Here is a 57,671-nt window from a genome sequence, read left to right as displayed (position 1 = left end):
ATGTATTAGGGATAGCACAAACGGGAAGTGGTAAAACTGCAGCCTTTTCTTTGCCATTATTACAAAATCTAGATGTATCACTTAAAGCACCACAAATTTTAGTCCTTGCTCCAACACGTGAGCTTGCCATTCAAGTGGCAGAGGCATGTGAAACATTTACTAAATACATGAAAAATGTAAACGTGTTAGCGCTTTATGGTGGTCAACGTTACGAAGGCCAATTAAAATCCTTAAAACAAGGACCTCAAATTGTTGTGGGTACGCCAGGACGCCTACTGGATCATCTTGAACGTGGTACATTAAAATTAAATTCAATCAAAGGTTTAGTGCTGGATGAAGCAGATGAAATGCTAAGAATGGGATTTATTGATGATGTTGAAACCATCATGAGTAAAATCCCAAGCGAACATCAAACTGCTCTATTCTCTGCAACTATGCCTGATGCAATTCGCCGTATTACTCGCAGATTTATGAATAATCCTGAAGAAGTGAGTATTAAGGCAAGTAATAGTACACGCCCTGATATCAGCCAAAGCTTTTGGCGTGTAACTGGCGTAAGAAAAAATGATGCATTAATTCGCTTTTTAGAAGTGGAAGAATTTGATGCAGCAATTATTTTCGTCAGAACAAAATCAGCGACTCTAGAAGTAACAGAAGCACTTGAAAAAGGTGGTTACAATGCAGCTGCGCTAAACGGTGACATGAATCAATCTTTAAGAGAGCAAACACTAGATAGATTAAAAGATGGTCGTCTTGATATTTTAGTTGCTACGGACGTTGCAGCGCGTGGATTAGATGTTGAGCGTATTAGCTTAGTTGTAAACTATGACATTACACAAGATGCTGAATCTTATGTTCATAGAATAGGCCGTACAGGACGTGCTGGTCGTACAGGTCGTGCATTATTATTTGTGGATAACCGTGAATACCGTTTACTCAAAAATATTGAAAGAACTATGCGTATTGTTATTCCAGAAGTGCAATTACCTACTGCTGAAGTGTTAGCTCAACATAGAATTACATCATTTGCTGAAAAAGTTAAGAAAGAACTTGAGAGTCATGATTTGACAAAATACCAAGCTTTAATTAGCAAAATTCAGCCTGAAGGTGTAGACATTGAAAGTTTAGCCGCTGCATTGCTTAAAATGTCTCAAGTTTCAAGACCATTAATCATTAAACCAGATCCTGTCACGCGTTCTAAACCTTCAAGAGAGTTTGATAAACGCTCTGAAGGTCGTTTTGAGGGTAGAGGTAGGGACAGAGATGGTCAATCTCGCCAATTCGAAGGTGATAAGCCACGTAAAGAACGTCGCCAAGTTGGTGAAATGGATCTCTATCGTATTGAAATAGGCCGAGATGATGGTGTCGAAGTGAGACATATTGTAGGTGCAATTGCAAATGAGGGTGATATCAGTAGCCGTTATATCGGTAATATCAAGTTGTTTGCATCTCATTCTACTATTGAATTACCTAGAGGTATGCCGGGTGACCTATTAGGTCATTTTACTAAAACTAGGATTTTAAATAAGCCGCTTAATATGCAATTTGTTGGTGCAGCTGAACCTGAAAGAGCTGGTGGTCGAGGTGGACGTCCAGGTGGTGATGATAGACGTAGCTTTAACAAACCATCAGGTCATTCTGATAGGCGTGGTTCAGATAGAGGTGCATCTTCACGATCAAATCGGGGAGAAAAATCTTCTTTCACGCGTAAGCAATTTAGCTCGTAAGATGGAAGGTATGATGGTGACTTGATATTTTGCTGTTAAAATTGATAATCACTACCTAGGAAAGGCGCTGTGATCCATTGGATTGCAGCGCTTTTTGCTTTAAAATAATAGCTATTCGTACTTAGCAAGTTTATACGCACAATTGTCCCTTGAACCAATAAATGGAAAATGGCTAATGAAATTCTTATATTTGAAGCAGGCAATTAAAGCTAAAGGATATACTCTACAAAAAGTTGCTAGTGCATGTGGGATCAGTAAAGGGTATTTAAGCCAGCTTATTAATGGAAAGGTTGAAGAGCCAAGTGCTCAAAAACTTCAAAACTTGCATAAGTTTTTAAAAATAGATTTTCCAAAACATAAACAAAATGAAGGTGTTATATTTGGTAAATTTTACCCATTGCATACAGGCCACGTGTATTTAATTCAACGAGCGGCAAGTCAGGTAGATAAATTACATATTATTTTATGTCATGATGAACCAAGAGATAAGAAATTATTTGATGAAAGTAAAATGTCAAAACAACCAACAGTCAGTGATAGGCTCAGATGGTTATTACAAACATTCAAATACCAACAAAATATCAAAATACATTTATTCAATGAGATAGGTATTGAACCTTATCCTAATGGTTGGCAAGGTTGGAGTGAAAAGGTCAAGGAATTTTTAAATGAACAGGCCATTATTCCTGATTTTATCTACTCTAGTGAACGAGGAGATGCCCAAAAGTATAAAGAACTATTTAATGCACAAACCCATCTTATCGATCCTGATAGACAATTTATGCCGATTAGCGGTGAGCGTATCAGATTGAACCCTTTTAAATATTGGGAATATATTCCAACTGAAGTAAAACCTTTTTTTGTTCGTACAGTTGCTGTTATTGGTGCAGAGCAGACAGGAAAATCAACCCTAGTCAATAAGCTTGCTAATACCTTTAATACAACAAGTGCTTGGCAATATTATAAGGAATACTTATTTTCAAATCTAGGCAACGATGAAAAAGCACTTCAACATTCAGATTATGATAAGATAGCCTTAGGTCATGCTCAATATATTGATTTTGCGGTTAAATATGCAAATCGAGTCGCTTTTATTGATACGGATTTTGTTACCCTACAAGCTCAATGCAAAAAGCACATTGGTAAAGAACATAGTTTTATACAGGCGATGCTGGAAAAATACCGATTCGATCTGGTTTTATTGATAGGAAATGAGCAAACTAAAGAGAAAGATAAAAAACAGCCTGTAAGAACCGATACGCAAAAGATGATTACGGACATATTAAATCGAAATGGAATTGAATTTGTGAATGTTGGACTTTATGATCACGATCATCGTTATCTAACATGCGTCGAGCATATTAATAAATTACTCGACTTGGACAGTTAGTAAGCCTTGTAGGGTAAATATAAGTTCTAATGCCTATGAGGTACTCAAGGATATAGTAATAGTCTGGAGCCCAGCCTTCTAATCTGATTTACTGCCACCCAGACATTTTGGAGAGACCAGGGATTTATCATCTAATTTATCCCACTCCTCTGGCGTAAAAGTATGCAAGGCAAGCGCATGAATTGGGTTTTGCATAAGATCAGCTAAAAGAGCATAAATTTTCCTATGGCGGCCAATCAACATGGTATTTTTAAACTCATTTGAAACAACGACAACCTTAAAATGTGTCTCTGAATTTTTAGGGACACTATGATTATGGCTTTCATTCGTGACTTCAAATAATAAGGGACTTAACGCAGTAAGTTTAGATTCGATAATTGATTGAATATCCATAATAGTCCTTAACATAGTCTATGTAAATGTACAAATAGGTTAATGGTTAGCTTGTGTAAGCAATAAATTGTTTTAATGATAGCTTCTAGCTTAATCACTTCGTTTGGGATTAGCAACTTATTAACGATAATCAGAATTGATCATGGTAAATTAACGTGATGCTCGACTTTTTAAGAATCTTATTCTTTTATTATTAAACAATTGACATTTTAATTGTTTCTGTTTTGGACATTAATTTTGATCTATTTTATCGTGATTAAATGCTTTCTTGTTTTTGCTGTATAAAAATGGACTAAATTGTAAAAGTCGAGAATTCCAGTTAATCATGTAAAATATAAAATGATGGAAATAGAATTGATTATTTATTAAAAAATGTTAAAGTATGTTAATGTGTAAGGCTATTTAATTGTAATGTGCTGAGATAAATAATCTGGCATTATCCTTTTTTTTCATTGACTTAGTGGAGATTTAAATGTTAAAATCAAACACCGCAACACCGCAACTAAGCCCAATTATTACCTACTAATTAGTGCTTTAGCACTGATATCTATTTTATTGTCATTTTCGCTCACAGCATCCCCTAAAACCTACGGCTATTCATTGACTATGCCAAATGAATTTTGGCCTGATACCCCAGCACCACCTTATTTGTCAGGTGGGATAGGAAATGAGATACAACAAAAAACTGCAGCAAATAATCCAGATATATTCTGTAAAACTCAAGGTAGCAGTTATAGGTTACCATCTATAGGGGAATTTCACGCTGGTGCAAAGAATGTTTTTCCAGGTGGTGATTTTGAGCGTCAAAGCCCCGCCCATTGGTCACAATTCATAGATAATGACATAACCAAAAATATGCTCCCTGTTAATTCAAATAGAACTGTTAACGGCTCTTTGTACAATGAATGGGGAGATGTCACTAAATATGTAAATGGATGGGAAAGCGGTAACTACTGGTCTACTGAGCAAAGTGTTGCTCAAGATAGAGCTTATGGAGGAAGAAATAGGGTAGGTGGTTATGGACGTCCAGTTTTTATATCTACAGGAACTACTTCTTACCCCCCTGTTGAAACAAATGGTTTCGAATATAGGGTATTTACAAATGTAACATCACTTTTTAATGTTGCCTGCGTAAGAGATCTAGTTCCAACGCCATCAACACCATCACCCAGTAAAAGTTGAACTATTTCTTCAGCAAAACGTCTTTATATCCTCGCTCAATTGGGCGTGGATATAAGGGCGTAAACTTTATTCGCCGATCTGTTTTGATTGTTAACAGCTGAGTGGTACAATGTAGGCAGATAAGTCAGATTGATAACTGGCTAATTTAACACTGCTGAATCCATATTTATTGTGGGTTTTAAGAATAATTTTAAAATATTGAAAATAAAATGGAATTACCCTATGGCTAAAAAAAACTCTTTTCAGCAACTACAAAAAAAGTTATTAATCAGCATGGCATTATTCAGTGCATTTGGTATAACAGGATGTATTGCCCCACCAAGTAACACACTTGTTCTCGCACCAGAAATTGTTGTACCAAATCAAGATTTATCTGTCAGTGCTGTATCGATTAATATTGTTAGCTATGATAAGCGTGATAACCCAGTATTAGCAACGATAGAACGTAATGGCCAGTTAGAAAATCTGATGCCTAATCGTGATGTCCGATTCTTATTACAAGAAATTCTAGAAAAACAAATGATTGCAAGAGGCTATGCGGTTGGCGGGAACGCACCAATTAATGTACAGATAATTTTGAATAAATTAAATGCAGATGTAAAAGAAGGTAATTTTAGGCATCTGATTAACGCTTCTGCTGAAATCACTATTGTTGCAGGATCAGTTAGTGGAATGCAACAAAGTAAAACATATCGTTCAAGTTATAATGTTGAAGGACCGTTAACAGCATCAAATGCAAAAATTGAAGAAGTTTTGAATACCGTTTTGACGAATATTGTTGCAGAAATGTCTCAAGATACAAGTGTTTCTAACTTTATTAGGGCAAGATAATTGCTTTTTGAAAAAGTTGAGAGTTGTTTTAGCATAGTATTAACATTCTATGAAAAAAGTAATTTAATATTTAGCCAAGCGCCTAAGTTTTTTTGACATAAATCAACCTGGAGGTGCTTAAAACTCTAAATGTTAAATTTAAGTTAATTTATTGTATCTTTTTTGTATTTATGTTGATCCTATTTTATTAAATATACAACAGATATCACAACATTTCTTTCCACAGATTTACTTTACGGATTGTAATAGAATAGAATGTGCAGTGCTTTGAAAACTCCATTAATCTAATTATGTCAGAGGTTCTTCAATGAATTTATTAAACCGTTATAAAACCTGTTTCAAAATGATAGGTTTTTTCACGTTAATCGCATCATTGTTTGCTTTAACAGGCTGTGAAGATGCTGCGCTTATAAACTCGAAAGGGAATATAGGTGTACAACAACGTGATTTGATCTATACAGCAGTAGGCTTAATGCTGATTGTTGTTATTCCAGCTATTTTTCTATCGGTCTTTTTTGCTTGGAAATACCGGGCTTCAAATACGAAAAATGAGTATAAACCTGATTGGGAACACTCAAATAAAATTGAATTTGTAGTTTGGATGATTCCTTTAATTATTATTGTCATTTTAGGAACTATAACTTGGAAAACAGCTCATAGCTTACATCCTTATAAACCAATTGAGCATGAAAAAACACCTTTAATTGTTGAGGTCGTTTCTTTAGATTGGAAATGGTTATTTATTTATCCAGAGCAGGGCGTTGCATCAATAAATGAACTTGCTATTCCTGTTGATAGACCAGTTGAATTTAGATTAACCTCTGAAACGGTCATGAACTCTTTCTTTGTTCCTCAGTTAGGTGGACAAATATATGTTATGGCAGGTATGCAGACGAAATTAAATTTAATTGCAGACGAACCTGGTATATTTAAAGGTATTTCTGCAAGCTATAGTGGACATGGATTCTCTGGCATGAAATTTAATACAATTGCTAAACCTGAAAATGAATTTAATGCTTGGGTTGAAACAGTTCGTGCTACAGGTAAACCTTTAGACACAATGGAAGCTTATGACGAAATCGCCAAAGTAAAAGATAATAGTCCGGTTTTATATTTTAATAATGTTAAAACTGATTTATTCAGGGCAATTGTAACGCGCATCTCAGGTGATATGTTTGGTGGTGCTCATGGTGCACATGGTGCAAATGCTTCTTCACACGAGTCTCATTTAACTGATGAGCATAATACACATGTTGCAGATGAAAGTAATACATCGCATACAACTGCTCACTGATCAGGTTTAGAGGAACTATATATGTTTGGAAAATTATCCCTTAGTGATATCCCATTACATGAGCCTATTATTATCGTAACGCTGCTTGCAGTTGGTGTTTTAGGTGCGATTGTGGTGGGATTATTAACCTACTTCAAATTATGGGGTTGGTTATGGCGTGATTGGTTTACATCTGTTGACCATAAACGTCTTGGTATCATGTATATTATTGTTGCTTTTATTATGCTATTTAGAGGTTTTGCCGATGCCTTATTAATGCGTGGACAACAAGTACTTTCATCGGCAGGTGAAGCAGGTTATCTCAATGCCCACCATTATGATCAAATATTCACCGCTCATGGTGTAATTATGATCTTTTTTATGGCTATGCCATTTATTGTTGGCTTGATGAATATCATTGTGCCATTACAAATAGGTGCGCGTGACGTGGCTTTTCCATTCCTAAATAACTTAAGTTTCTGGTTGTTTGTGGTTGGTGTGATTTTGATAAATATCTCATTAGGGGTTGGCGAATTTGCACAAACTGGATGGTTAGCATATCCTCCATTGTCATTAAAAGATTACAGTCCAGGTACTGGGGTAGATTATTGGATATGGAGTTTACAAATTTCAGGTCTAGGAACCCTTCTAACTGGTGTTAACTTCTTTGCTACAATTATTAAAATGCGTGCACCTGGCATTACGCTGATGAAGATGCCTGTATTTACATGGACATCACTTTGTGCAAATATTTTAATTATCATATCTTTCCCTGTTTTAACTGCAACTATTGCATTATTAACACTTGATCGTTATTTAAATACCCATTTCTTCACAAATGATATGGGTGGTAATATGATGATGTATGTGAACTTAATTTGGATTTGGGGACACCCTGAAGTTTACATTTTAGTGTTACCTGTATTTGGTATATTCTCAGAAGTAACAGCTACTTTCTCACGTAAGCGTTTATTTGGCTATACTTCTCTAGTTTGGGCAACGGTTGCTATCACAATATTATCATTTATCGTTTGGCTACATCACTTCTTCACAATGGGAAGTACTGCTAATGTAAACGCTTTCTTTGGTGTTGCAACAATGATTATCTCTATACCTACAGGTGTTAAGATATTCAATTGGTTATTTACCATGTACAAAGGTCGTGTTGAAATGCAAGTCCCAATGTTATGGACAATTGGTTTTCTTGTAACCTTTACATTAGGTGGAATGACAGGGGTACTTCTTTCAGTATCCGCAGCAAACCCAGTGCTTCATAATAGTTTATTCTTAATCGCTCATTTCCATAATACGATTATAGGTGCAGTTGTGTTTGGTTGTATTGCTGGCTTTACATATTGGTTCCCTAAAGCAATGGGCTTTAAACTCGAACCATTTTGGGGCAAAGCAGCATTCTGGTGTTGGTTTATTGGTTTCTATGTAGCCTTTATGCCTTTGTATATTTTAGGATTCAAAGGAATGACTCGTCGTTTGAGTCAAGGTATAGATCCTGAGTATCATAATCTATTAGTTGTTGCTGCGATTGGGGCAATTATTATTGCATGTGGTATAGCAAGCCAAGTTATTCAAATCTTAGTCAGTATTAAAAATAGAGACAAACTAAGAGATGTTACTGGTGACCCATGGGATGGCCGTACACTTGAGTGGGCAACTTCATCTCCACCTCCATTTTATAACTTTGCGACTGTCCCTGTCGTATCAGATAGAGACGCTGTATATGAGATGAAGCAAAAAGGCACTTTATATAAGAAACCAAAATCATATTCACCTATTCATATGCCTAAAAATACCGCTGCTGGTATTTGGATAAGTCTGATGCTATTGTTTATGGGCTTTGCATTGATTTGGGAAATTTGGTGGCTAGCTTTATTTGGCTTTGTTGGTTCTATCTTAGTTTGGATTATTAAAAGTTTTGATGAAGATATTGATTATTATGTCCAAGTCGATGAAATCGAAAAAATTGAAAATGCACACTATGCAGAGCTAGATAAAGCAGGAGTGAAATATGACAAGTAGCGCAATAAACTTAAATAATAGTGACGTACATAGTCATGACGAACATCATCATGATACCCAAGGAACAAAAGTACTAGGGTTTTGGATTTACTTGATGAGCGATTGCTTGATTTTTGCTTCTTTATTTGCAACTTATGCTGTATTGATGGTTGGTACAGCAGGCGGTCCTGGCCCTAAAGATATTTTTGATTTAAACTTAGTTTTGGCTGAAACAGGGCTTTTACTACTTAGTAGTATTACCTTTGGTTTTGCTATGCTTGCAATGAAAGTCGGAAATAGTAACGGAATCAAGTTTTGGTTAGTTGTTACATTTTTATTAGGTGCAGGATTCCTCGCAATTGAGTTATATGAATTTAATCATCTAATTCATAATGGGTGGGGGCCAGATCGCAGTGCTTTCTTATCGGCTTTTTTTGCTTTAGTTGGCACGCATGGTATTCACGTTACTGCTGGGCTCATTTGGATCATCATCATGCTGATTCAAATTTCAAGACGCGGCGTAACAGAAACAAACTCAACTAGATTGATGTGCTTAAGCTTATTTTGGCATTTCCTTGATGTTATCTGGATTGGTGTTTTTACATTTGTTTATTTGATGGGGGTGATATAATGAGTGGACACGAATCTCATGCAGCGCATTACCATGGAACCATGAAATCCTATGTGATAGGATTCGTATTAGCTGTTATACTGACTGCAATACCTTTTTATGTTGTAATGAATATGCCAAATATGGTTTCATCAACTAAGATTACTATTGTAGCAGTGTGTGCGGCGATACAAATGGTTGTCCATATCATGTATTTCTTACATATTAATACATCAAAAGAACAACGCTGGAATTTTATATCAATGATTTATACAATTATTGTTATAGGAATTATAGTTGTTGGGTCAATTTGGGTATTATTTGGCCAGCATGAAAATATGATGTTGAGCTAAAACTTAACTTTAATCTAACTTACTTCTAGTTTGCTGTAATAAAACTATTATGTTTGACTAGATTAATCTAATAATAGGCTGCAATAATATTGCAGCCTATTATTTTAAATAAGCGTAAAAATAGGGATGTGCACGCTATAGTTTTAGTCCATCTAACATCGCGATTTTGGGAAAAAGCAATTAAATAATGTTAAAAGCATACATACAACTCACTAAGCCTGGCATAATTTTTGGAAACTTAATTGCCGTTACAGGTGGTTATTTACTGGCAACTAGGGGGGCGTTTGATATTGTGTCATTCATAATCACTAATCTTGGCGTCGCATTAATTATAGCTGGTGGGTGTGTTGCTAATAACCTAATCGATAGAGATATTGATGCTTTAATGCAGCGAACTAAAAATAGGGCAAGCGTAACAGGTGAAGTGAGCTTTCAAAATGGATTAATTTATAGCTTACTTCTCTCTTTAGCAGGGCTTTTTTTGTTATTCTTTTATATAAATCCACTAAGTAGTGTATTGGGTTTATCCGGCTTGATTATCTATGTTGGATTGTATAGTCTTTATTTTAAAAGACATTCAATACATGGTACATTCGTTGGTAGCTTCTCTGGTGCTATCCCTCCTATGATCGGTTATGTTGCTGTCATCAATCGTTTAGATATCAGTGCTTTGTTAATTTTGCTGATGTTCAGCATTTGGCAAATGCCACACGCATTTGCTATAGCACTCAATCGCTATTCAGACTATGCCAATGCTAATATACCAGTTCTGCCCCATGTAAAGGGCGTTAAGCGTGCAAAGCGTGATTCACTTATTTATTGCATTCTTTTTTTGATTTTAAGCGTAGCATTGGGCCTTGTTGAACCTAAAAGAGTTATATTTACGGCTTCTTCGCTAGTTTTAGGTATATATTGGTGTTATCTTGCTTACAAATTATTAAAATCTAAAGGCGTGACAAGTCAAGAAACGAGTGATGAGGTAGTAGGACAGGGTGTAGTTCTGTCTCAAGATGAACAGCAGGCAGCAAAAAAAATGTTCATTTTTTCAATTGTGCTCATTTCCTTATTAAGCGGGGCAATGGCTATTCCTTTTTAGTATCATTATTCTATGTCCCATTCTAACTTTATTAGGCTGAAGTTGATACTTTAATTTACATTAAGGTCTAAAAATGAATGTGTTATATACATTTAATCGTAAAATATACTAACAGTGGTACTTCATACGAGGTTAGAATACCACTGCCCGTTAGTTTAATCGCCTAGTAATACTGATTCTAGCGCAATTTCAATCATTTCATTAAATGTAGTCTGGCGTTCTTCTGGTGTAGTTTGCTCGTTGGTCCTAATATGATCAGATACAGTTAATATCGTCATCGCTTTTGCTCCAAATTCCGCTGCTACACCATAGATCCCTGCTGCCTCCATTTCGACACCTAGAATCCCATATTTTTCCATAACATCAAACATACTAACGTCTGGATTGTAAAATAAATCAGCTGAAAAGATATTTCCTACATGGACAGGAATATTTCTTGCTTTAGCAGCATCTACAGCATTTTTAACTAGTTCAAAATCGGCTATCGCCGCAAAATCATGTTGATTGAACCTAGTTCTATTTACCTTCGAATCTGTAGACGCGCCTAATCCAATAATGACATCTCTTACTTTTATTTTTGTGCTAACCGCGCCGCAAGATCCTACTCTGATAATTTTTTGAACACCATATTCAGTAATTAATTCTTTCGCATAGATAGAGCATGAAGGAATTCCCATCCCATGACCCATGGCAGAAATTCTTCTTCCTTTATAAAAACCTGTAAAGCCAAGCATGCCACGAATATTAGTAACTTCTTTCACATCGGTAAAATAGGTTTCTGCAATATACTTTGCCCGAAGTGGATCGCCTGGCATGAGGACTATATCTGCGAAATCACCTGGCTGTGCATTTATATGAGCGGTAGTCATATTAGTTCTCCTTTAGAATGAAATAAATAGAGTAATTATAGCATATCTAGAGAGCTAGAGAACATAGTAGAGTGGTTTGGGTAATATATAACTTTTAGGACTTTAAATAATTAATGAAGGGGGGCGTTATGGTGGCCCCAGCAGGACTTGAACCTGCGACCTGCCGATTATGAGTCGGACGCTCTAACCAACTGAGCTATGGGGCCTTAATAATAGTGTAACCTTAAAACGCGGCAGATTATAAACGTAATCTTACTTAAAATCTAGAGATCAAGTGTTCATCTGCCGTATTTTTAGGCATTTTAATGCATTATTCGTCTAGGAAGCTTCTTAGTACATCAGAACGACTAGGATGACGTAATTTTCTAAGAGCTTTAGCTTCAATTTGGCGAATACGTTCACGTGTTACATCAAATTGTTTCCCAACTTCCTCAAGGGTATGATCGGTATTCATATCAATACCAAAACGCATGCGTAAAACTTTAGCCTCGCGGCCAGTCAAGCCAGCAAGAATCTCTTGCGTTGCATTTTTAAGGCTTTCCATAGTTGCTGATTCGATTGGTAATTCGAGTGTTGTATCCTCGATAAAATCACCTAAATGCGAATCATCGTCATCACCAACAGGTGTTTCTATAGAAATTGGTTCTTTAGCAATTTTTAATACTTTTCGAATTTTATCTTCAGGCATTCCCATGCGTTCAGATAGTTCTTCAGGCGTGGCCTCGCGTCCCATCTCTTGTAGCATCTGACGTGAAATTCGATTAAGCTTATTGATTGTTTCTATCATATGAACAGGGATGCGTATCGTTCTTGCTTGATCTGCAATTGATCTTGTAATTGCTTGTCTTATCCACCAAGTTGCGTAGGTTGAGAATTTATAACCCCGTCTATATTCAAACTTATCAACAGCTTTCATTAGCCCAATATTACCTTCTTGTATCAAGTCTAAAAATTGAAGGCCACGATTTGTATATTTTTTAGCAATTGAGATTACAAGCCTTAAGTTAGCTTCGATCATTTCTTTTTTTGCTAGACGCGCTTTAGCTTCACCAAGAGACATACGTTTATTAATATCTTTGGCTTGCTCAATGGTAAGTCCAGTATCAATTTCAATTTGAGCTAAACTTTTAACTGCATTTTCAACTTCATTTCTTACTTCAGGGAGTTTTTCAGCATAAGGCTTTTTCAATCCGCATGCTTTGTCAAACCAACTCATTGTGGTTTCTTTTCCAACAAAATAAGCCATAAAGTTTTTCTTTGGCATTTTACAATATTCAACACAAAGCTTAGCAATTAGGCGCTCTTGTTCTCTAATAGCATCCATTAAACCACGCATGCTTGCAACTAAATAATCAAATTGTTTAGGAACTAGTCTAAATTGCTTGAAAATTTCTGACAAGTTATTGATTTCAGCAACTGACTTAGCATGAGAACGCCCATGTTTTTTGATCATCGCTAGTGTGATTTCATATTGTTTTCTAAGAGACTGGAATTTTTCTCTAGCAACTTCTGGGTCAATTGAATTATCGGTATCAGCTGACTCAGTCTCAGCTTCATCGTCTTCTGGTTCTTCAATTTCAGGGACATTCACTGACTCGTTATCATCATCATCGAGAGCGAGGGCTTCTTCAGCAAGTTCATCTTCAGCAGCATTAGGATCAATGAAAGCAACAATTAGATCTGAAAGGCGAACTTCGTCAGCTTCAACGAGTTCATATTGTTCAAGTAGATAAGAAATTGCTTCTGGATACTCAGAAACTGCGGATTGTACTTCGTTTATCCCATCTTCAATTCGTTTTGCAATGGCAATTTCGCCTTCACGCGTTAATAGATCAACTGTACCCATTTCACGCATATACATTCTAACAGGATCAGTTGTTCTACCAATTTCAGATTCAACACTTGAAAGTACTTGTGTCGCCGCTTCAACCGCATCTTCATCTGTTTCTAAAGGTGGAGCTGTTAGGAGGAGGTCATCAGCATCGGGAGCACTTTCAAGTACTTGAATCCCCATGTCATTAATCATTTGGATGATATCTTCGATTTGATCTGAATCAACAATATCTTCAGGTAAATGATCGTTGACCTCAGCATAAGTAAGAAAACCTTGCTCTTTTCCTTTTGTAACAAGAATTTTGAGCTGTGACTGTGGTGTGTTTTCCATAAATTATCTACTTCCAAATTGAGGGTTATTTTGATAAAGCTTATTCAATAATGCTTTTAATTTTAATCGTTAATACTTAATTCCGAACATGTTTATACAAACTATATTCTCATGCTAAGAGTCAAATTACGTTGGTAAAATAGGTAATATCATTATATCATATTTTCAGACGATCTGCTTTTTATTCTATTCATAACTATTTATGTAATGACTTATATATGCTACTTTTTGGTATTGAATTATATTTACAATCCACATTAAGTTCATTTTATATAAGAGCGAATCAACTGACCTGGTTAATATGTGGTCGATTTTATATAAATCAAGCTAATTACTTGTCTTTTTTGAGTGCTAACATTAAGGCTATAAATTCTTGTCTCTCTTCTATTGTTAATTTACCTTCAACTCTTTCTTTTGCAATTAAAGTTTCTAATCTATGATTAAGCATGGAATCATAAAGGCTGCTAAGTGAGTCAAGAAAGGTTTGTTCAATAAGCGAATCATCTATTTCATGTTCCCATGCTGCATAATTTTTTATCGTAATAAGAGTTTGTGGATATTTTTCTATAAATTCACTATCACTTGCTAGCATAATTAATTGGCCCGTTGTTAAATCAGGGTGTGCGTGGCAAAGAGAGATTAATAATTTAAATAGCAAAAGATCTGGAAAAACGCTTTCTTCTAATCCTTCCGTGCTAGGTACATGCTTTGCTAGCCAAGGGTTTTGAATTAGTGTGCCAAATAATATTTTAATGAAATGATTATGTAATTTAGTCGGATTGGCTATCTGGGCAGCATTATTTTTTAGAGTTCCTGTTTGTGTTAATTGAGTTCGAGCACTGCCTGTGTTCAAAGGGGAAGCTTGCTTTGACGTATTTTTTATATCAACTGCTGCATAAGCATTAAACAGTTGGTCTAGTTGTCTTGCATCAAGCATGCCAATACGCGTGCCGAATGCATTTTTGAGTAATAATTTATGTGCTGCGCCAGGTACACTTTTAATTAATGGAATGGCGAGTGCGCTTAATTTAGTTTTTCCTTGCTGATTGGATAAATCGATATCTTTGCTAAGTGATTCAAATAAAAAATGGTCATATCCCATAGATTTAAGAAGAAGTTCTTCAAATGCTTCTTTACCAATCTTACGAATTAGGGAATCTGGATCTTCCCCATCGGGTAAAAATGAAAATTGAATTTGTTTACCATCATCTAGTAAGGGCAGAGCAGCATTCAAAGCACGCCACGCCGCGTCTTTTCCAGCTCTGTCACCGTCATAACAACATATAATCGTATCAACTGATCGGAATAGCATTTGGATATGTTCAGTTGACGTAGCTGTACCAAGGGTTGCAACAGCGTAGTTTACACCAAACTGAGCTAAGGCCACCACATCCATATATCCCTCAACTACAACAATATATTTTGGATCTGGATGATATTGAAAGACTTCATAAAGACCATATAGATGACGACTTTTTTGAAATAAGACTGTTTCTGGTGAATTTAAATATTTAGGGGTACCACTATCAATAATTCTGCCACCAAAACCGATTACCCTACCGCGTTTATCTCTAATAGGGAACATAATTCGATCACGAAAACGTTCGTAAGTGCGTTTATCATCATTTTCACCAAGCATGCCCATTTCTAGAAGGCGTTTTTTATCATCAGCTGTTTTACCAAATTGATTCATCAGTGCATGTTTAGGGGCATATCCAATACCAAAAGCCTCTACAACTGATTTGCTAAGACCTCTACTTTTTAGATAACTGACTGCTGGTTTAGCGATATTTTGAAGGAGCATTGATTGATAAAAGAGTGCAATTTCTGACATCGCACCATGTAGATTAACGCGTTTATCTCTTTCAAATCTGTGGTTTCCTGTGCTGTTTTCATAAGGCACATCAAGACCTTGTGAAGCAGCTAATTCCTCGATAGTTTCGACGAATTCCAATCTATCGTGTTTCATCAAAAAATCTATTGCATTACCGCTTTCCCCACAGCCAAAGCAATGGAAGAATTGTTTTGATTGATTGACATTAAATGAAGGAGATTTTTCTTGGTGAAAAGGACAACAAGCGACATGATTTTTCCCACGTTTTTTTAATTTAACGCGTGTATCAATTACATCAACAATATCTACTCTCGCAAGTAAATCATTGATGAAGTCGCGTGGTATTCTGCCACCCATAATTTCCCCTTATAAATAACAAAACCGCAGTGTAACCACTGCGGTTTAGATGTATTAATTGTTCAGTTAAGTTTTAACAGAGCGAGTGGTTAACTAAATAACCTAAAATGCTTTGATAAAAGATATACAGGAATTAATATAGACGTGTTCTGCGAGCATTTTCACGTGCTAGTTTTTTAGCATGGCGTTTTGCAGCTGATGCTTTAGCACGTTTACGGATAGTAGTTGGTTTTTCGTAGAATTCACGAGCACGAACTTCTGCTAAGATACCTGCTTTTTCACATGCACGTTTAAAACGACGTAATGCAACGTCAAATGACTCATTTTCACGAACTTTAATTACTGGCATATGCCTTTCACCTCGAGTTTAAATAATTATGCCCTATTTGGGCTGTTGAAAATTCTATATGACAAATATTTTTCGCGCTCTTCAAATATCATATGCGCTACTTAAAAAAGGTGCACAATTCTACTTCTAAATTAGGTTGTTGTAAAGCGGTAAAATTAGTTTGATAGCGCAATAAAATAAATGCAATAGCACTAAGTGAACATAACTCAGTAAAGCACAATGTCAGCTCAGGCCTCCATATCACACTATCTCATAGTAAGGACAGCCAAATGAGTAAATTTACCCTAGAATTCAAAGTAACAATTACAATCCTTCAAATAAGTAGAAAAAATTGGCAAGCGATGTTAAAAAAAGGCTGATAACATAGCCAAGGTAATCAACCCTTACATTAGAAGAATCATCAATTATTATTACGATAAATTCTATCAATCTGAACTAGATGAGAAATTGTCACAGCTCTGTGAGAGGGTATGGGTGAAATCCCCTGTGCTCTACTCGATAAAGGGCATCTCGTTGTTAATCAAGTTGGTGATATGAGAGATAAACTTCCCAAAAAAATTAGGGATTCTTGGAATGATAAACGAAGAGTCATTGAAAGCACGATTTGTCAACTTGCTTAAAAGTTAAATATTGAAAGGGCGCTTGCAAGAACAATGCTGAACATGACTAATAGGCTCAGCAGGAAAATATTATCACACAAGCTTATCACCCTATTCAATAAAGAACAAGGTATGCCTATTTTAGGTATCGCAGATCTCGTATTTTAAAAGTCGAGCATCGCGTTACTTATGTATTATATAGTTTTATTGCTAATTTTGCAGCGCAAAGCGGTAAATCTGGTTTTGGGAAATCAATTTCGCAGCCTGGATGATTTTTTTTCATATTGGTGTTGATACTTTCTTTAATCAGAGGGTGTAATGATAATACTCCTCCGATAAAGGCAATCGGATGAAGTTCAGTGCGTTGAATTAAGCACGTTGCAAGCCTGCACAGTTCCTCTGCAGCTTTTTCTAAAATTTCGATGGCCAAATTATCATTGCTATTTGCCGCCTCTGCGACAGCGGTAGCTAAAATTCCGATTTGCCCCCTATCTTGTCCGTATACAAATCGGCTTACGCCATCCCAATCAGTAGTGCCAATTTTATCTAAAATACATTTACTTAATATGGAGTGACTTAGAAAGTCAGGATCAGTATCCATCAGTCTGCATACTTGCTTTAATGCAGATAAGGCAATCCAAGTTCCAGCACCTGCATCGTCAATCAGCATTCCTCTGCCACCTACTCGGATCACTTCATTTTGACTTCTTAAGTGTAAGCCAATTGAACCTGTCCCAGCTGAAACTAAATGACCTTCTCCAAAACCAAATAAAGATAGGTAAGCAACATACATATCATTATTTATTGAGACTAAACTGGTATTTAGATTAAACAGTGAACTCACTATATTATTGGCTTTGACAGATACAGGTGGGGTGATACCTGTACTTCCAATACATACAGATGCTATCGGTAAGTTAAGCTTGGCTTGAATTTGCTTTAAAGGTGCTAAAAATGCCTCATCATTGCCTGAGGCTAGCATAACACCACTTGTGCCTGCAGCCTGGCCTCTTTCTAAAATTATGCCTTCTTCATTAAGTAGTACCCATCTTGAGGCTGTTCCGCCTATGTCTACTCCTAAAAATCCTTTATTGCTCACTTAACTTACCTTTTAATTAATTTGTAAATTGGATTGTTCATTGTATCAAGGATAAAATGAACAATCCAATAAGTCTATGTCAAACTAAATTGAAACAACACATCACATCAACTCAAATATTATTCTTCTTCGATGGCAGCTCTTATAAATCCATTATGCTTGGCTAATAGTGAACGCGCTATATTTGCGTCTTGGTTAGTAAGCACCATAACAATAGCGGTTTTGCAATGGCCATCAGCTTCATTAAGTGCTTTTTCAGCTACTTCATATGAGCATTCAGTTGCATCCATTACGATTTTTTTCTGTCTGGCAACCAATTTTTCGTTAGTCGATTCAACATCGACCATCAAGTTGCCATATACTTTCCCAGATTTAATCATTGAACCTGTAGTTAGCATATTTAAAACGAGTTTTTGAGCAGTGCCCGCTTTCATTCGTGATGAACCTGTAATGACTTCTGGACCTACCACCGGTACTAAATTTATTTTTGCAATTGTAGCTAGTTCACCTTTTGGATTACATCCAAGATAAGCTGTTGTAGCGCCAAGCTCATTTGCATATTCTAAGGCACCTTTAACGTAAGGGGTTCTGCCACTTGCTGCAATTCCGATAAGGACATCATTTTTATTAAAGTCGATACTTTTTAAATCTTGCACTCCTAACTCTGGTTTATCTTCGGCATTTTCTACAGCATGCAATATTGCTTTTTCACCACCTGCGATGAATGCAATTACTTGGCCAGGGGAGGTTCCATAAGTGGGTGGACACTCACTGGCATCTAAAATCCCTAATCTGCCTGAAGTTCCTGCTCCAATATAAACTAATCGACCACCGTGTTTGAAACGATCGACAATAATATCGACTACAGTGGTAATTTCAGGAAGAATTTTTTCAACAGCAATTGGGACTTTCTTATCCTCAGCATTAATGATTTTCAGCATTTCAACTGTAGATACGGTATCAATATCTGAACTGGAAGGGTTTCTGCTCTCAGTTATCATTGACTGTAAATCGATTTTTGGTGCCACAACCATTTCTAACTCCTATTTAAATCAGTAGAGTGTTAATTAAGAATAATACTTCATTAGTATAATTACATTATAGAATAAATTATTCATATGTGAATTGAGAAATACCATTTTTTTGAAAAAATGTGACTTAACATGCGAATTAATTGATTTATTTATATATGTAGAATGAAAATCAATCATAATCGTTAATTTATATTATTTTTTGTCAAAATTATGTCTCATGTCTCATTTGGAATAATTGATTCTGTTTACACTATTTAAAAACAAAATTACGACATTAACGATTTAGTTGTGTTATTATTGTATACCTAATATCTATAATTATCTAGTTTTTGTCAAAAATTAAATTAATGTGTCATTTAAAATTGATCCTGTAATAAATTCTCTTAATATAAGCTTGACTGACAATAGAGGAAGAGATATGTCAATCCTAACTAAAATTAGCCTTAATCAATCATCATTTTCACCAAATGAAAAAAAAATAGCCGAGTTTATTTTGGCAAATTCTGAAGTGATTAGTTCCTGCTCTTCTCAACATTTAGCGGAACAAGCACAAGTAAGTCAATCTAGTATTGTTAAATTTGTTCAAAAAATTGGATTTAAAGGATTTGTAGCTTTTCGGTTAGCACTTAGCCAAGAGTTAGGTAGAAAAAAAGCGATTACAAATAGTTTTGAAGCAAATAATCAACAGAGTAATAGGTTACATAACACGATTACAAAAGATGATGGGTTACCTAATATCATAAAAAAATTACTACAAGAAAAAAATAATGCGGTAATCGAAACTTCTAATGCACTTGAAATTATGGATTTAGAAAATGTGGTTAATATATTAAATGAAGCAAGAAATATTCAAATCGTTGGGATTGGAGGGTCAGGATTAGTCGCTAAAGACTTTGCCAGTAAATTATTGAAAATTGGATGTACCGCGATTTGTGAGATAGATCCGCATACTCAGCTCACTATTGCTCAGACGTTATCATATGAAGATGTTCAAATTGTTATCTCGTATTCAGGGCAGCGAAATGAGATTAAAACAGCTGCAAGCTTAGCGAAAAAAAGAGGAGCAAAAGTCATCGGTATTACTTCATTACATCAGAGTCCTTTAAGGTCAATTACTGACTATAATCTCACCACGATTGCAGAAGAGGAGGAGTGGCGAAGTTCTTCTATTTCTTCTAGAACGGCTCAGCACACAGTTACAGATCTTTTATTTATGGCTTTATTGCAGAAAAAAGAGGATATAGGTAAGCGGCTTATAGAGGATGCGCATAAAGTTATTTTATCTTTATAAAAACAAATTCAATTGGCAAAAAATCCTCTAGTTTAACCATATTGTAGTCATGTAAACTAGAGGAAACTATAACTAATTAAATCGTTAAATAATTAATTCGCCATGATTAATTATTTAAGTGAACTTCGTTAACAAGTTTTTCTCCGGCAGAGAAGGCTTTGACATTTCCAAGAGTTGTATTTGCGATAGAATCGAGTGCCTCTCTTGCTAAAAAACCTTGGTGCGAGGTAATTAACACATTTGGAAAGGTCATGAGTCTTGCTAACTTATCATCTTGAAGGGGTTGATCTGAAAGATCATGAAAAAATACACCTTCCTCTAATTCATAAACATCTAATCCTACCCCACCAACTTGACCTATTTTTAGCGAATCGATTAAGTCTTGAGAGTTGATTAATCCACCTCGGCTTGTGTTGATAATCACTACACCTTTTTTAGTTTGTTTCAAAGTGTCTTGATTGATGATATGTTTTGTTAAGTCAGATAATGGTAAGTGCAGGGATATAATATCTGATTTAGAAAGTAGTGTTTCAAGACTAACATAATCAAATCCAACTTCTTTTGCTACCTGTGGATTTTCAAATGGATCATATGCTAATACATTGCAGCCAAATCCTTTTGCAATTTTGATCGTAGCTTGTCCAATTTTACCAGCACCAATTGCACCATATGTCTTACCGTGCAGTGTAAATCCTTCTAATCCGTCAAGGGAGAAGTTTTGGTCTCTTACTCGATTATAGGCTCTGTGTACTTTACGAATAAGGGTTAATAATAATGCAAAATTATGTTCTGCAACTGCTTCTGGAGAATAAGCAGGTACTCTGGCAACTTTGATATTGTGTTTATTTGCCGCTTCAAGATCAATTCCATTATAACCAGCTGCTCTAAGTGCGATTAAGCCTATTCCAAATTCCTCTAATTTAGCCATCACAGTTTCGTTAACTTGGCAATTTACAAATGGACAAACCACATCATAATAATGCGCTAACTCAACTGATTTGTCATGTAAACGCTCTTCAAAATATTCTATTGTAAAACCGAATTGTTTATTAGCCAATTCAAGTGCTCTTTTGTCATAGGCTTTTGCGTCAAAAACGGCAATTTTCATAGGAGATCCTTATCTGTGAGAGTTAAACGTACAATTAGATTATATTCATACTATCGACAATTATCTTAAAAATTCAATCTCATTTAACCTATTTTAGGGTAATTTTGCTAAATTTACATTTATAATTTAGATAAAGTAGTTAGGTACTTCAAATCATAATTCCATTAAAAAAGCGCTGTTTTAGCAGCGCTTTTTGTAGTGAAAAAAGTACTAATTCGAACGAATTATTCAGTTGGTGTTTGCGTCGCTTCTGGAGCAGGGTTAACTGATAACAATTCTACTTCAAATACTAATGTTGAATTTGCAGGTATAGTTGCCATGCCTTGATCACCATAGCCTAACTCAGGTGGGATGACTAATTTGATTTTTCCGCCAGGTTTGATTTTTTGTAAGCCTTCTGTCCAGCCTGGAATGACTTGATCTAAACGGAAAGTTGCAGGCTCATTTCTAGAATAAGAACTATCAAATTCCGTACCATCAATTAACATACCACGGTAATGAACGCTCACAGTATCTGTTGCGGTTGGTGCAGTTCCTTCACCTTCTGATTCAATCAAATACAGTAGACCAGTGTCAGACTTGACTACATTGCTTTCAGCTGCAAATGTGTCACGGTAAGCGGTGCCTTTTTCAATTGTTTCTTGAGCTTCTTTAGCTGCTTTTTCGGTTGCTTTTTGTTGTAATTCAGTGCTGAATTCAGCCAATAATTTATTCGCGTCTTCTTCAGTCATCTTGCTCTTACCATCTAAAGCATCTTGTAAACCTTTAACAAGATCTTCTTTTTTGATATCTGTTCCAAAATCTTGTTGTTGTTTCAATGTGCTATCTACGTAAGCAGCTAAAGAAGCGCCCATAGCATAGCCCACATCTTTAAGATCTAATTTAGATGCAGCGTCTTCTCCTTCTGCAAACACAGAAGATGATACAAACGCAACTGTCAAGCTAGCTGCGATAAAACTTTTTTTGAATATTGACTTCATTTTGTACTCCTAAAGGTGAAATTGCATAACTAACGTATTATTAAAATTAAGCACAGATAATCTATCTCATCAAGATACTTATTGCACTAGATTACACTTTTTTTTGCAAATTATCATCTAAAATTATTGTTAGCGAAAAAATAATGAATTTAAATGTAAAATATAGTTATTAAATGTTGCCAAAGTATTGCATATAATCATTCTATGATTTTGTGATTTATTCCAGTGATTGAATAAGGTTCTATAGTGAAATAGCTAATTGTTTTATAGACTGAATTTGTATTTATATTTCGTAATCAAAGCATTCTCTTGCAGATCTAACCTTTCCTATTAATTCTACAGCTTCCTGATGAATCGGTGCAACTTGATATGCGTCTAACGCAGATTTATCTGTGAACACGGTATCAAGTAGCACATCCATTGTAGCTTCTAGTCCATCTTTAGCTGTGATGACTTCAAATTTTTCAATGCCTGGTAGTGATTTACAAGCAAGTAGAGCAGCTTTAACACGCTCAATATTTGTATTTTTATCAAAACCATCAGCAAACTCATGTAAACGGAATAGAACGATATGTCTGATCATGTATTTCTCCTAATGTATCGTTTATTGGCCCAATACTGACTGAATATTGGGACATCTCAATTAAGCTATTAATGTGACTTAAATAGATAGAAAATTGATTTATGTAGTGTATTGAATTTAAAAAGCAACGTAGAAATTTAAAGAGCTTAGCATTTTATTAGGTACGGCTATCACTTGCCTGTTTGAGTAAATTTCTACTTTCGGTTAAGAACTTTGTTGCATCATCAGCAAACCAATCTGCTACTTTGTTAAATTGCTCTATAAAATGATGTTTGTCTTTATTTTTTATGATCTCAATAGCATCACCATATACTTGATAAAATTGCTCAATAGTACGAAGATTTTCTTCTGAAGATAGAATAATATCTGCATAAAGCTCTGGATCTTGTGCAAATAGACGCCCTACCATAATAAGCTCTAAACGATAAATAGGGGAAGATAAATTAAGTAGTGCCCCAAGATCTGCCTCTTGTTTAGAAAGATTTAATCCATATGCAAATGTTGTAAAATGCCTTAACGCTTGGATTAATTGCATACATTGGTCATGTTTTTTTGCGTCAGTTTGGACAATATGTGCTCCCCAAATTTTAAATTGTTCAATGAGCCACTCATAATGTTCGCTTTGTCTACCATCACTATAAGCTATCACCTGTTTAGCTAAGCTCATTACATCTGGACCAAACATTGGATGGAGACCTATAACAGGTCCATGGTGTTTAGCTAGCATTGCCTCTAACGGTTTTTGCTTGATTGATGTGAAATCGGCTAAAATACAATCGTCCGCTAAATTGGGTAATTTTTCTATGACTGATTGAGTTTGGCTAATAGGGACTGAAATAATCACTAAACTTGCTTTGGTTAATTGGGCAAGTTTATCTTGATTATCCCAGTCTTTTGATCCAAATGGACAAACACGGTAACCTGAAAGTTCAAATAATCGGCAGAATAATTGGCCCATTTGCCCATTACCGCCTATTATCACAATATCCCTTAGCTCAGTATTTAGTTGTTTAAAACCTTTCTCGTTTTCACTCGTATATGACTCACGCATTACGCGCCTTAAAATATCTTCTATTAAGTCAGGAGAAACGCCCATTTTATTCGCTTCAGATCTTCGCGCATGTAACATTGATTTTTCACGATTCGGATCGTAAATCGGTAAACCATACTTACTTTTTACTTCACCTACTTGCTCAACTAGCTGTAATCTTTTGTGCAATAAAGTAAGGAGAGATTGATCTATCGCATCAATACTATCACGTAATTCATTTAATTCTTTAGCCATGACTTCATGATTTCCTTTAATATGCAATTGCTAAGTGGGCCATTTAAATTAATCGATTGTTAGTTAAACTTAGTGATGTTCTGTTTTACAAAGAACATCACTGATATGATGAGATTATAAGGGACTACGCTTATGACATCAATGAATGAAATGAAATATCTAGCGGTTAAATTCTAGACTTTAAGATAGGAGTAAGCTGTTTATGTAAGTCAACTAACAATGATTCAGTAGTATCCCAAGCGATACAGGAATCGGTGACTGATACCCCATATTTCATTTCAGATTTTGGTAGTTCAGAAGACTGATTACCTTCACATAAGTGACTTTCCAGCATAATACCCGTAATTGAACGGTTTCCTGCTTTAATTTGTTCAGCTACTGATCTTGCAACAACTGGTTGTTGTTTATAGTCTTTATTTGAATTGCCATGACTGCAATCAACCATTAAAGATGGAATAACCTTGGCTTTTTCGAGTTGTTTCTCACACTCTAGTATGTCTGTAGCACTATAATTTGGACATTTTCCACCACGCAAAATAATATGACCATCTGGATTACCTTGGGTTTTAAGCAAAGCGACTTGGCCTTGTTGATTAATCCCTACAAAACTATGTGGCATTGAAGCTGAACTCAATGCATTTATTGCTGTACCAAGGTTACCATCCGTACCATTTTTAAAACCAACTGCCATAGATAAACCTGATGCCATCTCTCTATGAGTTTGAGATTCAGTTGTTCTAGCACCAATCGCAGACCAGCTGAATAGGTCTCCTAAGTATTGTGGTGAGTTTGGATCTAATGCTTCAGTAGCGAGTGGTAAACCTATTTCTGTTAAGTCTAATAATAATTTTCGGGCTGTACGTAACCCTGTTTCTATATCAAATGAACCATCCATATGTGGGTCATTTATTAGACCTTTCCAGCCGACTGTTGTCCTTGGTTTTTCAAAGTAAACTCGCATCACAATATAGAGTTGATCTGATACTTTGTCAGATAATGCTTTTAATTTATGTGCATACTCTAAAGCAGCATCAACATCATGTATGGAGCATGGACCACATACAACAAGTAATCGGTGATCTTTTTTATGAATAATATTTGAGATAGTAAGGCGTGATGTTGAAATAAATTCTTGTCCCAGCTGACTAAGAGGGAGTTCTGCTTTTAACTGTGCTGGTGTCATTAATATTTGTTCATCACTGATATTAACATTGTTTAATTTATCTTTCTGTAAGTTCATGTTTACACCTTAGCCTGAATTTTTAAAATAAGAGAAATATTTAGAATAGTCTAGTTCAATGTGCTAAATAGCTATAATTAAGCTTATTAGCTTGATAATCATATTAACTGAATTAATTTTGGTGTAAAGATAAATTACTTAATCTATATTGATGTCTATGTTTATTTAATGAATCATCTATATTTTAATCTTTTAGTAATTTTTTATTTACACTTTCATGTTTTTTGTTTATTTAAGGTTACAAAGTGGTTGGCTGTTGTAGGCGCATAGATCTAGCAAAGTATTATCATGGATTGTGAATTAAATTGAGTTTTTTTGTTACAGCGCAATTTTTATCGGATTGTTATGAAAACCAAGAGCGATCTGTTCAAGATAATTCGTTATAATGCTTGTTATGTGTGCGTTTAAGTTAAGTGATTTAGAAATTATTAATGTGAAGGAAGTGCGAAATAGATTTGTTGTGGTAATATGCATCTGGTAATCACTGTGTTCGTGAATTATTAAAAATAAGTGCAAACCGATAAGTTAACATAAACCACTTGATTTAATATTTAAGTCCTATTTTAAGGCGTTGTTAGAACTTATTATTCAAGGTCTAACTGCAAGATTTAATTGTTAAATGTGATAATTTTAAGCAAGATAGTTATGCAATCGTATGCTCTTAAAATAATATGTTGTTCATTTATACGAGTTCGTTAATATATATAGACATTCAAATTAGGAATCTGTTATGAAAATAGTTAAAGACGTTGTTGTATCGCTTGCTTATATCATGAAAAACCAAGATGGTGTGATTTTAGATGAAGCAACAATAGATAACCCACTAGATTATCTGCATGGTCATTTTAATCTTGTTGATGGGCTTGAAAATGAGTTAGAAGGGCATGTAGTAGGTGATAAACTTGAAGTAACAGTTACCCCTGAAAATGGCTATGGTGAGTATGATGATGATTTAGTTCAACGTGTTCCTGCCGAAGTTTTTGGTGATACTGAAGAATTAGAAGTGGGCATGCGCTTTTTAGCAGATACCGACCAAGGTCAAATCCCAGTTGAAATTACAGCGATAGAAGATGGATTTGTTGTTGTTGATGCAAATCATACACTAGCTGGGCAAACCATGCATTTTTCTGTTGAGGTCTTAGCGATTAGAGAAGCTTTACCTGAAGAACTTTCACATGGGCATGCTCATGGTGCACATGGCCACCACCACGATTAAGGCAATTGTTCAATTTAATTGAGTCTGTACAGTTTAAGGCTTACCGTTAAAAGTAAGCTTATTTTTTTAATTAATATATAAGGAAGGAACTATGATGCGTAAACCACTCGTTATGGGAAACTGGAAATTAAATGGTGATACTAAAATGGTCGCTGAGTTAATTGCAGGATTAAAAAATGAATTAGCCTCTGTCAACGGATGCCAAGTGGCAATTGCGCCACCTAATATGTATCTTTCGCAGGCAAGTGATCAGATCAAAGGCTCTCTTATTGAATTAGGTGCCCAAAATAGTGATGTCAACGTAAGTGGTGCTTTTACCGGCGAAACATCACCTTTGATGCTAAAGGATGTTGGTGTAAAATATGTAATTTTAGGCCATAGTGAGCGTAGAACTTATCATGCTGAAACAGATGAACTTATTGCAAAAAAATTTGCTGCAGTAAAAGAAAATGGTTTGACTCCTGTTCTTTGTATTGGTGAAACAGAAGCTGAGAATGAAGCAGGCCAAACAGAAGCTGTTTGTGCAAAGCAATTAGATGCTGTACTTAAAACATTAGGTGCAGCTGCATTTAACCAAGCGGTGATTGCTTATGAACCAGTTTGGGCGATTGGTACAGGAAAATCAGCAACACCTGCACAAGCACAGGCTGTGCATAAATTCATTCGTGATCATATTGCAAAGCAAGACGCAAATGTTGCTAAACAAGTGATTATTCAATATGGCGGATCTGTTAATGCAGCAAATGCAGCAGAATTATTTACACAGCCAGATATTGATGGTGCTCTTGTTGGTGGTGCATCACTTAAAGCCGATGCCTTTGCTGTTATTGTTAAAGCTGCCGAAGCCGCTAAAAAAGCCTAGTTCAATTTTTTTGATTAGGTTTGAGTAAAATATATTATTTGGCATTACTCAGTATGAGGTTCTAATATAACTCTAAGAGAGTGCTATTTAATAGATAAAGGTGCGAATCTTATTGAATAATGTTAAACTTTATCGATAATGTTCGCATTATCTATCACTTGGTGCTTAATTTCCAAGTGATACAAATAGATTAAACGCCCAGTCTTTAAAAGACAGCTTAACTCGTGTTAGAACATTAGAGCAGATCGACAATATAAGTACGAATTGTTTTGTTAAATTAATCAATGTCGTTACATTTAAATTAATTGTTGATAACATTAAGGTTGGTACGAGCATGTTTTTATCATGTCAGTTATGGTAGCCATCAAGTATCTTCCAAAGTGCACTCTGACCTATACTTAACTTAGATGCCAGTGAAAATAAAAATAGACGAGAAAATTTATGTTGCAATCGTTTTTTGAACAACTTCCCACTTTTTTTAAAAACCATTCTATACTATCTATTGCATGGGTAGGGTTACTAATTACAATAATTGTTCTGACATTCCAGTCTTTCTTTTCTAAAGTAAAAGACATCACTCGAACCCAAGCAATACAAGCATTAAATCAAGATGATGCTATCGTCGTTGATTTGCGTGCAAATAATGATTTTAGAACAGGCCACATTGCAAATTCCATAAACCTACTACCTGCTGAAATCAAAAAAGGTAGTATTGGTAAATTAGATAAACATAGAGAGAAATTAGTAATTTTAGTGTGTGCTACAGGTATGACTGCTAGGGCAAGCGCAAATGAACTTATCAAACAGCATGGGTTTTCGCGTGTAGCAACCTTAAAAGAAGGGTTAGCTGGTTGGAATGGTGAAAATTTACCTCTAGTAAAAGGGAAATAAGTTAGTCCAGAATAAGATAACTTATTTTGTAGTCAAAAATTAACGACAAGGCAGAAAATTAATAAGATTTTTTGCCCTATAAACTTTGAATATCATTCATATAAGGATTTATTATGTCAGAACAACAAGCTCCGCAAATGACTTTCCAAACACAACGCATTTACACAAAAGATATCTCTTTTGAAGCACCTAAATCTCCTTATATTTTCCAAAAAGACTGGAAGCCAGAGTTAAAGCTTGATTTAGATACAAGTTCAAATAAATTAAGTGATAATGTATATGAAGTGACGTTGCGTGTTACAGTGACTGCTAATATTGAGGAAGAAGTGGCTTTTTTATGTGAAGTACAACAGGCGGGTATTTTTGTTATTGATGGATTAGAAGGCAATCAACTTGCTCATTGTATTGGTGCATATTGCCCAAATATACTTTATCCTTTTGCACGTGAGTGTGTTTTAAGTTTAGCAACCCGAGGTACCTTCCCACAAATTAATTTAGCGCCCGTTAATTTTGATCAGTTATTTATGAATTATTTGCAGCAACAGGCCGCAAATAACCAATCTGCGAATGATGCAGAACCTTTGGACGCTTAATTATGCAAACGCCTTCATCTATTGCGGTATTGGGAGCAGGGTCTTATGGCACTGCGCTTGCTATTAGCTTGGCTAGAAACGGTCATAAAGTCTGTTTATGGGGGCACAATCCTGAGCATATGGCTAAGTTGCTAGCTGCACGGGAAAATCAATTGTTTTTACCTGGTATCATTTTCCCACCATTATTAGCGATTTCTGATAATCTTCAAAAAACAGTTTCAAGCTTTCAAGATTTGCTAGTTGTCGTGCCTAGTCATGTTTTTGGGGATGTATTAAAGCAGATTAAGCCGTATTTAAGTCATGAATCTCGATTAGCTTGGGCGACAAAAGGTCTTGAAGTTGAAACTGGACGATTACTTCAAGATGTAGCAAGAGATATTTTAGGCCCTGATATTCCTTTAGCTGTAATATCTGGCCCAACCTTTGCTAAAGAATTAGCAGCAGGATTACCAACAGCGATTAGTATTGCTGCAACCGATGACACTTTTGCTGATGATTTGCAAACCATTTTGCATCACGAGCAACGATTCCGGGCTTATCTTAATAATGATATGATAGGGGTGCAGTTAGGGGGAGCCGTAAAAAATGTTATAGCAATTGGTGCAGGTATCTCTGATGGTATGGGGTTTGGTGCCAATGCTAGAACGGCACTTATTACTCGAGGTATCGCTGAAATATCAAGGTTGGGTGTATCAATGGGCGCAGATCCTTTTACGTTCATGGGAATGGCTGGGTTAGGAGATTTAGTATTAACTTGTACAGATAATCAATCTCGAAATCGCCGATTTGGATTATTATTGGGCCAAGGTGCAACGAAAGATGAAGCATTAGAAGAAATCGGGCAAGTTGTTGAAGGATTTAGAAATACACAAGAAGTGCACGAACTTGCTAAGAGACACAATGTCTCCATGCCAATTGTCGAGCAGATGTACGCGATTTTATATCAAGGGAAATCAGCAAAAGAAGCATCACTTTCATTGCTTGGTAGAGATAGGCGTGAAGAGAATAGGCTAGGAGACTGAGGGGAGCGATAAGCACCCTAAAAATACGTTATGCTGATGAATTTGATTTTATAAATGAACTCAAAATGGCTAAATAACTTTAGGATACTTTGGTAAACTATGTCATTACATGATATTAATACGGTCTGGCAGCATATTCAGCTAGAAGCGAAATCTTTAGTAGAAGATGAACCGGTATTAGCAAGTTTTTATCACTCAACGCTACTTAGGCATAAAACATTTTCAAGCGCATTAAGTTATATATTAGCTGAAAAATTAGCTAATACCACTATGCCTGCAGTCACATTAAGGGATATCATTTCTGAGGCATTCCAGGCCGAACCGACAATGGTTTCACAAGCAGCAAGGGATATTATAGCAGTCATCAGCCGTGATCCTGCAGTTAAACACTACTCTACACCTCTTTTATACTTGAAAGGTTTTCATGCGTTACAAGCATACCGTATTGGGCATTGGTTATGGCAAAATCAGAGGCAAGCACTGGCAATTTTTTTACAGAATGAGGTTTCTGTTAAATTAGGCGTTGATATCCATCCAGCTGCTAAAATTGGTTGTGGTATTTTACTTGATCATGCGACTGGCATTGTGGTTGGCGAAACGGCGATTATTGAAAATGACGTTTCAATTTTACAAAATGTCACATTAGGAGGGACAGGTAAAGAATGCGGTGATCGTCATCCTAAAATACGAGAAGGAGTGATGATAGGTGCTGGCGCCAAAATACTTGGCAACATAGAGATAGGGAAGGGAGCTAAAATAGGCGCAGGATCAGTTGTTTTGCAAGCCGTTAAAGCCCATACTTCTGTTGCGGGAGTGCCTGCTCGAGTGGTTGGTAAGCCAAATAGTGCAAAGCCTTCTTTAGAAATGAATCAAGAGTTTACTCAACAGATAGATGAAGATGAGTATAATGCTTATGTCGCAACTTTTCTTGGAACTGGTATTTAGCGTACAGCACCTTGATAATCAAGTTGTCTCCACGCCTCATAAACTACAACCGAAACTGCATTAGAGAGATTCATACTTCTACTGCTTGCACTCATCGGGATTTTAATTTTGTCATTTGATGATAATTCATTCAAAATTGACATGGGAATTCCTCTAGTCTCAGGTCCGAATAATAAATAATCGCCGGCTTTATAGGAAACTGAACTATGAGCTCCTGAACCTTTAGTGGTGAGAGCATATAACTTAGGACCAGTATGATTTTCAATTTTTTGAGTGATCATTTTGGTTAGTAATTGATCGCACAAAGATTCATCTAAAATAGAATGTTCTTCAAATTGTGATTGAGTAATGAATTTCTGAGCAAGAAGAAAGTTTGCATAGCTTTGGTGTCGTTTAACATCGACAAATTCATGGTAATCCAGTCCTGCACGTCTTAGGCGCTTGTCATCCCAAGGAAAACCAAGTGGTTCTATGAGGTGAAGATTAAAGCCAGTATTTGCGCATAATCTTATAATATTCCCAGTGTTAGGGGGGATTTCAGGTTGGTATAGAACAATATTTAGCATAAGAATGAGTGATGTAATATCCAAAAGGGGTGTGGAAATTATTAGTAATTATCTAGTGTTCGAATGAAAATGCTCATAACTCCATTTTATCCATATATTATGGATAAAATGGAGGGCAGTACGAACTTGAGACTCGAGATTAGAACATTGATTCAATCATTGCTTCAAGTTTGCCTTGGTCAACTGCAAATTTTCTAATACCATCAGTGAGTTTTTCAACAGCCATCGGATCTGAATTGTGATCCCAATAAAATTGAGCTTCAGTTAGTTTAGCGGGTTTAGCTTTAACTGTACCTTTGAAATCGAGTTTACGCTCCAAAGTACCAGTCGATTCAGCTAATTCTTTTAATAAGTTAGGTGATATTGTCAGACGGTCACAACCAGCTAACGCTAGAATTTCTCCGATATTACGGAAGCTTGCGCCCATGACAACTGTTGAATAGCCATGTTCTTTGTAGTAGTTGTAAATTTCAGTTACAGAAATAACACCCGGATCTTCATGGGCTTGATATTCAACGCCTGGATTATTAGCTTTGTACCAATCTAAAATTCTGCCAACAAACGGAGAAATTAAATAAACGCCTGCTTCAGCACAAGCGCGTGCTTGTGCAAATGAGAATAACAAAGTGAGATTGCAATTGATGCCCTTTTGTTCAAGTACTTCGGCAGCACGAATCCCTTGCCATGTCGATGCAAGTTTAATGAGGATTCTATCATTACTGATTCCGGCATCGTTATATAATTTAATGAGTTTTTCAGCTTTGGCAATGCTGGCATCTGTATCGTAAGAAAGTCTTGCGTCAACTTCAGTGGAAATTCTTCCTGGGATTAATTTTAAGATTTCAAGTCCAATATTCACCGCAAGTTTATCACCAGCATCAATGATTTGTTGAGCTTTCTCATTGCTTTGGGATTTGGCGTATGCAATTGCATCTTTTATCAAAGGGGCATACTCTGGTATTTGTGCCGCATTTAAAATTAAAGATGGGTTGGTTGTTGCATCTTCTGGTGTATATAACTTCATTGCTGCTATGTCACCAGTATCGGCAACAACTGTCGTAAACTGGCGTAATTGAGATAATTTATCAGACATGGTAACCCCTTAGTAGTGGAAAAAGAAAAACACATTTAGGTGATTTTACCACTGATAAGCGTAAAGCTCTAGCGAGAATTGCTGTATATCATACGCAAATAAGATGTTTATTTTAATTATGCAGCTAATTGCTAGAGTTAAGGTTTGGTGAAAAGTTTTACGCTGGTGCCAGATTTTTTTAGACTAGAGGTAATTTGGTGTAAAGTGATAAGAGTCTTTACTGAATGTCTATGAATCTGATATAAAAAACTCGCCGAGAGGCGAGTCTAGAATTTATAGAAACATTAAAGTTTAGCCTATTAAAGCTCAGTAACTGGCTCATATTTAAGCGATGAAACAAGACCTTCAGAATCAAACGTGACAATTAACTTTTCTTGCCTAAGCGCTTCTCTAGATGGTTGTTGCCTAAAGATATAAATCCAACGGCTTTTATCAAAAACATCAGTTGTGATAGGTGAGCCAAGTAAATATAGTACCTGTTCTTGAGTCATTCCCTCAGTAACACTTTTAGCTGCACCCTCAGCAAGATAATTACCCTGGTTTAGGTCGGGCTTATATAGTATTTGATTACAGCCTGATAACAATGACATCGCAATCACAATTAAACTGATACGAAAAATAAATTTATTACGCATTTAAGGGATCCTTTCAAACTGTCGAAGAAAATTTCTCTCATTATAAACTAAAATCACGTAGAGATATACAATTCCACAGATATTTTAAAATGTCAAATTTTACATATATTTATAATAAATGGTGTTAGTATGTTAGGTAGTAGTTTGCTTATACAAGCCGTTAGCAATTCTTTTAATTAAAGACTATAAAGCTATCATTTCAAAGTAATATATTGCTATGTATGAATAGATATAGATTTGTGTATATAGCTTATTGTTTTTATGTTTATGAAATTAAATGATAATTTATAAAAGTAGAAATAATGTTAATTAATATATGTTAAGTTAGAAAGTTAGTGTTAAAATAAGAGGCAGTCTTGAAGCTTTATTTCATTTTGTTAACACAAATTTCATTAGAGGTGATTATTTATGACAAACCGATCTCCCCATGTCATCCAAAAATTTTCGAATAATCGCTCTTCAATTCATTGTCAAAATTGTAGCATTAGTCAGTTATGCCTGCCTTTCACTTTATCTAATATTGAATTGGAACAACTTGATAAAATTATTGAACGCAAAAAACCTATCCAGAAAGGACAAACGCTATTTAATGCAGGTGAAACGTTAAACTCACTTTTTGCAATAAGAGCCGGCACAATGAAAACATACACGATTACTGAAAATGGTGAAGAACAAATTACAGGTTTTCATCTGCCTGGCGATTTAGTTGGCTTTGACGCTATCGTGTCAAAAGAGCACCCAAGTTTCGCCCAAGCATTAGAAACCTCAATGGTATGTGAAATCCCTTATGATGTATTGGATGAATTGTCTGGTAAAATGCCAAAACTCCGCCAACAAATCATGCGCTTAATGAGCTGTGAAATTAAAAGTGATCAGGATGTTTTGTTGCTATTGTCTCAGAAAAATGCAGAGCAGCGCCTAGCTGCATTTATTTTAAATTTATCTAAGCGCTTTTCAGATAGAGGCTTATCATCAAAAGAGTTCCGTCTAAGTATGACACGGGGAGAAATTGCAAACTACCTTGGATTGACTGTCGAAACGGTTAGTCGATTATTTGGCAGATTACAAACTAATGAATTATTATTAGTGAAGGGCAAATTTATTGAAATAATAGATCAACCCGCGCTAGAAGCTTTGGCTAACTAAATTAAGTTTATCCATCTACTTATACATGGTTATGTAAGCAAAGCATCCTATCATCAATCAACGATAGGATGCTTTGGTTTAATAAAAACCAAATTTTTATTAAACCCCATGAATTATCAAAACCCTAAATATTTTAGATCCCCGCTTTGACATCTTACCCACCGTTAAGGACAAGGTTTCACAGTACACCGGATAATATTTATACTCATTTGAAGGCTTAAATCAAGGAATTGAAATGAATTGATTGAGGCATAAGTGAAATTCTGTATAATTATCTTCATATATGATTCTCTTTAATGACTTATTGCAAAGGCTTTAAGTATATGACGTTAAATCTTTAGATCATAACTGAAATAGATATTTTAAGAGGACAAATGGGCAATTATGCTCACTTTACTTTAATAGGCTATGTATGAAAACAATTACTATTACAGATTTGATTAAGTATAAAAACGAACAGAAAAAATTTGCAACCTTAACTGCTTATGATGCGAGTTTTGCTAAACTATTTGTAGATGCTGGTATTGAAGTATTACTGGTTGGGGATTCATTAGGCATGACATTACAAGGATTAAGCTCCACGTTACCTGTCAAAATTGACGATATTGCCTATCATACCCGCTGCGTTAAAATGGGGGCGCCTAACTGTTTCTTATTATCTGATATGCCTTTTATGAGTTATGCGACACCTATTGATGCGTATCAAAATGCGGCTAAGTTAATGCAAGCAGGTGCAAATATGGTCAAGCTTGAAGGGGGGAGTTGGTTAACTGAAACCGTTCAGGGGTTAACGCAACGTTCTGTTCCTGTTTGTGCTCATCTAGGGTTAACGCCACAATCAGTAAATGTGCTAGGAGGATATAAAGTTCAAGGCAGAGAAGATGCGGTTGCAAAGCAACTATTATCTGATGCGATTGAACTTCAAAATGCTGGAGCTCAACTGCTAGTTTTAGAGTGCGTACCTACTGACTTGGCTAAACAGATTACTAACCATGTCGCTATTCCTGTCATAGGAATAGGTGCAGGACCTCATACAGATGGACAAATTTTAGTCATGCATGATGCACTTGGTATTACAGCTGGTAAAGTTCCTAAATTTGCGAAAAATTTCTTAGCCCAAACAGGGGATATTCGCACTGCGATTAAAACTTATATTGAAGAAGTTGAAAATCAAACTTACCCTGCTGTAGAACACTCATTTAATTAAAGGTAATGGAATAACAATGAAAATTGTAGAGCTTATCCCTATAGCAAGAGACTTGATAAACCAAGCTAAAATAGCTGGTAAGTCTATAGCACTAGTCCCTACAATGGGTAATTTGCATGCTGGTCATTTAGCTCTGATTACATTAGCAAAGCAGCATGCTGATTTTGTGGTGGTGTCAATATTTGTTAATCCTTTGCAGTTTAATAATCCTGATGATTTTGCAAATTATCCAAGAACTGTGCAAATGGATTGTGAAACAATCGCTAAAGTAGGTGGGGTTGATCTGATATTTGCACCCTCTGAGTCCCATATGTACCCATATGAGGAATTAGAAGAGCAGACTTTTATTGAAGTGCCAGGATTATCAGATATGCTAGAAGGTGCAAATCGTCCTGGTCATTTTAGAGGTGTTACGACAGTAGTTGGTAAATTATTTAATATTATCAATCCAGATTATGCGTGTTTTGGTGAAAAAGATTTTCAGCAGTTAGCTATCATAAAAAAAATGGTGAGAGATCTGTCGTTTAATGTGAATATATTAAGTTTACCGACTATCCGGGCAGAAGATGGCTTAGCCTTAAGTTCACGTAATGGGTTATTAACTGACTTAGAGCGAGAAACAGCGCCCAAATTAGCAGAGGTAATGAATCAAATCTCGAGTAACATGAAAGAAGGTGAGCTATATATCCCCACGCTGTTAAGTACAGCACAATTTGCTTTAGAACAGCATGGATTTATCCCAGATGAGCTTTTTATTTGTGATGCAGACACCTTAGGAGAATTAACTATAACAAGTACACATGCAGTGATATTAATGGCTGCGACTTTAGGTAGGGCACGACTAATCGATAATATGATTGTAGAATTACCAGTAAGATAGCTAGTCGCTTACGATTTGCATATCAAATGATAAGATAATGTTTTCGATTTTTTAAACAATTAAGTTAAAATAGTGACTCTTTTTTAAATTTAATAAATTATGTAGAGGTTTTTATGATTCGCACCGTTTTACAAGGAAAGTTACATCGCGTTCGAGTGACACAGGCTGATTTGCATTATGAAGGTTCTTGCGCGATTGATCTCGATTTTATGGATGCAGCGGGTATTTTAGAGTACGAAGCAATTGATATTTATAATGTCGATAATGGGCAACGATTTTCGACTTATGCTATAGCGGCCGAAAGAGGCTCAAAAATTATTTCTGTTAATGGTGCAGCAGCTAGATTAGTAGAAGAAGGGCACCGGTTAATTATTTGCTCGTATGTGCAAATGAGTGATGCAGAGGCAAGAGTACATAAACCTAAAGTCGGCTATTTTGATGATAATAATGTCTTAAGAAGAACAGCTAAAGCAATACCTGTTCAAGTTTCATAACAGGACATAAACTTTTATATTCAAAGGGCTTACATATTAAATGAGATTGGTTCGGCACTCATATTAAGCGTGATAGATCATTAGGTATAATCAAAGCTTTGTGCATTTTAGATGTAAGTCACTTAAATTTTAGGTGCCTAATTGTTCGTAACAAGTAGTCTGACGATTAGGGTATAGAAAAGATATTGATACATTATGTCCTTACTGGAAACTCCCAATTATATGAAATTTATTATACTTCTAGTGGTTTTGTTATTGATATATTTAGAGTTTTCACTTTTTGTTATCATTGCCAATCAAATTGGTGTGTTAATGACCATTATTCTTGGATTTCTATCAACAATCATTGGAATTTCATTAGTAAAAAAGCAAGGCTTGCAACATATGTTGTTTTTACAAATGAAGCAAGTACCACAAAATGATGCTTTATTTGGTTTGATAAAGGGATTTACGTTATTAGTTGCCGGTTTTATGTTGCTTATACCCGGTTTTATTACCGATGCTATCGGACTACTTCTGCTCATTCCGATTGTTCAGAGACTTGTTTACCGATTTTATGCGAGAAAAATTAAAGTGAATCCAGTCTATCATCGATATGCAGATGAAAATACGTTTGAAGGTGAATATACTCGTCATCCAGAACCAGAACAAACTAAATTAGATAATAACCCCCCTACCCAGTAATGATTCAACTCGACAAGCTAAGAGTTTATATTTATGTAATTGAAGGTGCGCAGTAGGAACCCCCTTGCTTTAGCGAGGACGGTGTCAATGTTATAGTGTGTGTTTCTATGTGCATGCTTTTGGTTTCAGATAATATTGAGTGAAGTCAAGCCGGTAGAAATATGGACTTTTTGGGTAATTGCTTAAATTTACCCATGCGTAAATATGCAATTGTCATAACGTTGTTGTATTTCTATATCCCTTGGTTGTTCTTTTTACTTGCTGCAGTGGCCCATTAATCGCTTCTACATAAGCGTTGCTACTGTTATCAAGTAATCCCCTTACAATCCCATCAAAATACTTTCTAAGGGTAAGCACTTGCTCTTCAAGCGGTTCTAATTTAATTCGTCTTTTTCAGTTAATTTATACTTTTAATTGCGTGCGTTAGGGCTAAGCTCACCTTTTTTAATCTGCTCTAAGGCTTTTGGGACTAATGTCACACTGTGAAACGCGTCAAGACTGATTTGTGTATTTGGAATGGATTGATTGTCATCTGCAAAAATAAGCTGAGCTCAAATAGCTACAAGTATGCACAGGTCTTATCTGTAATTCATTGATTATATAAATTATTTTAATATTTTTATAAGTTTCTGGGGCTTTTGCTTTGTGAGCATGGTATTCAATCTTTCTATGCGCTTCTTTATCTGAAATATCCAGTAGTTTCGCTACTTGAAGCATAATCAGCATTTGAGCTAAAAAGAGCGTAACTGATTCAAGCACGTGGGAGAATCTCGAATTGTTTGATACTAGACGGTATTAAGTCCTTAGGTTGTTTTACTCATGCATGCGGCAAGCTTCATTATGTGGTCAAAATTAAAGGGAGACATAATATTGAAGCCTAAAAAGCAATCGAAATGATAGACCAACTTTTTAAAATATAAAATAATTTACCGAATCGACCTTTGCAAAAAGATATGAAACATGACAAAGAGGCGCACGACCTAATTTTAAAAAGTTCAAATCATACCTAAATGATAAAGCGTTTAATGAGGAGGCTTATTGAACGCTTTATCAAGACAATTAAATACATCTTCAATCAGTGGCTATATTAAATCGGTAACACTGATAATAGGGATTGGCAAATTGGTAATAATCTAGTTGAAAGAGATATTAGCATAGTTGCGCTAAGACATAAAAGTTGAATGTCTTCTGGCTCAGTTATGGACATCCACGCAAGCGTTTTAATTATCAGTTTTGTGTAAACTTACAGGATAAATCAAGCATCTCCTTAGGTATGTTTTCATGATGTATTTAGAGAGTCACTCTAGTATGAGACAGGATGCAGATAACACTGACTTGATGTCGTTTAATTTTGTAAAACAGTCGTACAACACACTAGTCGAAACGGCATTTACATAAACTTAACGTACTTTTGATTGTTTTAAGCGCTAAGAGAAGCTTTAAGCTTGAATTTGAGTAATATTAAAAGTAAAATTGTTGTTTTTAATAAAACATATAAACATTAAATAACATTCTGAAATTCAATTTAAATTTTACGCATTATTTAACAATACCAAGGAAACAAAATGAAACTTTCTTTATTGGCTATTTTAGTCAAAGGCGAACTCGTGCCTAATGATTTAATAAATAAACCAACTAACCCCATCACGACACATCTGACAAAATCCCTAGGCTCTGCTTTAATTGGATTGAGTTTTTTAACCATTCCAAATGCTTTTGCAGTGACGGCTGAGGAGTGCTTAATTACTACGAACTGTCAAGTAGTCACTGATACAGCTGGCTTAAATAGTGTGTTAAATAGTACAACCAGTCAAGTAACACGTATTGTCTTTGCTAATGACATTAAGTTAACTAGTGACGTCATTGTAAAAATGGTTGAATCAAATAGGAAAAATATCGTAATTGATGGTAATGGCTTTAGCTTGAATGTAGGTTTGTATGATTTTAATTTTAATACAGCTACACCAGCGGATTGGGATAATAATAAAGGACTATTTACCTTTGAGAATTTTAATCTATTACAATCATCGGTCGCGTCTGATGAAGCCGTTGTTAGAGTGAATAAAAATACAGCTATCGATATCCAATTTGATAAAATAAATAAATTTAGCGATAGCATGTACGCAGTAATGGGTGTTTTAGGTGATTCAAGTCAAGGGAATCAAAAAGCGGAAGTTATTTTTGGTGACATCAAAGAGATGGATAAATTTACCTATCGTACAGGACATCAAATTGTTCAGGGTGGCCCCCTTCGTTTTAAAGGTAAGTTTGATATTTTTACAGATGGTTCGCCTGGGACTTATAATACTATTTTTTGGTCGAATGTGATCAATGAATATAATCTAATGACTTTTGAAAGCACTGCGGACTTATCTGCCAAAGTAACCATTTTTACCCTCGGGGCAGCTAACAATAATAACGCCTATAAATACGTTATGCATGATGGTGCGAAATTTAAATTACATACCTCAACTAATACATTTGGTAATTCGAATAATGGTTTAGTATTGGGGTCATACAATAAAGATACGGGATTTAGTCAAGGCGTATTACTGGATCTAGCTAATTATAATGAAGGTGCGCTTAACGGGGATAGCATCAGTAACCTTGGAGGTGATAATACTGGTGGTATAGGTAATGGAGCTAAAACCAATGGTGATGTTATATTTAATATTGGAACAGGTTCTAAACTGGCTTATACAGGCACAAATAGTGCTGGAATCAAAACAGTTAAAAACTCTAATGTAAAAGGTGATGTATACATCCGAAGTGACGCAGCATTGAATGCAACCAATGCAAATGGAATTGTTACGACCATGAATGGCAGTGGTAATTTAGTTCTGTTGAATGATAAGAATGGATCTATAAATGCCCAAAATGGAATTTTATTCTCAACTACAAGTGGTACAGGCTCTTACGAGATTACTAATAAAGGAACGATTAATAGTAGTATTAATGGAATTAGCTTGACTGCAGATACCGATAATGCAACCAATTTAATTTTAGATTTAACCGACAGTGATATTAATGCTAATGCTGGGACTGGTATTGTAGTATCTGGAAATTTAAACGCAGAAATATCAGGTGGGAATATTAATTTAGATGAGCAGGGTTCTACAGGTATATCTATCCTTAATAAAGGCGTAACTGAGATAACTAATCTACTTTTGAATTTAAATAATAGTGTAGGTAGCGGTATTACATCAAACAACCAAGGTAGCATTTCCATCACCGATAGTATGATTAATGCAAGAAATCAATCTACAGGATTAAGTAACCTAGCTAACCTTAATTTAAAAAATTTAGTGATAAATGCCACTGAAAAAGCTAATGGACTATTAGCGTCTGCTGGAAATTTTGCTACCTGGACTATTGATAATCTCGCTTTGAATGTAGCAGATGAAGCAAACGGAATTATTTTAAATGGTGGATGGGATTTTAACAAAGTTATAGCAGTCAATATGGATGAGAATGCTACAGGTTTTGGTTTGAAATTCCAAGATGGAGAGGGCTCATCTGTTTTAACTCTTAATGAAAATTATCAGTTCAACGGGATAGGTAAAAATGCACTTTTAATCAGTGGTACGACTGCAAAGAAGGTTAATCAAATAAGTGATTTGGAAGGTAATATTCGCATTGAAAACCAAGGCGATACGGAGTTTAATTTAAGTTCATCTCTAGTGGGTAATATTACAGGAACGAGAGGCAATACAATATTGAACTTTGGGGAAAAAACTCAATTTAACGGAGCTATCTCTCTAAACCAAGGGGAAAATGTTTTTAATATAGATGCAGGTTCCCAAACAACCGGTAGTTATATCGGAAGTGAAGGCATTGATGTGCTTAATATCCAAGATAATGCTACAAGTGACTTAATTTTTGACTTGGGTAATGGTGATAATATCGTTAATTTGTTCGGTTCGGCAAAAGCGATTAATGCGATTAAATCAGGTTCTGGTAATGATATTTTTAATTTAACTGGGTTGACATCTAGCAATTCTGTTGGACAGTTACTTGGTGGGTCTGGGAATAACATCCTTAATTTATCAATGTATGCTGGTATAAGCGGGGAGTCTTTTAATTTAGGGTTAGCAAATAAATGGGAAGGGTTTAAAACCGCTAATATCATTAACTCACACCTTATATTAAATGATTTACATGCTGCAACTGATACAATTTTCAATCTTGACAATTCGTACTTAACAATTGCAAATCAAGATATAACCTCTCAAGAATTAAAAAATACAATTGGAGGTTCTGGCAATGTCAATATTAAAGGTAAAATTAATATAGTTAGTAGCAATGAGAATTTTACAGGTGATTGGGGAATCTCACAGTCAGGTGAAGCAACTACTTCCTTGGTTAATGCATTTGGATCCGGTTCTATCCTAAATAATGGGCGGTTATCTCTATTAGGTTTAAACACATTTGATAACTCCCTATCAGGTAATGGAACACTCGCAATATATGATGCTACTTCTTTTAATTTTGCACAAGCTAGTGCCAACCAATTTGCAGGTAAAGTTGAATTAAATAGAAGTACGATTACATTAGATGATAATAATGCTATGGCATTAAAAAACGCTGAACTTAGTTTGCATAAAGACGCTGTGGCAAATATTAATAAAAATACTACTATAGGTGATCTTAGCTTAGCAGGGGGGAGTCTTAATTTCAAATTAAATGGGCCTACTGACTCTGCATTATTAACTGTTAATCATCTTGATATAGATAGTTTAAACAATTCTACTTTAGATGTGGCTGGGTTGATCAATTTAGTACCTCCTGCCGATTATGCTGATGGGACTTCGACTAATTTTCTAGATAGTGACAGCACTGTATCAGGTAACGCAATTCAATTGATTAGTGCACAATCTGTTTCTAATGGGGACAAACAATTAAAATTAGCCATTAATGGTGATGACCAGCTAAACGGAATTCAAATAAATGATGTCAATGATGGATTTGGTAATTTAGTTGATACCATTTATGACTACGCTGCTGTTAGTTCTAATAATGGTTCTAAAGGTGCAGGTATTTATGTGGATGTTATGCTTAAAGAATTGATATCTAAAGCTAATATAGTTTTTAATAATCAAAATAGCATCAGTAATAGCATTGATACCCTCATATCTGGAATAGGTGGAATTGAAATTCAAGCAAAAGATGGCCAATCTATTACTATCACAAATGAAAACAATAAGTATGAAGGTAAAACGGTTGTTACTCAAGGTACTCTGAATATAGGTGCTGATAATGCATTAGGTAATACAAGTGAATTATCGATTGCTGATAATGCAACTGTTGATATGTTAAATGCAACATTATCACTTTTAAATCTGACTGGAACGGGCCACTTTAATATTAATAACGGTAGCTTAACTCTAAATGAAGGTAACTTTACTGGTTCCTTAACGAGTAGTAATAATGGCAGTCTGATAATCAGTGATGGACATGTAATCTTAGCTGGTGATAATCAATTTAAAGGTAAAACAACCGTAAATAGTGATAGCAGACTTCAAATTGGTAATGGAAATTCCATGTCTAGTTATGTTGGCAATATACTTAATAACGGCATGGTTATTTTCAACAGCAACTTAGATACAATTTATCAAGCGAATATTACAGGGGAAGGTTCATTAACAAAAGATTCAGATGGTTCTCTATTTATAACAAATAATCAAAGTTATACTGGTGACACAATAATCAATTCAGGTTCAATTACTTTATCTGAAAATGGTAGTCTGGCGTCTAATGTAATTAATAATGGACAACTTGAATTTGCAAAAGATACTGATTATGAATTTAATCAAATTATTTCTGGAACAGGAAATGTGTTGTTGAGCTCAGATGTAACGACGATATTCAACGGTAATAATACTTATAGTGGTGGCACAGAAGTAAGCGAAGGTAAATTGGTCTTGACATCATCAACTGGTGCAGGAACAGGATCAATTCTAGTTAACGGTGCTTTGTCTCTTGATTTTGATTCTAAGGAGCTAGGCAACATACTTAGCGGTGACGGTACTGTTCATATCAATGGAAAAGATATCTCTTTGTCAGAATATAATGAATTTAGTGGAATATTCGATGTCAATTCAGATGCATCTTTAAACCTTAATACTACATTTGGTAATGCAAATTATCATGTACAAGGTACACTCAATTTTACCGCTGATAATGATATTAGCTTATCAAATTCTTTTGCAGGTACTGGTCTTATTAATATTGATTCGAATAATCATCAGTTAAGCTTTAGCAATGAGCAAAATGCTGAAAAATTCAAGGGTACTTTATCATTAATCAATACAGCATTTGATTTAGATGAATTAAACAATCGAGAAGGGGTCAATGAAGGAACACTTTCAATTGGGCAAGGTAGTAGTGTCAATGTTGGTGGTGATTATGAAATAAATGATTTTGATATAGCAGGTGGATTACTAAATATAGTCATGAAAGATCCAATTAATCCTAATATTTTGACAGTGTCTAATTTAAGTGTTGATAATACAAACCAGCAAGGTAGTGTCAATCTTGTTGGAGCCGAGTTATCGGAGCCAGAAGCGATTGATGTGCAAAAAAATCTATTAGATCAAAATAGATTTGATCCCTCCACAGGTTTTTTGGTGGTTAAGTCAGATACCGTGTCTACACCAGGTCAAATTTTAACATTAACCGTAGATGGTGCAGGTAGGGAAAATATTACTAAGGAAATTGCAGATGAAAATGGTAACACAATTAAGGTAACGTATGATTATATAGGGATTGCTGCAGATAAATCTATCAATGAGTCTATAGATCAAAATGGCCTTTATGTGACCTATTTACTTACGCAAGTCGAATCTCTAAGTAATTTAGTAATTGATGCATCTTCTGCGAGCTATAATCTATTTTTAGCCAAAATCACTGGTCAAGGTTCTGTAGATATAAAGGCTGGTGGTAAAAGTTTAGTAATATCTAATAGCCAAAACGATAATACAGGTGGTACAACACTAAGCAATGGCACAATTCAATTAGGCGCAGATCAATCTATCAGTAGCCTTGGAAAAATCGTGCTAGATAATGCAATTTTTGATTTGAATGGTAAAACTCAAGATGTCACATCAATTGATGTAGGTGAGTCAAGTCGTTTAAATATTAATAATGGCGTGCTTAATTTTAATGGTAATGAAGATACCTCTTCAATTTTAGGCTCTTTATTCGGTAGTGGAACGCTTAATATAAATTCTGGTGAATTTATATTAAGCCAAGCTAATAATGAATTAGAAGCTTCACTTAATATTTTGGATGATGCGATTGTTAAGTTGAATAATGATGCAAATTTAGGTAGCGGCTCCTTATTCATTAATGAAATGGGTATCCTTGAACTAAATGAAGCTACATCGTTAGTAAAAAATGAATTCTCTGGATCTGGTCAGGTTAATTTAGTTTCTAGTCAAGCTACACTTGGAGGTAATAGTGAAAATTTCACAGGTAAATTTAACATAGATGAAAACAGTGAGCTTTTAATAACAAATTTAAATAATATCGGTCAGTCAAATATTAATAATAAGGGCGCGCTTAATATCAATCTAACTGGTCTAGATCAGGTGCTTACTCAAAATATCATTGGAACAGGATCAATTAACAAGCTTGGCTCAGGTATTTTAAGAGTAACGAATGATTTTACAGATTTAGGTGCATTTAATGTTAAGGGCGGAACGTTAGCATTAACTGATAGTACAGCTAAGATAAATTCATTAGACATTAGTGATAATTCTTTTGCAGGAGGGATTGGTACTATTACTGGAGATGTGACTAATAATGGTATTTTATTAGTAGGCAATGCAGTTGAAATAATAGAATCTGAAGATCAAGTATTAACTATTGAAGGCAATCTCAATAATTATAATATAGTCTCCTTGGCGGGCACTAAAACAGGTAATCGATTGAATGTGTTAGGCAACTATGACGCTAGAAGTGATTTAATTTTTAACACGGTACTAGAAGGGGATGATTCAATTACAGATAGGCTCTCTATTGAGGGTAGCACAAGTGGTCATACAACTGTATTTGTACAAAATTATGGTGGAAAAGGTGCTCAAACTAAAAATGGCATCGAGTTGATTACGGTTAATGGTGATTCATCTGGTACATTTGCTTTAGGTAATCGTGTCGTAGCAGGCAGTTATGATTATCAATTAGTACAACAAGGGACGAATTGGTATTTACAATCTAACTTACTAGCAATACGCCCTGAAATTGGTGCCTATCTAGCTAATATTGATATGGCTAATGCATCGTTAGAGAACAGTTATAGTGGTCGTATTAATCAAGTTAAGACTGATAAAAATAATGTTTTCTGGGGTAAAATTTCTGGTTCTGTGACTGATAGCCGTGCTGCAAATAGCATAAAACAAAGGCTATACAGTACTGATGTTGAAATTGGGGGTAATCTGATTAAAATTGATTATAATGATGCTAATTTTGTTTCTGGAATTTACAGTGCTATAAGTTCAGGGCACTCAAGTAATATAAGTGATGTGACAGACTTTAGTGCTAATTCAAGCCAAGATAATTACCGTATGGGTGTCTATGGGACTTATTTAACAAATATATTCTCTATTCATAATCCATCATATATAGATGGTTCATTACAGTATGCATGGCTTCATAATGAAGTTAAAGCAGGGGATTTAAATGAAACACAAAAATATGATGCGAATGCCTTAGGTGCTTCAATAGAGATTGGTACTCCAGTTAATGTATATAGCCATTCTAATCAGTATGTAGATGTGATACCTCAAGCTCAATTAATCTATAAAAAGCATAATGCAGATAACATTACGGAAACTAATGGCACTCAAATTACCCATCCTACTGTTGATGGATTGGTAACGCGGTTAGGGGCAGAAGTGCGTTATCAAACATTGATTAATAAAGATATTGAGATTACAGGTTATACTGGTATAAATTGGATTCATGATGATGTTAAAGCAGTAGTGAATTTTGATGATAACAGATATGCATCAGATAAACCTTCTGATTTACTCGATATTAAATTAGGTTTTAATATGAGTACACTTAAATATCTATCAACTTATGCTGAAATTAATACTCAGCATGGTAAAAATGAATACAATGACGTAAAAGGTACGATTGGTCTACGTTACGATTTCTAGTCATGAATTAAACTAAATTTTCTTTCATAAGAATTCTAAATAAAAAAGCGCTTTATTCTTTAATAAAGCGCTTTTTTTTGTTTTGTTTGCCCAGCAAAGCTGGCAAACCCATCCACTTGAAAGAAAGTGGAAACACTCTGACAAAGGCTAAGTTAATCCGAATGACAATGGCTATACTTTCTGACGGTTGGGTTCGAAGGAAGTCATAGGAGGTAGATGGCACATAATGCAATTGAACCTGCTTCGGTATGGTAGATTGGTAAGTTTGCATAATAACGAAAAGCTCGATACTTAGTCAAATCTATTATGTGACTGAGGATGGAGTCTAAAATAAAATGTTGCGGTAGGGCTGACAAATTTAGAGCTGAAGTCATCTTTGGGGAAAAATTAGTGCAAAAAAGTATTCGTTTACCCCTGTTCTTTTAGTTTCTTATGATTATTCTTAACGCACATAGTATAATCGACATTGTTTGTAATTGTTTTTTTAAACTATTTTTTCTGAGTATTCATTGCATAGACTGTGATGTCAGTCCTTTTTATAACCAAAACATCAAGCATTTTTAATGTGGATTCATTATCATTTTTCTTACCCGCTGATTTCATTTATACAACAACTAAGCCTAATGTTGAATTCCAAGCTGTTATACTATGCAATGCATCCTCGGTTTTATCTTTAAATGAATAAGTTAATTTTTTGAAATCAATAGCAATTTGATGCTAATTATTTTATTTTCTAACAGTGTTTACCCTATCGATAAAGCATTGATTAAACTCATTAGATTTTATTAACTTAATCACTCTAGTAATCGTATCATTGACAGGGATCCCATTTTTAAATTCACGAAATTGTCTGACTCATTCTAGCTTTTCGTCATCAAATTCTTTGATATCTTACTAATCGAGCGCATCTGAAATAATTGCACTAATGGTAAGAAATAAAGTCATCAAAAAATGAGAAGTAAGTTATAATTCTGAAAAATATTCCCAGATGTTGCTAAATGTTTCGTAATTTTAGCTTGTATATGGCTTTTTCTCATTGAATTAGCCTAGTCCTTAAGGAATAAAAATGGCTGTTATCAATACTAACCTTTTATCTATCGTTGCAAATAATAATTTATTTATTTCAAAAAGAGGACTCGCCTCCGCTATTGAAAGGCTTGCATCAGGTTTACGGATAAATAGTGCAAAAGATGATGCGGCTGGTCAAGGGATTGCCAATCGGTTGACGACGAATATTCGTGGTTTTGCCCAAGCAAAGCGTAATGTATCAGATGGTATTTCTATTGCTCAAACAACTGAAGGGGCATTATCTGAATCAAATAATAATCTCCACAGGATTCGAGAATTAACAGTCCAAGCGAAAAATGGTAGTAACAGCCAAGAGGATCTTAATACTATTCAAGCTGAAATACGTATGCGTTTAGATGAGATTGATAGAATTGCCGAGCAAACACAATTTAATGGTAAAACAGTGCTCAATAGCAATGGTAATTTAACCTTGCAAACCGGTGTGAATGATAACGAGACTGTATCGATTAAGACTAGAGCCATGCGTACTGAAGAGCTCGGAATACATTATTTCAATGTTAATGGCTTAGATGGATTTGAGTTAATTACCCAAGAGCAAGCTGACGAACTAACGAATCAAAGTGGTTTGTTGCCTAATCAGTTAAAAGTCAGTGACTCTAGTACTCAGACTGCGCTGAGCACTTTTACGCAAAATTATGGCCTAACCACAGATGCAATCGGATCTGATAAGAAGCTTTATCGAGGGAGTGATGGGAATTTCTATATGAAAATTAACATTAGCCAACCGGTTCAGCCAGAAAATGAAGCTAAGTTAAAAGCACTAAGGGTGCCAACTGATGCATCTCCAGAAACAGTATTATTGGCAAAAATAGACAAACGAGATTACCAAGGTAATGGAGAGTTTAGCATTGATCCATTTGACATTCACTCTATTGTACAGGGGCAACTCTCTTCAGATCTGACTTCCAATGCCCCAAATAATGGGATGAATATCATTCAAGATGACGTATCAAATCAATATTTCACAAAAAGTGAATTATTGTCACTCTTTCCAAATTTACAAACGTTTCAAGTCAATTCATTAGTTGAACCTATCAGATTAAGCCATAATTTTTCAGTTCCAGCAGGTTCGCCAGGATTCGCTATATCAGATGAAATCACTTATGAAATGATGAGACTTTCCCCTGGTGTAGGTGTAAAACAGATAGACGATAGATTTTATTTGAATTTTTTGGCAAGGGCTCCCGCATCAGCACTTGGATTTTTTGTAGGATAAAATGTTTATTGGGATATTACTGATAGATTGGCTGGAATCGAACAATTTGGTCGAAACAGCGGCCCAGATTATACCTTACTTATTAATTTAGGCGCGTTATATCTAACGGGAAACTATAACGAACTATATATTGATATAGATGATGCCATATTTTCTGGAAGTCTAGTTTCCACAAGTGCAAAAACAATGATGCCACTAGAAAGTTTGGATAAGGCCATGACGCAAATCGATGACTTTCGTGGCGAATTAGGTGCGGTTATGAATCGTTTAGAATCGACCATGCAAAATATATCTACCTCTAAAATCAATTTAGAGGCAGCTAGAAGCCGGATTGAAGATGCAGATTATGCATTGGAGGTATCTAATATGAGCCGTAATCAAATTCTTCAACAAGCAGGAATGTCTGTTTTAAGTCAAGCGAATCAAAGCCCCGAGCTTGTATTGCAATTACTGAGATAAATTTTTAGCTATATCCCAATAAGCAGATATGTCATTGTTAATCCAATTAAATTAAACGTCTGCATTAACCTTGTAATTGTTAAAGTAAAATTATGGGGTGTTCATGAGCAATTGTCATATTTCAGTAAATATTAATTGCATCATAAGTATTTGAAATGTAATGTTTAATTCTGATTTTAAGTTGGTGGTAAGTGATCTCACTAAAAATGATAGGATTTAGTGGCCAGTTTTACTGACCACCTTAAAATAAAAATCGTAAATACTTAGAATTAGTTACAGAGGTGGCATTTCATATGTAGTGCCTATTTACTGTTTTTTATGATTTTATATATCCATCTTTTATAGCGCGCTGTTTTGCTTTAACGAATTCTTCTACATCTGATTCTAGTGATCTGATATCAGAATTTAATGTTCTTTTTTGAGATTCTAATTCGTTGATTTGAGTACTTAAAGCTTCATACCCATCTTCATAAGGTTTAAATGCTTGTGCAGCTATATTTTCTAGCCTTGCAATTTCATCATCATAAGCTTTTTTGTACTCTTCAAATTTCTTTTCTCTTACGTCTTTTAACGCTTTATATTCATCAGAGTCATAATTGTTATATTTTTTATATAGTTCTTTTTTCTTTTCATCATAGAATTCTTTATCATATTCAGAAATTCGAGTGTGAGGTCTTGCATCACTTGATCTATAGGCACTGATCTCTGAATTAAAATAGTCTTTAGCATCATATCTTGATGTAAATGTTTTTCCGTCGATTTCAAGTGTTGTCCAGTAATTATCTCTTTTTTCATTAAGTGTATTAATTTCACTTTCTAATTGAGTGCTTGCTTCTTTTTTCAGTGCGATATTTTTTTGATAATCGTTGATGATATTCTCAATATTATTCATTTTATTTTGAAAATCCTCTGCATTAACAACGAGCACTTTAGGATCAGCTAAATCTAATTTACTTTCATCAATATTAAATTTAGGCAATTTGCTATTTAGCTTTTGAAAGCCTGCATTCCAACCAGCTTTGTCATTGCCAGATGCAATCACTGATGATGTAAAGTCAAATGTTTCACCCGATTTTTGTACTAATCGATAAAATTTTGGACCATTGCCAAAAGTAATACCATCCAAATTTTCATATAAATTTTTAGTGGTAACAAACTTACCTTCTGCAGCATATAAGATAAAATCACCTTGTTGCTCAGTTTTTTTTAAATCTACTGATTTAAGCTCTAAATGTTCATACTGCTTAGAAAACGCTTCTTCCAATATCTTATCAGAGGGTTGTGGTTCACCACAGCCAAGAAGTATAAACGGAGTAAATGCTAATAGATAACCTAATTTCATGTGCTAATTCCTTAAAATTGAAAAATAATTATGCTAACAAGAATAGATAGTATTCTAGATTAGGAAGTCATTAATATCAGATAGTGGTGTTAATTAATTTCTACATTTTTGATTATACTATAAATAGTATAAAAATCGTAAAAGTGTATATATCTTAGTGATTTAAATTTATTTAAATGTATTGATATTAAATAAATTTATATGAAGGGTTATCCGATAGGCTAATGATTTTAAAATGTTATTTTAAATTGGTAAGCATATGTTAATTAATATGGGGATTGGCATCCTCCCCTTGCTTTAGCGGGGGGGAGGATGTCAAATCGTATAGCCTGATATCTAAGTTATTTTTTATTATTGTTAAATAACTATTTGTTAATTATTGTATTTGTTGTGAAGTGTGAGGGGGCATTTTCTCCCTATCTATTTATGCATAGGGAGAAATGAGGTGGATTAATTGATTCAGATTATCGCCATAGATGGCTATTAGGCGATGGGGTATTAATTTGATTTTCTTTGATGATTAAATTGCCGTTTTCATCTACCACTGGCTGCGTAGTAGGCTCTGGTTGATTAAACTGATGGTCATTTGTGTTGTAATCATTATTTTGATAAGCCCCATAAGGTGATGAACCTCCCTGCTGGCATAAAATATTAGGCTGGTTAGTCCAAACAGGGATGACCCTTGCACTCCGAGTGCATGAAAAATTTCCCGCGCTGTCGATATTCATTTCAGCTATAGAGCTAGGGCGAACAAGATTCAAGGGTAGAGGTGTTTGGTGTGCTAAGTAACTTTCGTATACTTTTAGCGCACCAGTTGAGCCTGTAAGTTTGCTAGATTTATTATTATCTCTCCCCACCCAAAATATGGCGACTTCTTTTCCATCGATTCCAACATACCAGCTGTCTATCAGATCGTTGGTTGTCCCTGTTTTACCTGCCAGATTATATTGACTAAAATCTTTTAGTAATGCCCTACCTGTACCTTGTTGTACAACTTGTTGCATTCCAAATAGCGTTAAGTAAGCTGCCTCTGGTAATAGTGCAGGGGTTGCTTGTGGTAATTTTTTAAAAAGAAGTTGATTATCATTATCCAATACATAGAGTACGGAAGTTAATTGAGCCCTTTGCCCACCACTCGCTATGGTTTGATACATTTGAGCTGTTTGAATAGGGGTTAAATTCAATGCTCCTAAAAGTATTGCAGGTACCTTAGAAAGCTGTTTATCTGGAATTCCCATAAATTGTAGTTGGGTGATAACTTCTTCGAGACCAACTTCCATACCTAACTTAACAGTTGGTATGTTTAAAGATTTAGCTAATGCATCAACTAATAACACCGATCCTCTAAATTTACGGTCATAGTTATTAGGACTCCAAGTTTGTCCATTTGAGAGCTTTAATGTGTAGGGCGCATCATTTAAATGTGTATTGAGTCTAAATCTATCTGGTTGTGATAATGCAGTTAGGTATACTGGGGGTTTAGCTAAAGAGCCAATAGAACGTCTTGCTTTTAATGCTCGGTTAAAACCAGGGAATTGAGTATTGCTTCCCCCTACCATAGCCCTAACTTCACCACTGAATCTATCTACAACAACACTTGCAGCCTCAATATCGTCTAATTTTGTTTTTTCTCTTAATTCAGGGACCGTTTTTTGCAGTGCACTTTCAGCTGCATCTTGAGTCAGAGGATCAAGAGTTGTGAAGATTTTTGCGCCTGAGAGTAATTTCAAACTTTTTTCATCTAAGTTTAGCCCTAAATCTTGTTTAACTAACTCCATAAAAGCAGGTTGAGGTGTAATAACTCCACCACGCGGCCGAACATCTAGCGGCCTTGCACTATACATATCATATGCATTTTGATCTAAGTAGCCTAAATTTTGCATAACTTTTAGAACAACATTGCGCCTTTCGATTGTGTTAGCAGGCTTATTCCATGGGTTATAGATCCCCGCACCTTTGACCATACCTACTAGCATAGCTTGCTGATCAACACTTAATTCATCGATATTACGTCCAAAGTAGTAGAGGCTAGCAAGTGGAAATCCCCTAATTTCTTCATCACCTACTTGGCCAAAATAAACTTCATTAAGATAGAGCTCTAATATTCTATCTTTGCTGTACCTACCATCTAATAAAATAGCCATATAAGCTTCATTAAATTTTCTAGTATAGGTGCGTTCATTCGATAAAAAGATATTTTTGACAGTTTGCTGTGTCAGAGTACTTGCCCCTTGAACAGTATCTTTTGCGATTGCATTAGCAACAATTGCACGTCCAATAGAGTATAAACTCACTCCTTCATGGTTATAAAAATTACGATCTTCAACTGCTAATAAAATATCTATTAGAGTATCAGGAAAACGACTTCTTTCAACAAATAAACGTTGTTCACCATTCGGTGATTGTAATAAAGTAATCAGCCTTGGATCGATAGATAGTGTAGCAAATGGCTTGCCTGTTTCTAAATTAATAATTCGTGCGATTTGATTGTTGTTAAAGCTAACAATTGCTTTTTGTACATTAGAAAACCCAGTGGGAAAAATAAACTCACGTCGCCACACTTCAATATTGCCATTTGTATCAACTGAAAATTCTCCTGAACGAATCACTTTAGTGACTTGTCGATATTGCATACTTTGAAGTAATTGGATCATTTGTTTGGAGCTATATCTCGCACCCGGTTCTAGGTCAATCGTTCTACTATAAACAGCGACAGGTAATTGCCAAACAGGACCATCAAGCTTGTCTTGAATAACGGCATCAAGATAGACACCGTACAGAGCAAATAATGATCCAAATGCGAAACCAGCTTTTAAGCTAAACCACATAAGTCGTTTGCTAAGCCGTTTAATTAAAGACGGTTTGTTTTCTTCAGGATTATCATCGCTATTAAAAGTTTCAGCATCATACTCATTTGAATTTGTTTCGGTATGTTCAGATGCAGGCTTATTCTCATCCGTTTCAGTTATGATAGTGTCTCTCTTAGGAAAAAGTAACTTTATACGAGATAATAAAGAGAGTGCCGGTTTTTTGGGGCTATTTTTTCTTCGCCCAATTCTGCCATCAGAGTTTTGCATAGTTTATAGTTTAAGATAGTTCAATTGATATAAAGAAGTCATTTAAGTAAAAAAGAACATCAAGCGCTCTTATATTTTAGAAGATAACAGCTAGGTTGGATTATAACAGCTTACTAGACTTTATCTTCATTCTAACTATTGTTTGATTGTGTTATGTAAAATTCAAATTAGCTCACTGTATATGATTTGAAAAAGTTAGTACGTAAGATTGTGTAAATTGTAACCACCTAACTTGAAAAGTGAGGATAGTTCCCATATCTAATAATTGTATACGAATAAATCGCAACTCGAATTTTGCTAGATTTGGTTTATTCCTAAGTGAGGAAAATGATCAACATCTACAGCTATCTAAAAGATTATTCAAGTTTTTCCAATTTGATTGCTAAAATTAAATAGCACCAACACAAGATTAAGGATTTTAATATGAGAATAGATAAATTAACCAATCAATTTCAACAAGCAATCGCAGATGCGCAGTCAATGGCGCTTGGAAGAGATCATAACTACATTGAGCCCATTCATGTGCTTGCCGCAATGCTGCTACAAGATAATAGTAGCGTAAGACCTATTTTAGCACAATCAGGTGTTAATTTCAGTCATTTTAATCAGTTATTAGTGGAGCAATTAGAGAAAATTCCTCAAATTACTGGCCATACAGACATACAACCATCTAATCAATTAATCAGACTATTTAATCAATGCGATAAGTTAGCCCAAAAGCGTCAAGATAACTTCATTTCGTCAGAAATCTATTTATTAGCTTTAGTTGAAAATAATGACCCTATGGTTAAATTATTAGTGCAATCAGGCTTAGATACTAAGAAATTAATACAAGCAATTGACATGGTCAGAGGTGGAGAAAATGTTAATGATGCAAATGCTGAAGATAATAGGCAAGCATTATCTAAATACACTATTGATTTAACTGCAAGGGCAGAGTCAGGGAAACTTGACCCTGTGATTGGCAGAGATGAGGAAATTAGACGAACTATTCAGGTTTTACAGCGTAGAACCAAAAATAATCCCGTTCTCATTGGTGAACCAGGTGTCGGTAAGACAGCTATTGTAGAAGGGTTAGCACAAAGAATTATTAACGGTGAAGTGCCTGAAGGTCTCAAACATAAAAGAGTGCTTTCTTTGGATATGGGGGCGTTAATCGCAGGTGCTAAATATCGAGGTGAATTTGAAGAACGTCTCAAAGCTGTCTTAAATGACCTAGCTAAACAAGATGGAAATATTATTTTATTTATTGATGAACTTCATACTATGGTTGGTGCTGGTAAAGCTGATGGTGCGATGGATGCCGGTAATATGCTAAAGCCAGCACTTGCAAGAGGGGAACTTCACTGTGTTGGTGCGACCACATTGGATGAATATCGTCAGTATATAGAGAAAGATGCAGCGTTAGAAAGGCGTTTTCAAAAAGTGCTTGTAGATGAGCCAAATGTCGTAGATACGATCGCTATTTTAAGAGGTTTAAAAGAGCGTTATGAAATTCATCATCATGTGCAAATTACAGATCCAGCTATAGTTGCTGCTGCAACTTTATCACATCGCTACATAGCAGATAGGCAACTACCAGATAAAGCAATTGATTTGATTGATGAAGCGGCTGCGAGCATTAGATTGCAGATAGATTCAAAACCCGAAGCATTAGATAGGTTGGAACGTAGAATTATTCAATTAAAATTAGAAGAACAGGCTTTAACAAAAGAAACAGATGATGCAAGTAAAAAAAGGTTGGAACTATTACAAGTTGAATTAGCTGAAAAAGAGCGTGAATATGCAGGGTTAGAAGAAGAGTGGAAAGCAGAAAAAGCCTCATTAATGGGAACGCAATCTATTAAACAGAAAATAGAGGAAGCAAAATTTAATTTAGAACAAGCAAGAAGAAATGGGGATCTGACTAAAATGTCAGAAATACAATACGGAATTTTGCCAAACTTAGAAAAAGAACTGGTGGTTGCAACAGAGCATGAAGGTAAGGCGGTTAAATTATTACGTAATAGAGTGACTGATGTTGAAATTGCTGAAGTATTAGCCAGGTGGACAGGTATCCCAGTCGCTAGAATGGTAGAAAGTGAAAAAGATAAATTGCTCAGAATGGAACAAGACTTACATGAAAGGGTGATTGGTCAAAGTGAAGCTGTAAGTGCGGTATCAAATGCAATTCGAAGGAGTAGGGCAGGCCTTGCTGATCCAAATAGACCTATTGGTTCGTTTTTATTTTTAGGGCCTACAGGTGTCGGTAAAACTGAATTATGTAAGTCGCTTGCAGATTTTTTATTCGATAGTGACGATGCAATGGTTAGGATTGATATGTCCGAGTTTATGGAAAAACATTCTGTATCTCGCTTGGTAGGTGCGCCTCCAGGTTATGTGGGTTATGAAGAAGGCGGCTATCTTACTGAAGCGGTAAGGCGCAAACCATACAGCGTTATTTTATTGGATGAAGTTGAAAAAGCACATCCAGATGTGTTCAATATTTTATTGCAAGTATTAGATGATGGGCGTTTAACTGATGGACAGGGCAGAACTGTAGATTTCAAAAATGCAGTGATCATTATGACCTCTAATATTGGTAGTGACTTAATTCAATCACATTTTGGAGAAGGAGATTATAATGCAATCAAAGCAATGGTATTGGGTCGAATAAACGAGCATTTTAGACCGGAATTCATTAACAGAATTGATGATATAGTTGTATTTCATCCTCTTAATGAACATCATATCGAACAGATCGCAAAAATTCAATTAAGTAAATTGTATCAAAGATTAGAAGATCGTGGATTTAAAGCGGTAATGACTAAAGAAGCATTAGGCATACTCAGTCATGAAGGGTTTGATCCAGTATATGGTGCAAGACCATTGAAACGAGCTATTCAGCAGGAAATTGAGAACCCATTAGCGCAAAAATTATTGGGAGGAGAGCTAATACCTGGCTCATTAATTACAATCGATGCGAAAGAAGGCCGAATTGTGATTAGTTAGTATAAAAAACTCAATTAATCTGGCTGAAACTTACTCGTTTGAGTGATTTTTTAGTCATATTGATGATTAGCTAACCAATTAAGAGAATAAATTAAAAAAAGACTTGCGCAATAAAAATTATCGCCTATAATTCGCCGCCTGTTAGCCACTAAGCAAATTCTTAATAGAATAAGCAAATAGAGCCAACAAGCGGTTGATTTAAGTTTCGTGAAATAAAATAGCAAAATTTAAACGCAATCGTAGCGAGAAAAGTTAAAATAATTTTAAAAATTAACTTGACACGCTAAATTGGGTGAGTATAATACGCGCCCTGTCGATGAGAAGAAACTTCCCGACACCTTCGGTCAATATACCGAACGCTCTTTAACAATTTATCAGACAATCTGTGTGGGCACTCGCAAGATATGACAAAAAACAGATAACCAAGAACGCTATAAATCTT

Annotated in this window: 42 protein-coding genes, 1 tRNA gene and 3 pseudogenes (1 of these 46 running past the window's edge); 26 read left to right on the top strand and 20 right to left on the bottom strand. The window is 35.3% G+C overall.

Annotated elements, in window-relative coordinates; all coding sequences use genetic code 11:
* A protein-coding gene (locus BMW37_RS09795; protein WP_425441785.1) for a DEAD/DEAH family ATP-dependent RNA helicase crosses the window boundary here: on the top strand, positions 1 to 1,727 show its 3' portion. It extends 118 nt beyond the left edge of the window; 1,727 of the gene's 1,845 nt are visible here — the last part of the coding sequence; its start codon lies beyond the left edge, outside the window; its stop codon occupies positions 1,725 to 1,727.
* A gap of 175 nt (positions 1,728 to 1,902) precedes the next feature.
* Positions 1,903 to 3,117, top strand: coding sequence for a multifunctional transcriptional regulator/nicotinamide-nucleotide adenylyltransferase/ribosylnicotinamide kinase NadR (gene nadR, locus BMW37_RS09790; RefSeq protein WP_093320365.1), 1,215 nt, complete (start codon positions 1,903 to 1,905; stop codon positions 3,115 to 3,117).
* Positions 3,118 to 3,195: 78 nt separating this feature from the next.
* Here nadR and BMW37_RS09785 read toward each other — a convergent pair whose 3' ends face one another.
* A complete protein-coding gene (locus BMW37_RS09785) occupies positions 3,196 to 3,510 on the bottom strand; it encodes a BolA family protein (protein WP_093320363.1) in 315 nt (104 codons plus the stop codon).
* 606 nt (positions 3,511 to 4,116) lie between these two features.
* Between BMW37_RS09785 and BMW37_RS09780 the strand changes: the two genes are divergently transcribed.
* The 7 genes from BMW37_RS09780 to cyoE all read left to right on the top strand — a co-directional run bounded on the left by BMW37_RS09780 (position 4,117) and on the right by cyoE (position 10,868).
* Positions 4,117 to 4,692 carry a hypothetical protein gene (locus tag BMW37_RS09780; RefSeq protein WP_093320359.1) on the top strand — a complete coding sequence of 192 codons (576 nt, stop codon included), beginning with the start codon at positions 4,117 to 4,119 and terminating at the stop codon, positions 4,690 to 4,692.
* Between the two features lie 222 nt (positions 4,693 to 4,914).
* A complete protein-coding gene (locus tag BMW37_RS09775) occupies positions 4,915 to 5,523 on the top strand; it encodes a YajG family lipoprotein (protein WP_093320356.1) in 609 nt (202 codons plus the stop codon).
* A 307-nt stretch (positions 5,524 to 5,830) separates the two neighbouring features.
* Positions 5,831 to 6,817 (top strand): ubiquinol oxidase subunit II, encoded by a 987-nt coding sequence (cyoA, locus tag BMW37_RS09770; protein ID WP_093320353.1) that lies wholly within the window; start codon positions 5,831 to 5,833, stop codon positions 6,815 to 6,817.
* Positions 6,818 to 6,838: 21 nt separating this feature from the next.
* Positions 6,839 to 8,830 (top strand): cytochrome o ubiquinol oxidase subunit I, encoded by a 1,992-nt coding sequence (cyoB, locus tag BMW37_RS09765; RefSeq protein ID WP_093320352.1) that lies wholly within the window; start codon positions 6,839 to 6,841, stop codon positions 8,828 to 8,830.
* Positions 8,820 to 9,440, top strand: coding sequence for a cytochrome o ubiquinol oxidase subunit III (gene cyoC, locus BMW37_RS09760; RefSeq protein WP_093320349.1), 621 nt, complete (start codon positions 8,820 to 8,822; stop codon positions 9,438 to 9,440). The genes cyoB and cyoC overlap by 11 nt, the downstream gene beginning before the upstream one ends.
* Entirely contained in the window at positions 9,440 to 9,772 is a 333-nt protein-coding gene (cyoD, locus tag BMW37_RS09755; RefSeq protein WP_093320346.1) for a cytochrome o ubiquinol oxidase subunit IV, read from the top strand. Before cyoC ends, cyoD begins: the two co-directional genes overlap by 1 nt.
* 187 nt (positions 9,773 to 9,959) lie before the next feature.
* Positions 9,960 to 10,868: a heme o synthase gene (gene cyoE / locus BMW37_RS09750; RefSeq protein WP_218139510.1), complete on the top strand. Its 909-nt coding sequence runs from the start codon at positions 9,960 to 9,962 to the stop codon at positions 10,866 to 10,868.
* A 155-nt stretch (positions 10,869 to 11,023) separates the two neighbouring features.
* On the opposite strand, the gene deoD is transcribed toward cyoE, so the two are convergent.
* The 5 genes from deoD to rpsU form a co-directional block, all read right to left on the bottom strand.
* Complete coding sequence (gene deoD, locus BMW37_RS09745; RefSeq protein WP_093320341.1) at positions 11,024 to 11,737, bottom strand: purine-nucleoside phosphorylase; 714 nt, start codon at positions 11,735 to 11,737, stop codon at positions 11,024 to 11,026.
* A gap of 129 nt (positions 11,738 to 11,866) precedes the next feature.
* Positions 11,867 to 11,943 (bottom strand) — tRNA-Ile (locus BMW37_RS09740).
* A 104-nt stretch (positions 11,944 to 12,047) separates the two neighbouring features.
* Positions 12,048 to 13,901, bottom strand: coding sequence for an RNA polymerase sigma factor RpoD (gene rpoD / locus BMW37_RS09735; RefSeq protein WP_093320339.1), 1,854 nt, complete (start codon positions 13,899 to 13,901; stop codon positions 12,048 to 12,050).
* A 331-nt stretch (positions 13,902 to 14,232) separates the two neighbouring features.
* Positions 14,233 to 16,092 (bottom strand): DNA primase, encoded by a 1,860-nt coding sequence (dnaG, locus tag BMW37_RS09730; RefSeq protein WP_093320336.1) that lies wholly within the window; start codon positions 16,090 to 16,092, stop codon positions 14,233 to 14,235.
* A 133-nt stretch (positions 16,093 to 16,225) separates the two neighbouring features.
* Positions 16,226 to 16,441, bottom strand: coding sequence for a 30S ribosomal protein S21 (gene rpsU / locus BMW37_RS09725; RefSeq protein ID WP_093320333.1), 216 nt, complete (start codon positions 16,439 to 16,441; stop codon positions 16,226 to 16,228).
* 530 nt (positions 16,442 to 16,971) lie between these two features.
* Between rpsU and BMW37_RS15985 the strand changes: the two are divergent.
* Positions 16,972 to 17,208: pseudogene (locus BMW37_RS15985) on the top strand (IS982 family transposase); the annotation flags it as partial.
* A 19-nt stretch (positions 17,209 to 17,227) separates the two neighbouring features.
* Here the strand turns inward: BMW37_RS15985 and BMW37_RS09720 are convergent.
* Positions 17,228 to 18,139, bottom strand: coding sequence for an N-acetylglucosamine kinase (locus BMW37_RS09720; protein ID WP_093320331.1), 912 nt, complete (start codon positions 18,137 to 18,139; stop codon positions 17,228 to 17,230).
* Between the two features lie 119 nt (positions 18,140 to 18,258).
* Positions 18,259 to 19,173 carry an N-acetylmuramic acid 6-phosphate etherase gene (gene murQ / locus BMW37_RS09715; RefSeq protein ID WP_093320328.1) on the bottom strand — a complete coding sequence of 305 codons (915 nt, stop codon included), beginning with the start codon at positions 19,171 to 19,173 and terminating at the stop codon, positions 18,259 to 18,261.
* Positions 19,174 to 19,591: 418 nt separating this feature from the next.
* Between murQ and BMW37_RS09710 the strand changes: the two genes are divergently transcribed.
* The gene (locus tag BMW37_RS09710; RefSeq protein WP_093320326.1) at positions 19,592 to 20,464 is read left to right on the top strand and encodes an SIS domain-containing protein; all 873 of its coding nucleotides are present in this window, start codon (positions 19,592 to 19,594) and stop codon (positions 20,462 to 20,464) included.
* Positions 20,465 to 20,570: 106 nt separating this feature from the next.
* Here BMW37_RS09710 and BMW37_RS09705 read toward each other — a convergent pair whose 3' ends face one another.
* The 5 genes from BMW37_RS09705 to BMW37_RS09685 form a co-directional block, all read right to left on the bottom strand.
* Entirely contained in the window at positions 20,571 to 21,572 is a 1,002-nt protein-coding gene (locus tag BMW37_RS09705) for a 2-hydroxyacid dehydrogenase (protein ID WP_093320323.1), read from the bottom strand.
* 224 nt (positions 21,573 to 21,796) lie between these two features.
* On the bottom strand, positions 21,797 to 22,552 hold the full coding sequence (fkpA, locus tag BMW37_RS09700; RefSeq protein ID WP_093320320.1) for an FKBP-type peptidyl-prolyl cis-trans isomerase: 756 nt from the start codon (positions 22,550 to 22,552) through the stop codon (positions 21,797 to 21,799).
* 283 nt (positions 22,553 to 22,835) lie between these two features.
* Positions 22,836 to 23,135: a Dabb family protein gene (locus BMW37_RS09695; RefSeq protein ID WP_093320317.1), complete on the bottom strand. Its 300-nt coding sequence runs from the start codon at positions 23,133 to 23,135 to the stop codon at positions 22,836 to 22,838.
* Positions 23,136 to 23,292: 157 nt separating this feature from the next.
* A complete protein-coding gene (gene tyrA, locus BMW37_RS09690; protein ID WP_093320314.1) occupies positions 23,293 to 24,420 on the bottom strand; it encodes a bifunctional chorismate mutase/prephenate dehydrogenase in 1,128 nt (375 codons plus the stop codon).
* Positions 24,421 to 24,586: 166 nt separating this feature from the next.
* Positions 24,587 to 25,660 (bottom strand): 3-deoxy-7-phosphoheptulonate synthase, encoded by a 1,074-nt coding sequence (locus tag BMW37_RS09685; RefSeq protein WP_093320312.1) that lies wholly within the window; start codon positions 25,658 to 25,660, stop codon positions 24,587 to 24,589.
* A 730-nt stretch (positions 25,661 to 26,390) separates the two neighbouring features.
* Between BMW37_RS09685 and slyD the strand changes: the two are divergent.
* The 6 genes and pseudogenes from slyD to cysE all read left to right on the top strand — a co-directional run.
* Positions 26,391 to 26,873: pseudogene (slyD, locus tag BMW37_RS09680) on the top strand (peptidylprolyl isomerase); the annotation flags it as partial.
* Between the two features lie 97 nt (positions 26,874 to 26,970).
* On the top strand, positions 26,971 to 27,738 hold the full coding sequence (gene tpiA, locus BMW37_RS09675) for a triose-phosphate isomerase (protein ID WP_093320387.1): 768 nt from the start codon (positions 26,971 to 26,973) through the stop codon (positions 27,736 to 27,738).
* A 441-nt stretch (positions 27,739 to 28,179) separates the two neighbouring features.
* On the top strand, positions 28,180 to 28,629 hold the full coding sequence (locus tag BMW37_RS09670; RefSeq protein ID WP_093320307.1) for a rhodanese-like domain-containing protein: 450 nt from the start codon (positions 28,180 to 28,182) through the stop codon (positions 28,627 to 28,629).
* 113 nt (positions 28,630 to 28,742) lie between these two features.
* Complete coding sequence (gene secB, locus BMW37_RS09665) at positions 28,743 to 29,222, top strand: protein-export chaperone SecB (RefSeq protein WP_093320304.1); 480 nt, start codon at positions 28,743 to 28,745, stop codon at positions 29,220 to 29,222.
* Positions 29,223 to 29,224: 2 nt separating this feature from the next.
* The gene (gene gpsA / locus BMW37_RS09660) at positions 29,225 to 30,244 is read left to right on the top strand and encodes an NAD(P)H-dependent glycerol-3-phosphate dehydrogenase (RefSeq protein ID WP_093320302.1); all 1,020 of its coding nucleotides are present in this window, start codon (positions 29,225 to 29,227) and stop codon (positions 30,242 to 30,244) included.
* A 99-nt stretch (positions 30,245 to 30,343) separates the two neighbouring features.
* On the top strand, positions 30,344 to 31,189 hold the full coding sequence (gene cysE / locus BMW37_RS09655; protein WP_093320299.1) for a serine O-acetyltransferase: 846 nt from the start codon (positions 30,344 to 30,346) through the stop codon (positions 31,187 to 31,189).
* Here the strand turns inward: cysE and BMW37_RS15590 are convergent.
* The 3 genes from BMW37_RS15590 to bamE form a co-directional block, all read right to left on the bottom strand.
* A complete protein-coding gene (locus BMW37_RS15590) occupies positions 31,186 to 31,755 on the bottom strand; it encodes a tRNA (cytidine(34)-2'-O)-methyltransferase (RefSeq protein WP_093320297.1) in 570 nt (189 codons plus the stop codon). The genes cysE and BMW37_RS15590 overlap by 4 nt on opposite strands.
* Positions 31,756 to 31,894: 139 nt before the next feature.
* The gene (tal, locus tag BMW37_RS09645; protein WP_093320294.1) at positions 31,895 to 32,848 is read right to left on the bottom strand and encodes a transaldolase; all 954 of its coding nucleotides are present in this window, start codon (positions 32,846 to 32,848) and stop codon (positions 31,895 to 31,897) included.
* Positions 32,849 to 33,147: 299 nt separating this feature from the next.
* Positions 33,148 to 33,483, bottom strand: coding sequence for an outer membrane protein assembly factor BamE (bamE, locus tag BMW37_RS09640; RefSeq protein WP_093320291.1), 336 nt, complete (start codon positions 33,481 to 33,483; stop codon positions 33,148 to 33,150).
* Positions 33,484 to 33,891: 408 nt separating this feature from the next.
* Between bamE and fnr the strand changes: the two genes are divergently transcribed.
* The 5 genes from fnr (at position 33,892) to BMW37_RS09615 (ending at position 37,894) form a co-directional block, all read left to right on the top strand.
* Positions 33,892 to 34,629: a fumarate/nitrate reduction transcriptional regulator Fnr gene (fnr, locus tag BMW37_RS09635; protein ID WP_093320289.1), complete on the top strand. Its 738-nt coding sequence runs from the start codon at positions 33,892 to 33,894 to the stop codon at positions 34,627 to 34,629.
* A gap of 412 nt (positions 34,630 to 35,041) precedes the next feature.
* The gene (gene panB / locus BMW37_RS09630; RefSeq protein ID WP_093320286.1) at positions 35,042 to 35,836 is read left to right on the top strand and encodes a 3-methyl-2-oxobutanoate hydroxymethyltransferase; all 795 of its coding nucleotides are present in this window, start codon (positions 35,042 to 35,044) and stop codon (positions 35,834 to 35,836) included.
* A gap of 16 nt (positions 35,837 to 35,852) precedes the next feature.
* Positions 35,853 to 36,716, top strand: coding sequence for a pantoate--beta-alanine ligase (gene panC / locus BMW37_RS09625; RefSeq protein WP_093320284.1), 864 nt, complete (start codon positions 35,853 to 35,855; stop codon positions 36,714 to 36,716).
* A gap of 113 nt (positions 36,717 to 36,829) precedes the next feature.
* Positions 36,830 to 37,210: an aspartate 1-decarboxylase gene (gene panD, locus BMW37_RS09620; protein WP_093320281.1), complete on the top strand. Its 381-nt coding sequence runs from the start codon at positions 36,830 to 36,832 to the stop codon at positions 37,208 to 37,210.
* A gap of 222 nt (positions 37,211 to 37,432) precedes the next feature.
* Positions 37,433 to 37,894: an FxsA family protein gene (locus BMW37_RS09615; protein ID WP_177168637.1), complete on the top strand. Its 462-nt coding sequence runs from the start codon at positions 37,433 to 37,435 to the stop codon at positions 37,892 to 37,894.
* A 213-nt stretch (positions 37,895 to 38,107) separates the two neighbouring features.
* Here the strand turns inward: BMW37_RS09615 and BMW37_RS15980 are convergent, their stop codons facing one another.
* A complete protein-coding gene (locus BMW37_RS15980; RefSeq protein WP_093320274.1) occupies positions 38,108 to 38,278 on the bottom strand; it encodes a transposase in 171 nt (56 codons plus the stop codon).
* Positions 38,279 to 39,459: 1,181 nt separating this feature from the next.
* On the opposite strand from BMW37_RS15980, the gene BMW37_RS09600 reads away from it, so the two are divergent.
* Positions 39,460 to 47,055, top strand: coding sequence for an autotransporter outer membrane beta-barrel domain-containing protein (locus tag BMW37_RS09600; RefSeq protein ID WP_093320269.1), 7,596 nt, complete (start codon positions 39,460 to 39,462; stop codon positions 47,053 to 47,055).
* A 726-nt stretch (positions 47,056 to 47,781) separates the two neighbouring features.
* On the opposite strand, the pseudogene BMW37_RS15975 reads toward BMW37_RS09600, so the two are convergent.
* Positions 47,782 to 47,895 (bottom strand): annotated as a pseudogene (locus tag BMW37_RS15975) (hypothetical protein); the annotation flags it as partial.
* 226 nt (positions 47,896 to 48,121) lie between these two features.
* Here BMW37_RS15975 and BMW37_RS15760 point away from each other — a divergent pair.
* Both BMW37_RS15760 and BMW37_RS09585 read left to right on the top strand, forming a co-directional pair.
* Positions 48,122 to 49,360, top strand: coding sequence for a flagellin N-terminal helical domain-containing protein (locus tag BMW37_RS15760; RefSeq protein WP_093320266.1), 1,239 nt, complete (start codon positions 48,122 to 48,124; stop codon positions 49,358 to 49,360).
* A gap of 27 nt (positions 49,361 to 49,387) precedes the next feature.
* Positions 49,388 to 49,819 carry a flagellin gene (locus BMW37_RS09585; RefSeq protein ID WP_342721597.1) on the top strand — a complete coding sequence of 144 codons (432 nt, stop codon included), beginning with the start codon at positions 49,388 to 49,390 and terminating at the stop codon, positions 49,817 to 49,819.
* 316 nt (positions 49,820 to 50,135) lie between these two features.
* On the opposite strand, the gene BMW37_RS09580 is transcribed toward BMW37_RS09585, so the two are convergent.
* Both BMW37_RS09580 and mrcB read right to left on the bottom strand, forming a co-directional pair.
* Positions 50,136 to 51,161, bottom strand: a complete 1,026-nt coding sequence (locus BMW37_RS09580) for a DUF1202 family protein (protein ID WP_093320264.1) — start codon at positions 51,159 to 51,161, stop codon at positions 50,136 to 50,138.
* 464 nt (positions 51,162 to 51,625) lie between these two features.
* Positions 51,626 to 54,238 (bottom strand): bifunctional glycosyl transferase/transpeptidase, encoded by a 2,613-nt coding sequence (mrcB, locus tag BMW37_RS09575; protein WP_093320259.1) that lies wholly within the window; start codon positions 54,236 to 54,238, stop codon positions 51,626 to 51,628.
* Positions 54,239 to 54,661: 423 nt separating this feature from the next.
* Here mrcB and clpB point away from each other — a divergent pair, with 423 nt between their 5' ends.
* Positions 54,662 to 57,229 carry an ATP-dependent chaperone ClpB gene (clpB, locus tag BMW37_RS09570; RefSeq protein WP_093320257.1) on the top strand — a complete coding sequence of 856 codons (2,568 nt, stop codon included), beginning with the start codon at positions 54,662 to 54,664 and terminating at the stop codon, positions 57,227 to 57,229.
* The last annotated feature ends 442 nt before the right edge of the window (positions 57,230 to 57,671 follow it).

Origin of the sequence: Thorsellia anophelis DSM 18579 (genome assembly GCF_900111395.1) — a bacterium.
Lineage (GTDB): Bacteria > Pseudomonadota > Gammaproteobacteria > Enterobacterales > Thorselliaceae > Thorsellia > Thorsellia anophelis.
This window is presented reverse-complemented; position numbering and strand designations above follow the sequence as displayed.

Bases quoted from the DNA above. Each gene is read 5' to 3' on its own strand.
- nadR (WP_093320365.1), top strand. From the start codon at position 1,903: ATGAAATTCTTATATTTGAAGCAGGCAATTAAAGCTAAAGGATATACT.
- BMW37_RS09785 (WP_093320363.1), bottom strand. From the start codon at position 3,510: ATGGATATTCAATCAATTATCGAATCTAAACTTACTGCGTTAAGTCCC.
- BMW37_RS09780 (WP_093320359.1), top strand. From the start codon at position 4,117: ATGCCAAATGAATTTTGGCCTGATACCCCAGCACCACCTTATTTGTCA.
- BMW37_RS09775 (WP_093320356.1), top strand. From the start codon at position 4,915: ATGGCTAAAAAAAACTCTTTTCAGCAACTACAAAAAAAGTTATTAATC.
- cyoA (WP_093320353.1), top strand. From the start codon at position 5,831: ATGAATTTATTAAACCGTTATAAAACCTGTTTCAAAATGATAGGTTTT.
- cyoB (WP_093320352.1), top strand. From the start codon at position 6,839: ATGTTTGGAAAATTATCCCTTAGTGATATCCCATTACATGAGCCTATT.
- cyoC (WP_093320349.1), top strand. From the start codon at position 8,820: ATGACAAGTAGCGCAATAAACTTAAATAATAGTGACGTACATAGTCAT.
- cyoD (WP_093320346.1), top strand. From the start codon at position 9,440: ATGAGTGGACACGAATCTCATGCAGCGCATTACCATGGAACCATGAAA.
- cyoE (WP_218139510.1), top strand. From the start codon at position 9,960: ATGTTAAAAGCATACATACAACTCACTAAGCCTGGCATAATTTTTGGA.
- deoD (WP_093320341.1), bottom strand. From the start codon at position 11,737: ATGACTACCGCTCATATAAATGCACAGCCAGGTGATTTCGCAGATATA.
- rpoD (WP_093320339.1), bottom strand. From the start codon at position 13,901: ATGGAAAACACACCACAGTCACAGCTCAAAATTCTTGTTACAAAAGGA.
- dnaG (WP_093320336.1), bottom strand. From the start codon at position 16,092: ATGGGTGGCAGAATACCACGCGACTTCATCAATGATTTACTTGCGAGA.
- rpsU (WP_093320333.1), bottom strand. From the start codon at position 16,441: ATGCCAGTAATTAAAGTTCGTGAAAATGAGTCATTTGACGTTGCATTA.
- murQ (WP_093320328.1), bottom strand. From the start codon at position 19,173: ATGGTTGTGGCACCAAAAATCGATTTACAGTCAATGATAACTGAGAGC.
- BMW37_RS09710 (WP_093320326.1), top strand. From the start codon at position 19,592: ATGTCAATCCTAACTAAAATTAGCCTTAATCAATCATCATTTTCACCA.
- BMW37_RS09705 (WP_093320323.1), bottom strand. From the start codon at position 21,572: ATGAAAATTGCCGTTTTTGACGCAAAAGCCTATGACAAAAGAGCACTT.
- fkpA (WP_093320320.1), bottom strand. From the start codon at position 22,552: ATGAAGTCAATATTCAAAAAAAGTTTTATCGCAGCTAGCTTGACAGTT.
- BMW37_RS09695 (WP_093320317.1), bottom strand. From the start codon at position 23,135: ATGATCAGACATATCGTTCTATTCCGTTTACATGAGTTTGCTGATGGT.
- tyrA (WP_093320314.1), bottom strand. From the start codon at position 24,420: ATGGCTAAAGAATTAAATGAATTACGTGATAGTATTGATGCGATAGAT.
- BMW37_RS09685 (WP_093320312.1), bottom strand. From the start codon at position 25,660: ATGAACTTACAGAAAGATAAATTAAACAATGTTAATATCAGTGATGAA.
- tpiA (WP_093320387.1), top strand. From the start codon at position 26,971: ATGCGTAAACCACTCGTTATGGGAAACTGGAAATTAAATGGTGATACT.
- BMW37_RS09670 (WP_093320307.1), top strand. From the start codon at position 28,180: ATGTTGCAATCGTTTTTTGAACAACTTCCCACTTTTTTTAAAAACCAT.
- secB (WP_093320304.1), top strand. From the start codon at position 28,743: ATGTCAGAACAACAAGCTCCGCAAATGACTTTCCAAACACAACGCATT.
- gpsA (WP_093320302.1), top strand. From the start codon at position 29,225: ATGCAAACGCCTTCATCTATTGCGGTATTGGGAGCAGGGTCTTATGGC.
- cysE (WP_093320299.1), top strand. From the start codon at position 30,344: ATGTCATTACATGATATTAATACGGTCTGGCAGCATATTCAGCTAGAA.
- BMW37_RS15590 (WP_093320297.1), bottom strand. From the start codon at position 31,755: ATGCTAAATATTGTTCTATACCAACCTGAAATCCCCCCTAACACTGGG.
- tal (WP_093320294.1), bottom strand. From the start codon at position 32,848: ATGTCTGATAAATTATCTCAATTACGCCAGTTTACGACAGTTGTTGCC.
- bamE (WP_093320291.1), bottom strand. From the start codon at position 33,483: ATGCGTAATAAATTTATTTTTCGTATCAGTTTAATTGTGATTGCGATG.
- fnr (WP_093320289.1), top strand. From the start codon at position 33,892: ATGACAAACCGATCTCCCCATGTCATCCAAAAATTTTCGAATAATCGC.
- panB (WP_093320286.1), top strand. From the start codon at position 35,042: ATGAAAACAATTACTATTACAGATTTGATTAAGTATAAAAACGAACAG.
- panC (WP_093320284.1), top strand. From the start codon at position 35,853: ATGAAAATTGTAGAGCTTATCCCTATAGCAAGAGACTTGATAAACCAA.
- panD (WP_093320281.1), top strand. From the start codon at position 36,830: ATGATTCGCACCGTTTTACAAGGAAAGTTACATCGCGTTCGAGTGACA.
- BMW37_RS09615 (WP_177168637.1), top strand. From the start codon at position 37,433: ATGAAATTTATTATACTTCTAGTGGTTTTGTTATTGATATATTTAGAG.
- BMW37_RS09600 (WP_093320269.1), top strand. From the start codon at position 39,460: ATGAAACTTTCTTTATTGGCTATTTTAGTCAAAGGCGAACTCGTGCCT.
- BMW37_RS15760 (WP_093320266.1), top strand. From the start codon at position 48,122: ATGGCTGTTATCAATACTAACCTTTTATCTATCGTTGCAAATAATAAT.
- BMW37_RS09580 (WP_093320264.1), bottom strand. From the start codon at position 51,161: ATGAAATTAGGTTATCTATTAGCATTTACTCCGTTTATACTTCTTGGC.
- mrcB (WP_093320259.1), bottom strand. From the start codon at position 54,238: ATGCAAAACTCTGATGGCAGAATTGGGCGAAGAAAAAATAGCCCCAAA.
- clpB (WP_093320257.1), top strand. From the start codon at position 54,662: ATGAGAATAGATAAATTAACCAATCAATTTCAACAAGCAATCGCAGAT.